This window comes from Lichenibacterium minor (assembly GCF_004137685.1).
Lineage (GTDB): Bacteria > Pseudomonadota > Alphaproteobacteria > Rhizobiales > Beijerinckiaceae > Lichenihabitans > Lichenihabitans minor.
In genome coordinates this window covers 110,537-166,562 of sequence record NZ_QYBB01000005.1, presented here as the reverse complement: position 1 = coordinate 166,562, position 56,026 = coordinate 110,537, and the positions used below count along the sequence as shown (strand labels likewise).

At 72.0% G+C, this 56,026-nt stretch carries 52 protein-coding genes and 1 pseudogene (2 of these 53 cut by a window edge); 36 read left to right on the top strand and 17 right to left on the bottom strand.

Features of this window, described 5'->3' with window-relative positions; genetic code table 11:
* From D3273_RS07050 to D3273_RS07035, 4 genes are all read left to right on the top strand, one after another.
* Positions 1-228 carry the end of a branched-chain amino acid ABC transporter permease gene (locus tag D3273_RS07050; protein WP_129224895.1) on the top strand. 660 nt of this gene lie to the left of the window's left edge, so only the last 228 of its 888 coding nucleotides appear in the window; the start codon falls outside the window, past its left edge; it ends in the stop codon at positions 226-228.
* Between the two features lie 2 nt (positions 229-230).
* Complete coding sequence (locus D3273_RS07045; protein WP_428977761.1) at positions 231-1,217, top strand: branched-chain amino acid ABC transporter permease; 987 nt, start codon at positions 231-233, stop codon at positions 1,215-1,217.
* Between the two features lie 54 nt (positions 1,218-1,271).
* The gene (locus D3273_RS07040; RefSeq protein WP_129224891.1) at positions 1,272-1,757 is read left to right on the top strand and encodes a CCDC90 family protein; all 486 of its coding nucleotides are present in this window, start codon (positions 1,272-1,274) and stop codon (positions 1,755-1,757) included.
* Positions 1,758-1,971: 214 nt separating this feature from the next.
* On the top strand, positions 1,972-2,739 hold the full coding sequence (locus D3273_RS07035) for a hypothetical protein (protein WP_129224889.1): 768 nt from the start codon (positions 1,972-1,974) through the stop codon (positions 2,737-2,739).
* A 594-nt stretch (positions 2,740-3,333) separates the two neighbouring features.
* On the opposite strand, the gene D3273_RS07030 is transcribed toward D3273_RS07035, so the two are convergent.
* Positions 3,334-4,107 (bottom strand): hypothetical protein, encoded by a 774-nt coding sequence (locus D3273_RS07030; RefSeq protein WP_129224887.1) that lies wholly within the window; start codon positions 4,105-4,107, stop codon positions 3,334-3,336.
* Entirely contained in the window at positions 4,092-5,117 is a 1,026-nt protein-coding gene (locus D3273_RS07025; RefSeq protein ID WP_165359407.1) for an MBL fold metallo-hydrolase, read from the bottom strand. Before D3273_RS07025 ends, D3273_RS07030 begins: the two co-directional genes overlap by 16 nt.
* A gap of 236 nt (positions 5,118-5,353) precedes the next feature.
* On the opposite strand from D3273_RS07025, the gene ilvA reads away from it, so the two are divergent.
* A complete protein-coding gene (gene ilvA, locus D3273_RS07020) occupies positions 5,354-6,931 on the top strand; it encodes a threonine ammonia-lyase, biosynthetic (protein ID WP_129224883.1) in 1,578 nt (525 codons plus the stop codon).
* 58 nt (positions 6,932-6,989) lie between these two features.
* On the opposite strand, the gene D3273_RS07015 is transcribed toward ilvA, so the two are convergent.
* Both D3273_RS07015 and D3273_RS07010 read right to left on the bottom strand, forming a co-directional pair.
* The gene (locus D3273_RS07015) at positions 6,990-7,319 is read right to left on the bottom strand and encodes a hypothetical protein (RefSeq protein ID WP_129224881.1); all 330 of its coding nucleotides are present in this window, start codon (positions 7,317-7,319) and stop codon (positions 6,990-6,992) included.
* Positions 7,320-7,438: 119 nt separating this feature from the next.
* Positions 7,439-8,455 carry an MBL fold metallo-hydrolase gene (locus tag D3273_RS07010; protein ID WP_129224879.1) on the bottom strand — a complete coding sequence of 339 codons (1,017 nt, stop codon included), beginning with the start codon at positions 8,453-8,455 and terminating at the stop codon, positions 7,439-7,441.
* A gap of 91 nt (positions 8,456-8,546) precedes the next feature.
* On the opposite strand from D3273_RS07010, the gene D3273_RS07005 reads away from it, so the two are divergent.
* Positions 8,547-8,960 carry a DUF4174 domain-containing protein gene (locus tag D3273_RS07005; RefSeq protein WP_129224877.1) on the top strand — a complete coding sequence of 138 codons (414 nt, stop codon included), beginning with the start codon at positions 8,547-8,549 and terminating at the stop codon, positions 8,958-8,960.
* Between the two features lie 10 nt (positions 8,961-8,970).
* On the opposite strand, the gene D3273_RS07000 is transcribed toward D3273_RS07005, so the two are convergent.
* Complete coding sequence (locus D3273_RS07000) at positions 8,971-11,394, bottom strand: putative bifunctional diguanylate cyclase/phosphodiesterase (protein ID WP_129224875.1); 2,424 nt, start codon at positions 11,392-11,394, stop codon at positions 8,971-8,973.
* Between the two features lie 355 nt (positions 11,395-11,749).
* Between D3273_RS07000 and D3273_RS06995 the strand changes: the two genes are divergently transcribed.
* The 3 genes from D3273_RS06995 (at position 11,750) to D3273_RS06985 (ending at position 13,885) form a co-directional block, all read left to right on the top strand.
* Positions 11,750-12,241, top strand: a complete 492-nt coding sequence (locus D3273_RS06995) for a DUF983 domain-containing protein (RefSeq protein ID WP_129224873.1) — start codon at positions 11,750-11,752, stop codon at positions 12,239-12,241.
* 150 nt (positions 12,242-12,391) lie between these two features.
* Complete coding sequence (locus D3273_RS06990; protein WP_129224978.1) at positions 12,392-12,799, top strand: DUF6481 family protein; 408 nt, start codon at positions 12,392-12,394, stop codon at positions 12,797-12,799.
* A gap of 69 nt (positions 12,800-12,868) precedes the next feature.
* Positions 12,869-13,885, top strand: a complete 1,017-nt coding sequence (locus D3273_RS06985; protein ID WP_129224871.1) for a hypothetical protein — start codon at positions 12,869-12,871, stop codon at positions 13,883-13,885.
* Between the two features lie 22 nt (positions 13,886-13,907).
* Here the strand turns inward: D3273_RS06985 and D3273_RS06980 are convergent, their stop codons facing one another.
* Complete coding sequence (locus D3273_RS06980; RefSeq protein WP_165359406.1) at positions 13,908-14,288, bottom strand: DUF3303 domain-containing protein; 381 nt, start codon at positions 14,286-14,288, stop codon at positions 13,908-13,910.
* 198 nt (positions 14,289-14,486) lie between these two features.
* Between D3273_RS06980 and D3273_RS29795 the strand changes: the two genes are divergently transcribed.
* The 6 genes from D3273_RS29795 (at position 14,487) to D3273_RS06950 (ending at position 21,291) form a co-directional block, all read left to right on the top strand.
* The gene (locus D3273_RS29795; protein ID WP_129224867.1) at positions 14,487-17,546 is read left to right on the top strand and encodes a GAF domain-containing protein; all 3,060 of its coding nucleotides are present in this window, start codon (positions 14,487-14,489) and stop codon (positions 17,544-17,546) included.
* A gap of 80 nt (positions 17,547-17,626) precedes the next feature.
* Positions 17,627-18,202 (top strand): cysteine hydrolase family protein, encoded by a 576-nt coding sequence (locus D3273_RS06970; protein WP_129224866.1) that lies wholly within the window; start codon positions 17,627-17,629, stop codon positions 18,200-18,202.
* 66 nt (positions 18,203-18,268) lie between these two features.
* Positions 18,269-19,033 (top strand): meso-2,3-butanediol dehydrogenase, encoded by a 765-nt coding sequence (gene budC / locus D3273_RS06965; RefSeq protein WP_129224864.1) that lies wholly within the window; start codon positions 18,269-18,271, stop codon positions 19,031-19,033.
* A 32-nt stretch (positions 19,034-19,065) separates the two neighbouring features.
* A complete protein-coding gene (locus D3273_RS06960; protein WP_129224862.1) occupies positions 19,066-19,596 on the top strand; it encodes a GNAT family N-acetyltransferase in 531 nt (176 codons plus the stop codon).
* A gap of 151 nt (positions 19,597-19,747) precedes the next feature.
* A complete protein-coding gene (locus D3273_RS06955) occupies positions 19,748-20,095 on the top strand; it encodes a hypothetical protein (protein WP_129224860.1) in 348 nt (115 codons plus the stop codon).
* Positions 20,096-20,214: 119 nt separating this feature from the next.
* The gene (locus D3273_RS06950) at positions 20,215-21,291 is read left to right on the top strand and encodes an acyltransferase family protein (protein WP_165359405.1); all 1,077 of its coding nucleotides are present in this window, start codon (positions 20,215-20,217) and stop codon (positions 21,289-21,291) included.
* Here the strand turns inward: D3273_RS06950 and panC are convergent, their stop codons facing one another.
* Both panC and panB read right to left on the bottom strand, forming a co-directional pair.
* Positions 21,292-22,122 (bottom strand): pantoate--beta-alanine ligase, encoded by an 831-nt coding sequence (gene panC, locus D3273_RS06945; RefSeq protein ID WP_129224976.1) that lies wholly within the window; start codon positions 22,120-22,122, stop codon positions 21,292-21,294. It abuts the gene before it with no gap.
* 2 nt (positions 22,123-22,124) lie between these two features.
* A complete protein-coding gene (gene panB / locus D3273_RS06940; protein ID WP_129224856.1) occupies positions 22,125-22,976 on the bottom strand; it encodes a 3-methyl-2-oxobutanoate hydroxymethyltransferase in 852 nt (283 codons plus the stop codon).
* Between the two features lie 159 nt (positions 22,977-23,135).
* Here panB and gap point away from each other — a divergent pair, with 159 nt between their 5' ends.
* Positions 23,136-24,143, top strand: coding sequence for a type I glyceraldehyde-3-phosphate dehydrogenase (gap, locus tag D3273_RS06935; RefSeq protein WP_129224854.1), 1,008 nt, complete (start codon positions 23,136-23,138; stop codon positions 24,141-24,143).
* A 158-nt stretch (positions 24,144-24,301) separates the two neighbouring features.
* On the opposite strand, the gene D3273_RS28735 is transcribed toward gap, so the two are convergent.
* Positions 24,302-24,775, bottom strand: a complete 474-nt coding sequence (locus D3273_RS28735) for a response regulator (RefSeq protein ID WP_207210721.1) — start codon at positions 24,773-24,775, stop codon at positions 24,302-24,304.
* A 21-nt stretch (positions 24,776-24,796) separates the two neighbouring features.
* Complete coding sequence (locus tag D3273_RS06930; RefSeq protein ID WP_207210720.1) at positions 24,797-26,836, bottom strand: hybrid sensor histidine kinase/response regulator; 2,040 nt, start codon at positions 26,834-26,836, stop codon at positions 24,797-24,799.
* 157 nt (positions 26,837-26,993) lie between these two features.
* On the opposite strand from D3273_RS06930, the gene D3273_RS06925 reads away from it, so the two are divergent.
* Entirely contained in the window at positions 26,994-28,181 is a 1,188-nt protein-coding gene (locus D3273_RS06925) for a phosphoglycerate kinase (RefSeq protein WP_129224852.1), read from the top strand.
* 57 nt (positions 28,182-28,238) lie between these two features.
* Here D3273_RS06925 and D3273_RS06920 read toward each other — a convergent pair whose 3' ends face one another.
* The gene (locus tag D3273_RS06920; RefSeq protein WP_245501044.1) at positions 28,239-29,582 is read right to left on the bottom strand and encodes a sugar porter family MFS transporter; all 1,344 of its coding nucleotides are present in this window, start codon (positions 29,580-29,582) and stop codon (positions 28,239-28,241) included.
* 153 nt (positions 29,583-29,735) lie between these two features.
* On the opposite strand from D3273_RS06920, the gene ligA reads away from it, so the two are divergent.
* The 3 genes from ligA to D3273_RS06905 all read left to right on the top strand — a co-directional run bounded on the left by ligA (position 29,736) and on the right by D3273_RS06905 (position 34,511).
* Positions 29,736-31,904: an NAD-dependent DNA ligase LigA gene (gene ligA, locus D3273_RS06915; protein WP_129224848.1), complete on the top strand. Its 2,169-nt coding sequence runs from the start codon at positions 29,736-29,738 to the stop codon at positions 31,902-31,904.
* Between the two features lie 177 nt (positions 31,905-32,081).
* Positions 32,082-32,822, top strand: coding sequence for a hypothetical protein (locus D3273_RS28730; protein ID WP_207210718.1), 741 nt, complete (start codon positions 32,082-32,084; stop codon positions 32,820-32,822).
* 210 nt (positions 32,823-33,032) lie between these two features.
* Positions 33,033-34,511 carry a carbohydrate porin gene (locus tag D3273_RS06905; RefSeq protein ID WP_129224846.1) on the top strand — a complete coding sequence of 493 codons (1,479 nt, stop codon included), beginning with the start codon at positions 33,033-33,035 and terminating at the stop codon, positions 34,509-34,511.
* Between the two features lie 62 nt (positions 34,512-34,573).
* Here D3273_RS06905 and D3273_RS06900 read toward each other — a convergent pair whose 3' ends face one another.
* On the bottom strand, positions 34,574-35,497 hold the full coding sequence (locus tag D3273_RS06900; protein ID WP_129224844.1) for a manganese catalase family protein: 924 nt from the start codon (positions 35,495-35,497) through the stop codon (positions 34,574-34,576).
* Between the two features lie 262 nt (positions 35,498-35,759).
* On the opposite strand from D3273_RS06900, the gene D3273_RS28125 reads away from it, so the two are divergent.
* From D3273_RS28125 to D3273_RS06875, 5 genes are all read left to right on the top strand, one after another.
* The gene (locus D3273_RS28125; RefSeq protein WP_165359404.1) at positions 35,760-36,257 is read left to right on the top strand and encodes a DUF892 family protein; all 498 of its coding nucleotides are present in this window, start codon (positions 35,760-35,762) and stop codon (positions 36,255-36,257) included.
* Positions 36,258-36,399: 142 nt separating this feature from the next.
* Entirely contained in the window at positions 36,400-36,780 is a 381-nt protein-coding gene (locus tag D3273_RS06890; RefSeq protein WP_129224840.1) for a hypothetical protein, read from the top strand.
* 47 nt (positions 36,781-36,827) lie between these two features.
* Complete coding sequence (locus tag D3273_RS06885) at positions 36,828-37,610, top strand: hypothetical protein (RefSeq protein WP_245501043.1); 783 nt, start codon at positions 36,828-36,830, stop codon at positions 37,608-37,610.
* Positions 37,611-38,209: 599 nt separating this feature from the next.
* Positions 38,210-38,578, top strand: a complete 369-nt coding sequence (locus tag D3273_RS06880; RefSeq protein WP_428977759.1) for a septal ring lytic transglycosylase RlpA family protein — start codon at positions 38,210-38,212, stop codon at positions 38,576-38,578.
* Between the two features lie 354 nt (positions 38,579-38,932).
* Positions 38,933-39,136 carry a hypothetical protein gene (locus D3273_RS06875; RefSeq protein WP_129224836.1) on the top strand — a complete coding sequence of 68 codons (204 nt, stop codon included), beginning with the start codon at positions 38,933-38,935 and terminating at the stop codon, positions 39,134-39,136.
* Between the two features lie 18 nt (positions 39,137-39,154).
* On the opposite strand, the gene D3273_RS06870 is transcribed toward D3273_RS06875, so the two are convergent.
* From D3273_RS06870 to D3273_RS06860, 3 genes are all read right to left on the bottom strand, one after another.
* A complete protein-coding gene (locus tag D3273_RS06870) occupies positions 39,155-40,075 on the bottom strand; it encodes a 50S ribosomal protein L11 methyltransferase (protein WP_129224974.1) in 921 nt (306 codons plus the stop codon).
* Between the two features lie 138 nt (positions 40,076-40,213).
* The gene (locus D3273_RS06865; RefSeq protein ID WP_129224835.1) at positions 40,214-40,399 is read right to left on the bottom strand and encodes a hypothetical protein; all 186 of its coding nucleotides are present in this window, start codon (positions 40,397-40,399) and stop codon (positions 40,214-40,216) included.
* 98 nt (positions 40,400-40,497) lie between these two features.
* Positions 40,498-40,827, bottom strand: a complete 330-nt coding sequence (locus D3273_RS06860) for a four-helix bundle copper-binding protein (protein WP_129224834.1) — start codon at positions 40,825-40,827, stop codon at positions 40,498-40,500.
* A gap of 207 nt (positions 40,828-41,034) precedes the next feature.
* Between D3273_RS06860 and D3273_RS06855 the strand changes: the two genes are divergently transcribed.
* The 7 genes and pseudogenes from D3273_RS06855 to D3273_RS06825 all read left to right on the top strand — a co-directional run bounded on the left by D3273_RS06855 (position 41,035) and on the right by D3273_RS06825 (position 49,511).
* Complete coding sequence (locus tag D3273_RS06855) at positions 41,035-42,396, top strand: M16 family metallopeptidase (protein ID WP_129224833.1); 1,362 nt, start codon at positions 41,035-41,037, stop codon at positions 42,394-42,396.
* A gap of 77 nt (positions 42,397-42,473) precedes the next feature.
* Positions 42,474-43,754 (top strand): M16 family metallopeptidase, encoded by a 1,281-nt coding sequence (locus D3273_RS06850; RefSeq protein WP_129224832.1) that lies wholly within the window; start codon positions 42,474-42,476, stop codon positions 43,752-43,754.
* Positions 43,755-43,793: 39 nt separating this feature from the next.
* Positions 43,794-44,219: a GFA family protein gene (locus tag D3273_RS06845; RefSeq protein WP_129224831.1), complete on the top strand. Its 426-nt coding sequence runs from the start codon at positions 43,794-43,796 to the stop codon at positions 44,217-44,219.
* 79 nt (positions 44,220-44,298) lie between these two features.
* Positions 44,299-44,715 (top strand): annotated as a pseudogene (locus D3273_RS06840) (cell wall hydrolase); the annotation flags it as partial.
* Between the two features lie 203 nt (positions 44,716-44,918).
* Positions 44,919-46,886: a DNA primase gene (dnaG, locus tag D3273_RS06835; protein WP_129224829.1), complete on the top strand. Its 1,968-nt coding sequence runs from the start codon at positions 44,919-44,921 to the stop codon at positions 46,884-46,886.
* A 154-nt stretch (positions 46,887-47,040) separates the two neighbouring features.
* A complete protein-coding gene (gene rpoD, locus D3273_RS06830; protein WP_129224827.1) occupies positions 47,041-49,095 on the top strand; it encodes an RNA polymerase sigma factor RpoD in 2,055 nt (684 codons plus the stop codon).
* 158 nt (positions 49,096-49,253) lie between these two features.
* Positions 49,254-49,511, top strand: a complete 258-nt coding sequence (locus tag D3273_RS06825; protein ID WP_129224825.1) for a hypothetical protein — start codon at positions 49,254-49,256, stop codon at positions 49,509-49,511.
* A 46-nt stretch (positions 49,512-49,557) separates the two neighbouring features.
* Here the strand turns inward: D3273_RS06825 and D3273_RS06820 are convergent, their stop codons facing one another.
* Together D3273_RS06820 and D3273_RS06815 are read right to left on the bottom strand one after the other, a co-directional pair.
* Positions 49,558-50,265, bottom strand: coding sequence for a hypothetical protein (locus tag D3273_RS06820; protein ID WP_129224823.1), 708 nt, complete (start codon positions 50,263-50,265; stop codon positions 49,558-49,560).
* 76 nt (positions 50,266-50,341) lie between these two features.
* Positions 50,342-50,863, bottom strand: a complete 522-nt coding sequence (locus tag D3273_RS06815) for a gamma-glutamylcyclotransferase (protein ID WP_129224821.1) — start codon at positions 50,861-50,863, stop codon at positions 50,342-50,344.
* 62 nt (positions 50,864-50,925) lie between these two features.
* Here D3273_RS06815 and D3273_RS06810 point away from each other — a divergent pair, with 62 nt between their 5' ends.
* The 4 genes from D3273_RS06810 to D3273_RS06795 form a co-directional block, all read left to right on the top strand.
* Positions 50,926-51,972, top strand: a complete 1,047-nt coding sequence (locus tag D3273_RS06810) for a DUF2125 domain-containing protein (RefSeq protein WP_129224819.1) — start codon at positions 50,926-50,928, stop codon at positions 51,970-51,972.
* Positions 51,973-52,016: 44 nt separating this feature from the next.
* Positions 52,017-54,416, top strand: coding sequence for a DUF3772 domain-containing protein (locus tag D3273_RS06805; protein ID WP_129224817.1), 2,400 nt, complete (start codon positions 52,017-52,019; stop codon positions 54,414-54,416).
* Positions 54,417-54,574: 158 nt separating this feature from the next.
* Positions 54,575-55,510: a hypothetical protein gene (locus D3273_RS06800; RefSeq protein ID WP_129224815.1), complete on the top strand. Its 936-nt coding sequence runs from the start codon at positions 54,575-54,577 to the stop codon at positions 55,508-55,510.
* 364 nt (positions 55,511-55,874) lie between these two features.
* On the top strand, positions 55,875-56,026 hold the 5' portion of the coding sequence (locus tag D3273_RS06795; protein ID WP_129224813.1) for a FecR domain-containing protein. Its footprint extends 2,494 nt past the window's final position; 152 of the gene's 2,646 nt are visible here — the first part of the coding sequence; the start codon lies at positions 55,875-55,877; its stop codon lies beyond the right edge, outside the window.

Below are 56,026 nucleotides of genomic sequence, written 5' to 3'. Positions count from 1 at the left end.
TCGGTGAACCCCAACATGGGGGCCGACATCATCATCGTGGTCTTCGCCGTGGTGGTGATCGGCGGCATGGGGTCGATCCTCGGCTCGGTGATCACCGGCTTCGCGCTGGGGCTGTGCGAAGGGCTCACCAAGGTGGTCTACCCCCAGGCATCCTCCACCGTGATCTTCGTCATCATGATCGCGGTCCTGATGGTGAAACCCAACGGCCTGTTCGGGAGGGCAGCATGAGCGTGGCCGATCCGGTCGCCCCGGCCCAGGTCGCCGCGCCCGGCGCGGCGGACCCGCGGCGCCACGACGGCGCCGTCCACGCGGCGATCTTCGCCGGGCTGGTGGTGGTGCTGGCGGCCGCGCCCTTCCTGGCCTACCCGGTCTTCGTGATGCGGGTGATGTGCTTCGCGCTCTTCGCCTCCGCCTTCAACCTTCTGCTCGGCTACGGCGGGCTGCTGTCCTTCGGCCACGCCGCCTATTTCGGCCTCGCCTCCTACGTCTGCGCCCATGCGGCGCGAAGCTGGGGCGTCGACCCGGCGCTGGCGATCCTGCTCGGCACGCTGGCGTCGGGCGCCCTCGGCGCCGTGTTCGGCGCGGTGGCGATCCGCCGCCAGGGCATCTACTTCTCGATGATCACCCTGGCCCTGGCGCAGATCGTGTATTTCGCGTCCCTGCAGGCCCCCTTCACGGGCGGCGAGGACGGCATCCAGGGCGTGCCGCGCGGAAAGCTGTTCGGAGCGATCGACCTCGCCTCGGACGCGACGCTCTACGTCGTGGCGGCGGCGATCTTCGTCGCGGGGCTGCTGGTCATCTACCGCATCGTCCATTCGCCCTTCGGCCAGGTGCTGCGCGCCATCCGCGAGAACGAGAACCGCGCCCTGTCGCTGGGCTACCGGGTCGACCGCTACCGCCTCGCGGTCTTCGTGATGTCGGCGGCGCTGGCCGGGCTCGCGGGCTCAACTAAGGCGATCGTGTTCCAGCTCGCCTCCCTCACGGACGTGCATTGGACCATGTCGGGCGAAGTGGTGCTGATGACGCTGATCGGCGGCATGGGCACCATGTTCGGCCCCACGGTGGGGGCGCTCGTGTTCACGGCGCTGGAATTCTACCTGTCCTCCATCGGCTCGTGGGTGACGGTGGTCGAGGGCGGGGTCTTCGTGGTCTGCGTGCTGGCCTTCCGCGAGGGCATCGTCGGCGTGCTGGCCCGTCGGCTGCGCCGGCCGTTGTGACCTCTCGACGGCTCTTCCGCGGCGCGTTAGGCTTCCGAGGGAAAGGGAGCGGCCGTGACCGTCATGTTCGACACGCTGAAGTTCGCCCGCGCCCTGCGCGACGGCGGCCAGTTCACGACCGAACAATCGGAGCGCCTGTCGGACGCCCTGTCGGACGCGATCTCGGGCGAGGTGGTGTCGCGAGCCGACCTTCAAGCCACCGAGGCCAAACTCGGGCGCAAGATCGACGACCTCGACGCCAAGATCGACGATCTGGAAGGGAAGCTCAACCGCAGGATCGACGACCTCGAAGCCAAGCTCGACCGCAGGATCGACGACCTCGAAGCCAAGCTCGACCGCAGGATCGACGACCTCGAAGGCAAGCTCGACCACGGCCTCAAGGACGTGCGGACGGAACTCAAGGCCGAGATCAGGGGCGTCGAAGCCAGGATCGAGGCCGCCAAGGCCGACACGATCAAGTGGATCGTCGGCATCGTCGGCTTCCAGAGCGTCGCCATCATCGGGGCCGCCATCGTGCTGGCCCGCATCCTCGCCCGCTGAGCGGCCTCACGCCCGCCGCCGGCGCGCCGAAGACCGAGACTTCGGAGTCGCGGCTCGAAGCACGGACCGGTCGCTCGACGCCGCGATGGCGTTCAGCCGGCCTTAAACTCCCGGTGGCAGAGTGGTGTCCGGGGCGATCCGCCGTCGCTGGGAGGCGTTGAGGCGTGGCTCGGAGCCGATGCCCCGCCGGGTGTCCAGCACGGAGACGACGAGGATGGAGTCGATCGGCATCGCGGGGTCGCCCAGGATGGAGACCTGGATTGTCGACCTGTTGTTCGGCCAGCCGGGGCAGGCCACGACCGACACGGCGGCGACCGCACCCACGGCGCCCCCCGCCGTCTCGGTGGCTTCGGTGGCCAGGAGCGCTGTGGCTGCCGGCACCGGCCATGCGATCTCGGCCCTCCAGGCGGGCGGCACCGGCGCGGCACCGGATACGGGAACGACGGATCCGAAGTATATGACCGTCGCCCAAGCCAACGCCCTGGTGACGTCGAACAACGCGATGACGTCAGAACAGATCAGCAAAGCATTCTACAGCGGCAAAGGTCTTCAAGATCCAGGGCTTGGGGTGACAGAAACGTTCTCCACTATAGTTCAGATGGAAAGGGACGCCGCTCAGACTTATCTGAACTGGGCGAACGACCCGGCCTCGGCTCCTCCGGTGCGCCCAGACCCGGATTCTTTGAGGGCGATGGCCGCCCAAACCAACGCCTACGCCGATTCTATGCAGAAGGCGTTCGACAATCACACCCTCGTCATACAGAAGATGTCGGATATTCAAAGCCTGAACTATACAGAGAGAGAGGTATTTGGCGGCCCAGGTCCAGACTCGCAGCCGGAGTCCGGCACTTGGTCCGGCGGCTATGATAAGGAGGCGATGAACCAGTTCATATCACAATTCAAGGATGGCAAGCACTTGGGCGGTCCGTTCATAGGTGGCGTACAGTTGCTGATGACATGGACGGATGATAGTCTGACATAGTCGATATGAAACTGAGATTGCGGATAGTGCGTCGAGTCCAGGTGAGAGCGACCGCTGCCGCCCCGTAACGATGCGGACGATGAAGGAAGATCCGCAGGTCGCCACAGGCGATCTGTCATTCACAAACTCATCGGTCGTCATCCTTTTGGAGATACCCGTCCACGAGCGTTCCAGGATTTCTAATCTCAGCATCGCTGTTTTCCCGCCCTACGTCGAGCATCGGACGGGGAAAGTATAACGGAAATCAAATCCATAGTGCGTGTGGATTTCAACAATCCACACGCACTCAGATTATTTTCTTATATCCAATTATATGGTTTCCGCGAAATTGGTTCGGTCGCACCCGATCCGCCTCCTCCACCATCAACATACTTCGTATGAGGGTACCATCCCGGCTCGCCGGGATGGGTGCCCGTTCCTCTCCTCCGCTTCGCAGAGGAGGACAAGCGCACGACGGCGGCCGCTCTGATCCTTCTCCGCAGGCGGAGGAGGGGGACCGCGCGCGGCGCGGTGGAGGAGGCGGACCAGAGACGACCGCGCAGCACTGTTCCGAACCACTCACCCGGAAGCGGTATTACCTAATCGTCGTTTTTCCTAATTGTTGTATGTTTCGATGCTGAAGTTCGCCGTATAAGTGCATGTTCCATTAAGTGTAGAACATCCAGGGGTCGCGGTTAATCCATTATATTTACATCCCGGCTGGAGTCGGCTTCCCGCGAAGGTGTATTTATTGATGAACGCATAAGCAGTCGGCCTCGCCGAGCTTCCATCCGCGTTGACCGTTCCCCCCGAGATGGTGAAGCCGCATTCGTTGCGGTTCCCGTTCGGCGAAGCGAAGCCGACGTAATACGTGCCGCTCGGGCTTGATCCGTTCGTCGGCGGAACGCTCGCCGAGGCCGTCGCGCTGCTGCCCTGGTAGAAGGTCGTCGGCGTCATGGGCCCGCAGCTCATGCCCGTGCAGGTCGACGGATCGAGCTGGGTGACCGGGTTCCCGCTGAGGGCGAAATTGTCGGTGATGACCCACTGGTAGGTCACGCTGCCAGCTCGGGCCGGTACGGCCACCAGGGAGGCGGCGAGCGCCAAGGGCAGAGCCGATCGCAGAAGTGAAAGCATGAGGACCTCCGAACGTCGGACCGAAGATTCGGTTGCATCCGACACGGGAAGACAACCCGAGATCGGATGGATCGACGAGGAGGTTTCGACCGACGGCCGCATTTGCGCGATGAGCTGTGCCGTTTCCGCAACTCTTGATGTCGACCTCCTTGAAACGAGGAACCGCAACCCTCGTGCGCCGCCGATGAGAAGCGTCGCCGGTGATGGGGAGGGGAGACGGCCCGGCGGATGGACGGGCTTCAGCTCGACCGCCACCGCCGCAGGCTCCCGTCCCGCACCTCCGTCAGGTCCCCCCGCCGCGCCATCAGGTTGACGTGGGCCAGCGTTTCGCTGAAGGCGAACCAGAACTGGTGGGCGTCGAGCTCCATGGTGAACAGCAGCGGCACGATCTCGGCCGCGGTCGGCGGCGCGTCGGGATCGCAGAACCGCGCGAGGTCGGCGCAGCGTGCCGCGTGGTGCGCGGCGAGGTCGGCACAGCGGCGGTGTAGCCCGAAGAAGGGCAGCCGATGCCCCGGCAGCACCAGCGTGCGGTCCGGCACGCGCGCCGGCAGGTCCGCCAGCGACGCCACGTAGCGGCCGAGCGGGTCGTCCTCGGGCTTCTCCTCCGCCACCGACACGTTGGGCGAGATCTGCGGCAGCACGTGGTCGGCGGCGAACAGCAGGTCGTGGGCGGGCACGTGCAACAGCACCTGCGCGGGCGAATGGCCGGCATAGGTCATCGCTTCGGCCTCGAAACGCCCGATCCGGACGATGTCGCCCGCCCGCAACGGGGCATAGCGCCGTGGCAGGTCGGGCACCACCGCGCGGTAGCGGTCGAGGCGCTGCCCCATGCGGTCGAGCTGCTCGGGCGTCAGCCCGTGGCCGAGGTAGAAGCCGCGCTCGGCGCCGAGGTCGTCGGGCGTCGCGAGCCGGTGCACCCGCGCCGTCAGGTATTCGGTTTCGCCCATCGCCAGTTCGGCGCCCGTGCGCCCGCAGAGCCACGCGGCGGCACCGACGTGGTCGGGATGGTAGTGGGTGACGACCAGGCGCTCGACGGGCTTCCCCGCCAGCAGGCCGCCGAGCACGCCCTCCCACAGCGCCCGCGCTTCGGGGGTGTCGACCCCCGCGTCGACGACCGTCCAGCCGCGCTCTCCCTCGGCGAGGTACACGTTGACGTGGTCGAGGCGGAACGGCAGCGGCAGGCGCAGCCAGTGCAGGCCGGGGGCGACCTCCAGCGTCGCCCCGTTCGCGGGAGGGAGCGGGAACGGGTAGTCGAGCGCGATCACGGCGTGTCCTCGGCGGGTCGTCGCACCTGAATGGCGCCGGTCCCGGGGCGGCGTCAAGGCGGCGGCGAGGCCGCTCGGCAGGCCTTCGTGGGGCGGCCCACGACCGTCCGGGGCGCGGCAGGGACGACGGGCAGCCTGGGGCGGGCGGGCCCGCGTCGTGCTTCCCGAGGGTTGCGCGGTCGGCGTTTCGAGCGCACCACCACGCTGCACCTCCGCCCGAGCCCTCCCGTCCGCCCATGAACCTGCACCTGCCCTGGTCGAAGGCCACGCCCGACCCCGTCGACCTCAACGACTACGCCCGCCGCATCCTCACCTCGCGGGTCTACGACGTCGCGATCCAGACGCCGCTCGACCCGCTGCCGGCGTTGTCGGGGCGGCTCGGCAACCGCGTGCTGTTGAAGCGCGAGGACCTGCAGCCGGTCTTCTCCTTCAAGATCCGCGGCGCCTACAACAAGATGGCGGGGCTGTCGCGCGAGGTGCTGGAGCGCGGCGTCATCACGGCCTCGGCGGGCAACCACGCGCAGGGCGTGGCCTTCGCGGGCCAGCGGCTCGGCGTCGTCCCCACCATCGTGATGCCGCGCACCACGCCCGGCATCAAGGTGGCGGGCGTGCGGGCCCGCGGCGGCGACGCCGTGATCCACGGCGACAACTTCGACGAGGCGTCCCAATACGCCCAGAAGCTCTGCGCCGAGCGCGGCCTCACCTACGTGCCGCCCTACGACGACCCGGACGTCATCGCCGGCCAGGGCACGGTGGGGATGGAGATCCTGCAGCAGCACCCCGAGCCGATCGAGGCCATCTTCGTCCCCGTAGGCGGCGGCGGCCTCGCGGCCGGCATCGCCGCCTACGTCAAGTTCCTGCGGCCCGACGTGAAGGTGATCGGCGTCGAGCCCGACGACGCCGCCTCCATGAAAGCCGCCATCGCAACCGGCGAGCGCGTGGTGCTCGACCGCGTGGGCCTGTTCGCCGACGGCGTCGCGGTGCGTCAGGCCGGGCAGGAGAACTTCCGCATCTGCCGCCAGTGCCTCGACGAGGTCATCACCGTCACGACGGACGAGATCTGCGCCGCCGTGAAGGACATCTTCGACGGCACCCGCGCGGTGTCGGAGCCCGCCGGCGGCGTGTCGCTCGCGGGCCTGAAGCGCTACGCCGCCCTGCACGGCCTCGAAGGCCGGACGCTGGTGGCGATCAACTCCGGCGCCAACCTCAACTTCGACCGCCTTCGCCACATCGCCGAGCGGGCGGAGATCGGCGAAGGCCGCGAAGCGCTGCTCGCCGTGACGATCCCCGAGGAGGCCGGCTCCTACCGGCGCTTCATGCAGGTGCTGGGGCCGCGCTCCATCACGGAATTCAACTATCGCCAGACGGGCCCCGGCATCCCGGCCCACATCTTCGTCGGCGTCGAGCTGCGCGGCGGCCAGGCGGAGAAGCGCGACATCGTGGCGGCCCTGGGCCAGGCCGGCTATCCCGTCGTCGACCTCAGCGACGACGAGATCGCCAAGGTCCACGTCCGCCACATGGTGGGCGGGCGCGTGGCCGGGCTGGCACACGAGCGGGTCATGCGCTTCCAGTTCCCGGAATACCCGGGGGCGCTCCTGAACTTCCTCAACGGCCTCGGCCAGTTCTGGAACATCACCTTGTTCCATTACCGGAACCACGGTGCCGACTACGGCCGGGTGCTGGCGGGCTTCGACGTGCCCGTGACCGAGCGCGGACGCTTCGCCGAAGCCATCGAGGCGCTGGGCTATCCGTCCTGGGACGAGAGCGACAACCCGGCGATCCGCCTGTTCCTGGACGCCAACGCGGCCGGTTGAGCCGCGCCGCGTTCACGCCGCCGTCGGCGTCGGGCCACGGCCGGGGGCCGTTCGCCCTTCAGCAGGCGCCGGTGCTGGACGCCTTCGGCGGGGCGGCGATCGGGTCGAGGCCCTTGGCGGTCGCCGGCTGAACCGAGGGCGAGCCCGCGACCGGGCCGTTGCTGGTGGTCCCCACGTAGGACCCGCCCAGGCCCGCGCCCGTGAACCCGTTGTTGCCGGTGTTGCCGGGCGCGGTACCGCCGGCGGAATCCTGCTCCTTCGGCGTCGTCGGCGCGTTCACCACGCCGGCGTTGCAGCCCGCCTTCGACGGCTCGGTCGACTGCGTCTGCGCCCCGGCCCAGGCCGTCGCACCCAGAAGCGCCGCGGCGGCGATTGTCAGCACACGCATGGTCCGATCCTCCCGGCGACGCGGCCGTGCGCCCGTCGCGTGCCGCGGTTGTTCCCCCGACGCCCCGGCCCGTCAAGGGCACGGCCCGTCGGGGGCGCGGCGCGACGGGCCACGGCCCGTCAGGGGTCGGCGGGCGCGGCGGCCTCGGCGGGCAGCGGCCGGCGCCGCCACACCAGCGTGGTGCCGAAGTCCGGCGTCCTGAACGCGGCCTCGTCGAGCCCCGCCTCGGCCCGCGCCCTGGCGAGCGCGACGAGCGGCGCGTCGATCGCCTCGTCGGTGAGCTGGAACGTCCCCCAATGGAGGCCGAGGCTCATCGCCGCGCCGAGGTCGCGATGCGCCAGCACGGCGTCGGCCGGGTCCATGTGCTGGGCCGCCATGAACCAGCGCGGCTCGTAGGCGCCGATCGGCAGCAGCGCCACGTCGGGCTTGAGCGCGCGCCCGATGGCGGCGAAATGCGGGCCGTAGCCGGAATCGCCCGCGAAGCAGATGCAGGCGCCCCCCGCCTGCAGGGCATGGCCGCCCCACAGCGCCCGGCGCCGGTCCCACGGGCTGCGGCTCGACCAGTGCTGCGCCGGCAGGTAGGTGACGTCGACGCCCCGCGCCGGGGTGCAGCACTGCCACCAGTCGAGTTCGACCACGCCGCCGATGCCGTGCCGGGCGAGCACGCGCCCGTTGCCCAGGCCCGTGACGATCCGCGGCGCCGACCGCGCCTGCAGCCGTTTCAGCGTCGGCACGTCCATGTGGTCGTAATGGTTGTGGCTGAGCAACACGAGGTCGATGCGGGGGAGGTCGTCGAAGGCGATGCCCGGCGCCCGCACGCGCTTCGGCCCCGCGAAGCCGAGCGGGCTGGCGCGCTCGGACCACACCGGATCGGTGAGGACGTTGCAGCCCTCGACCTGCACCAGCACCGTGCTCTGCCCGACGAGCGTCAGCAGGACCTCGCCGGGGCCGGCCCCGGCCGGGGGCGGCGGGGCCGGGACGTTGGGCACCGAGGCCGGCCAGGGCACGCGCACGCCGTCGCGCCGCCAGCGCCACAGGTCGGCTAGGCTCCGGTCGGTGTCGACGCCGGGGTTGAAGAACGTCCGCCCGTCGCAATGGTCGGACACGGGAAAGGGCGGCGCGCTGGGCTGGCTCATCGCGGGGACCTGACCCGGGCTTTGCGGCGAAACCGGGGACCCGGAAGGGCGGCCCGGGCGTTGAAGGGCCGTCTCGACAGGGAGGGACGACATGGCGGGCCTCGTCCACCTTCTGTCCTGCGCCGCGCTGGCGGTCGCCGCGGCGGCGCCTGCGCACGCCGCCGAGGATCCGATCGGCCGCCTGCGCTGGCGGAGCCGCGTCGTGGTGGCGCTCGCGCCGACGCGCGACGACCCGGCCCTGGCGCGGCAGCGACGGCTGTTCGCGGCGCTCGGCCCCGAGGGCGGCGAGCGCGACCTCGTCCTCGTCGAAGCGCCGGAGGACACGCCCGACGGGGCCGCGCTGCATCGGCGGTTCGGCGCCGGCGGGGGCTTCACGGCGATCCTGGTGGGCAAGGACGGGGGCGAGAAGCTGCGCTCGGCGGCGCCGCTCGGCCGCGAAACGCTGTTCCCCGTCATCGACGCCATGCCGATGCGTCGCCGGGAAGTCACGCCCCTTCGGCGCTGATGCCGGCGGATCAGGCCGCCGCGGCCGGCCGCAGGTCCGGCCCGAGGTCGAAGACGAGCTCGGCGCCAGGCCGCGGCCGCCCGAAATGGTACCCCTGCACCTGGTCGCAGCCGGCCGCCTGCAGCTGGGCGAATTGTTCGGCGGTTTCCACGCCCTCGGCCGTCGTGGTCATGCCGAGGCTGGCGCCGAGCGCCGTGATGGACCGGACGATCTTGATGCAGTCGGGCCGGCTCGCGAGTTCGCGCACGAAGGACTGGTCGATCTTGATCTTGTCGAAGGGGAAGCGCCGCAGGTAGCTCAGCGACGAGTAGCCGGTGCCGAAATCGTCCATGGCGATGCGGATGCCGCGCTCCTTCAGGGCGTGCAGAGCGGCCAGGCTGTCGTCCCCCAGCGGCACGCTTTCCGTGATCTCCAGCTCCAGCCTGTGCGGGTGGAGGCCGGAAGCCGCCAGCGCCGCGTCCACGGCGGCGGCGAGGTCGGTCACCCCGAACTGGGCCGGCGACAGGTTCACCGCCACGGTCTGCTCACCGGGCCAGCCCGCCGCCCGGCGGCAGGCCTCGGCCAGCACCCAGGCGCCGATCTCGCCGATGAGGCCGATCTCCTCGGCGACCGGGATGAACTCGGCCGGCGACACCAGCCCCCGCGCCGGGTGGCGCCAGCGCAGCAACGCTTCGAACCCCGTGATGGCGAGCCGCCGCACGTCCACCAGCGGCTGGAAGAAGACGTCGAACTGCCCTGCCCCCAGCGCCTGGCGCAGGTCGGCTTCCAGCGCGCGCCGCGCGCGCCTCGCGGCGTCCATGTCGGGCACGAAGGCCCGCACCGCGCCGGGCCCCGCGAGCTTGGCCGCCGCGAGGGCGAGAAGGGCGTTCTTGAGCAGGCCGTCGGCCCCGTCCGCGCCGGACGGCGCCACGGCGTGGCCGGCGCAGGCAGTGGTGCGGCGGTCGACGCCCGCGATGCCGGAAGGCTCGCCCAGCGCCGCCTTCAGCCGAAGCGCGAGCGCTTCCGCGGCGGCCGGGTCGGCGCCGGCCTGCACCACGGCGAACTCGTCCCCGCCGAGCCGCGCCACCGCGCCGGAACCCGCCTGGGCGACGAGGCGCCGCCCGACCTCGCGCAGCAGTTCGTCGCCCGTGCCGTGACCGAAGCCGTCGTTGACCTCCTTGAACCCGTCGAGGTCGATGCAATGGACCGCGACGCCCGAACCGCGGCGCTCCGCGTCGGCCATGGCGGCATCGAGGTATTCGACGAGGGCCGTGCGGTTGAGGAGGCCCGTCAGCGGGTCGTGCCGCGCCAGGAAAGCGATGCGCGCTTCGGCCTGCCGGCGCTGCGTGATGTCGTCGTAGGTGGCGACCCAGCCCCCGTCCCGCATGGGGCGGTGCAGCACCGACAGGGTCCGGCGCGCGTCCGGGGCCGCGCCGGGGCCGGGCGGCAGGTCCTGGACGAAGGACTCCACCGCGTCGCCCTCTGTCGACAGGGTGCGCTGGCGGGCATGGACCTGCGCCAGCCACGGCCCCGCCGCCATCGCCACGAGGTCGGCGAAGGACAGGCCGGGGATGGGCGCGAAGTCGAGCCCGAACAGGTCCGCGAAACGCTGGTTGTAGACGACGAGGCGGTCGTCGGCGTCCACCATGCACAGCGCCATCGACATGTTGTTCAGCGCGGCGTCGAACCGCTTGTTCTGCAGCCCCAGTTCGCGGTCCCGCCGGTCCAGCACGGCGTTGCGGGCCTGCAGCTCGACCGCGGCGGCCGTGGTTTCGGCGTTGGCGGACGCGAGGGTGAGCGACGCCGCTTCGAGGCCGGCCGTCGAGGCGGCGAGCCTGTCCCGCACCTCGCCGAGCTTGCGGTTGTGCCAGAACAGCAGCGCCGACAGCGCCGCCCCGAAGGCGAAGAGCGACGACAGGACCGCGGTGAACACCGTGTACAGCCGGGCGAGCTCCGCCTGGCCCGCCGCCGCGCGGGCTTCGCCCAGGCGGTCCGCCGTGGCCGACAGGCGCGACAGCTCGAAATCGAGCGGCGCCATGAGTTGGAGCGCCGCGGCGCCGACCTCCGGCCGGCCGATGCGGTCCAGCATCGGCGCGAGCCGATCCATCAGCGCGGCGAGGCGGTCGGCCGTGGCGGCGGCTTCGGGCGCGCGGTCGAGCAGGGCCCGCACGTCCGGCGCGTCGAGGGCCATGACCCGCTCGCCCAGCCGGTCGAAGCGCAATCGCACGTCTTCCACGCCGACGGCCGAGGCGGGCGTGAGGGCGGCGGCGATGCGCTGCTCCAGGCGGGCGAATTCGAGCTCGACCCCGCTCGCCGCCGCGCAGGCCGCGCAATGGGACGCGACGCCGAGCTCGCCCTGCCGAGCCGCGATCATCGACGACACGTTCACGGCGGCGGCGAGCAGCCCGCAGGTGGCGCCGAGGAGGATGATCTTGCCAGCCTTGAGCGACAACACGCCTTGCATCCCCGTCGGGCAGCCGAAATGGCGGTCCCGCTCCGCGAGCAGCGCGCCGGGACGGACACACCGGCCGCTCCCGCCCGGCACGCGGCAGCGGCGCTGCTCCATCCTGGGCGACGCGGGTCCCGGTGGACCCGCCCGCGGTCGGCGGGACGCGGAAGGCCGCGCGTGCAGCGCCCCGGCTCGCCCTCACCCCCGCCGGAACCGGCTCTCCTCAGCTTATCCACAGCCCGGTTTACGGCGCGGTTAACGAGCCCTGCCCGGCGCGCGGCGGGGTGCAAACAGGCGGAGCGCGCGCCCATGTAGGGGCATCGGCCGGCGCCGCCGCCGTCCCGCAGCCCAGGACCCCGCCATGGAGACCGCCGCGACCCCCAACGGCCATGGGACGGCCCTCGAGGACGACCGCCGGCGCCTGTGGAGCGCGATGGGGCGCGGCGCCCTGCACCGTTGCCCGGCCTGCGGCAGGGGCGCCCTGTTCCGCGCCTACTTGAAGCCGGCGGAGGCCTGCGCGGCCTGTGGCGAAGCGCTGTTCCACCAGCGCGCCGACGACGCCCCTCCCTACGTGACCATCTTCGTGGTCGGCCACCTGATCGTCGCCGCCGCGGTGGGGGTCGACCTCGCCTACGCGTGGCCGCTGTGGCTGCACGCCGCGGTCTGGGCTCCCCTGACCGTGGCCCTGAGCCTGGGCCTCCTGCCCGTGGCCAAGGGCGCGCTGATCGGCCTGCAATGGGCGTTGCGCATGCATGGTTTCGGCCACGGTCCCGAGGAGGCCGAGGTCCGCCCCGCCGTCGCCCGGGTCGGGGCCGCCGCAGAGGCCCGACCGACCGCGCGACACCCCTTTTAGGCGCAACGCAGCCCTTCGGCGGCCCGGCGGAGCTTTTCAGCGCCCCGTGTCGTGCCTATATCGGTCTTGCGCCCGACGGCCGCGTGGCGCAGCCCGCTCGTTCGATCAGCGGATGATCCGAACCCGGCCGCACTCGAACATGGACGACAAGTGGGTAAGTTCAACAGCGCCAATTTCGCCGATCGCATCAGCTCCACCTCCGCGGCCAAGAAGGCCCTGGTCGAAAAACTGAAGACGAGGCCGGCGGACGACGACCCGGACGTGCTGCGCAAGCAGGCCGAGCGTCAGGCGATCGCCGAGGCTCGCGCCAAGCGCGAGGCCGAGAAGGAGGAGCAGCGTCGGCTGCAGCTCCAAAAGGAGGCCGAGGAGAAGGCCGCCCGCGAAGCCGCCGAGGCCGCCGCCGAGCTGGAGCGTTTGGCCCAGATCGAGCTCGACAAGCAGGCCGCCGAAGCGGCGCGCCTGGAGCGGGCCGCCCGCATCCTCGCCGACGAAGCCGCTCGGAAGTCGGCGCGCGACGCGCGCTACGCGGCCCGCAAGGCCCGCGTGAAGGGCGGCTGACCCGCCCTCGTCGCAGAAACGTTAAGGTTGAGACCCTAGCGTCGCCTCGTCCATCGTCGAGGTCAGCGCGTGTCCCATCCCCTCCTGTCGGCGCCCGCGCCGCGCCGCGCCGGCGCGGTTCCGAGCCGAATCGTCCGCCCCGCCGCCTGGACCTCTCGGCCCGAGGCGGCGGTCGCGGAGGTCGCCGTGCTCCTCACCGGCCGCGGCGACGTGGCCGCGATGGTGCGCGGATACCGGACCGTGCTGCCGCGCGCCCAGGTCTGGTTCTACGGCTTCGACCTGTCGGCCGAGGAGCGGGCTTCGGCCGAAGCGGCGGGTGTCGCCGTGCGCTCCGTGCCGCGCTGCGGCCGCGACGCCCTCGTCCGGCGCATGTTCGCCGAGGTCGACGCCGACATCTACATCCTGGCCCCCGCTTGGGGCGCCCACGACGCCTGCCTGGCGCCGCTGATCGTGGCCGAGGTCGAGGCGGGTCGAGACCTGGTCGACGTCCGCGCCGTATCGAGCGGCTCCGCCCCGAGCATCGGCGACAGGCTCCTCGTCCGCGCCGTGGACTTCGCCTTCGGGGGATGGGGCGACACGGTCCACTCGGACTTCAAGGCCTGCTCGCGGCGGTTCGCGATGTCGTATCACCGGACCGCGCCGCGCGGTGGCCAGTCGGCCCGCGACCTCGCCCTGCATGCTCTGCGCCTGCGCCTGCCGGTCGGGCGGGTGACGGCGCTGGAAGCGGAGCGCCCCGACGTCGTTTCCGTCCCGCCGCCGGGCGTCGCCGGCTGGGCCGCGCTCCTCGGCACGATCGTCCGCCTGCTCGTGGAAGAGCGCCCGCGGCGCATCCTGGGGCTCGCCGGCCTCGGCCTGATGGCGCTCGGCATCGCGTCGGCGGCGCCGGGCCTGGAGATCCGCCATTGGCGGGGCACCCTGCTCCCCGGACCGCGGACGCTCGCCGCCGCCGCATCGCTGGCGGCGGGGTTCGCCGTGGCGGCGGCGGGCGTCCTGCTCGACACGCTGGCCGCGGCCCGCCAGGAGGTCGGGCGCCTCGGCGCGGCCGCCATCCCGCGCCGGGCCGAGCGGGGCACCCCGGCGGCGTGACGGCCCGGCCGGGTTCCGCCCGTCAGTCTTCGGTGTCGTAGACGTCGTCGTCGGAGAAGGCGCCCTCGTGCGGCTCGGACGGCGGCATCTCGGGGAGGGTTTCGCGGCGGGCCGGCGGCGGCGCGGCCGGCTCCGCCGGGGCCGCCCCGTTGAACGACAGGTCGAGCACCGGCTCGATGCGGCACTCGTAGGCGGAGAAGAGGCCCGCGAGATGCTGCAGGTCCTCGGCTTCCGCGGTTTCCACGACGGCGTAGCCCCCGCCCCCGCCGATGCGCGACAGGAGTTCGTGGACCTTGAGCCCGGGCGGCATGGCGCGCTCCGTCAGCAGCCGCGCCGCGCGTCGCTGGGCCGCCGCGGGGTCGAAGTCCGCGCGCCGCTCGCGATAGGTCACCAAAAACTTCATCTGCGCATCCCCGTCCGCACCGCCGGCCCCCATAGGGCACGATCGGGCGACCGCGGCAACGTGGCGCCGGACGCCCGCGAGGCCGCGGCGGCGGCGCGCGACACCGCGTCCCGTCCCGGCGAAGGCGGAGTTGCGGCCCGGCCCGTGAAACACCATAGATTGCCGCGCCCGAGATCACGGCGAAAGGTGCGAGTTCCCATGACCACGCCGCGCGACAGCGGATCGACCGCGGGCGTCGGCGAACGGCTCGCGGCGCTCGACGCCTATGCGATCCTCGACACGCCCGCCGAAACCGGCTTCGACGACATCGTGACGCTGGCGGCGGACATCTGCGACACCCCGACGGCACTGGTCAGCCTGATCGACCGCGACCGGCAATGGTTCAAGGCCCGGACCGGGTTCGCGCCGTGCGAGACCGGATTGTCGCAATCCGTCTGCGCGCATGCGCTGGCCCAGGACGACGTGCTGGTCATCACCGACCTCGCCGTGCACCCGCTGACGCGCGAGAACACCTTGGTGACCGGCGAACACCACCTCCGGTTCTACGCCGGCGCGGTGTTGAAGACGCCGGGCGGCGTCGCCTTCGGGTCCCTCTGCGTCATCGACACGGTCCCGCGCCCCGGCGGCCTCACGGAGCGGCAGCGGGACGCGCTGCGCGCCCTCGCCCGCCAGGTGGTGGCGCTGCTGGAGCTGCGCCGCGCCATCGCGGACCGCGACGCGGCGCTGGCCACCCGCGCCACCGCCGAAGCCGTGCTGCAGCGCGACGCCGACCGCCACGCCGGCCTCCTGGCCCTGCAGGGCGCCATCGGGGCGGCGAGCGGGAACCTCGACGCCATCCTGGACGCAGCCGTGACGGCGGCGCTCCGCGTGATCCCGGCGACCGAGGGCGCGGTGATCGAGATGCGGGACGGCGCCGAGCTCGTGTATGCCGCGACGGCCGGCCAGCTCGGGCCCTTCCTCGGCTTCCGCGTGCCCATCTCCGGCAGCCTGTCGGGGCGGAGCCTGACCGAAGGTCGCAGCCTGACCACGGGCGACGCCGAAGCCGATGCCCGCGTGGACGCCGCCACGGCGCGCAGGCTCGGCATCCGGTCCATGGTGGTGGCGCCCATCGCGCGGCTCGGCGAGTTCTTCGCCGTGCTCAAGGTGCAGTCGGGCCAGAAGGACGCCTTCGCGGCCCACGACCTGCGCTCGGCGGAGCTCCTCGCCGCCGCGGTGGCGGCGGGTTTCGGCGACGCCGCCGAGACGCGCTCGCTGCGCGAGCTCAGGGCCAGCGAGGCCATGCTCCGCCGCGCCGGCGAGGCGGCCGCCATCGGCACGTTCTCGACCGACATCGCCCGCCGCGCCACGGTGGCGTCGGACGGGTTCTTCCGCCTGTTCGGCCTGGAGCCGATGCCGGAACTGCCCACCGCGCTGTGGGAAACGCTGCTCGTCGACGAGGACCGCGCCGACACGGCCGGCCACCTGCACGGCGCGCCGAAGAACGACGCGTCCTACACGGAATACCGCATCCGCCGGGCCGACACGGGCGAGATGCGCTGGATCGCCCGCAGCGGCGACTACGTGCGCGACGCGGACGGCGGCATCGTGGGCCTGATCGGCATCGCCCAGGACGTGTCCGAACGGCGCTGGGACGAGACGCGCCGCACGCTGCTGCTCGACCTCGACGACCGGTTCAAGGGCCTCGACGAGCCGGAAGCCGTGATGGGCTTGGCCGTCGAAGCGCTGGCGGCCCAGCTCGATGTCGCGCGCGTCGGCTATGCCGAGACCGACGCTTCCGGCACCCGTTCGACCCTGACCCGGCTGTGGAGCCGGAACACGGAACCCGAGGGGGTCTTCGCCCCCACGCGGCTCGACGACTTCGGGCCCCGGCTGATCGCCGAGCTGCGGGACGGCCGCGCCGTGATGTCCGGCGACCTGCGCGACGACCCCCGCGCCGATGCGGTCGCGGTGGCGACCCACGCGGCGCTCGGCGTCGTGGCCACGCTGGCGGTGCCGGTGACGGAGAACGGGCGGATGCTCGCCATCATGTTCGCCCACCACGACGCGCCGCGCCGCTGGGGCGCCCACGAGGTGCGGCTGATGACGGAGGTCGCCACCCGCACGCGGGAGGCCGTGGAGCGGACCCGCGCCGAAGTGGCGCTGAAGCGGAGCGAGGCCCGGCTGCTGCTGGCCCAGGAGGTGGGGGGGATCGGCACCTTCGAGGTGCCGTTCGACCGCGACGAGCTCGAAGCCTCGACGCAGATGTTCCGCCTCTACGGCCTGCCGGAGCGGCAACGCTGTTCGACGCGCTATTTCACCGACCTCGTGGTCGAGGAGGACCGCGCGCTCGTCTTCACGCCCGAGCGCCGGCGCGACCCCACCACGCCGCGAGTCGCCGAATACCGCATCCGCCGCGCCGACGACGGCGCCCTGCGCTGGATGCGCCGGGTGTCGCGCGCCGTCGAAAGCCGCGGGCTGGCGACGCGGCTCGTCGGCGTCGTGCAGGACGTGACGGACCGCAAGCTCGCCGAGATGGCACTGTCCGCCGCGCGGGACGCCGCCGAGAGCGCCAACCGCGCCAAGTCCAACTTCCTCGCCAACATGAGCCACGAGCTGCGCACGCCGCTGTCGGCCGTGATCGGCTACAGCGAGATGATCGAGGAGGAGCTGGCGGACCTGGGCCACCGCGAGGTCCTCGCCGACGTCGGCAAGGTGAAGTCCAACGCCCGCCACCTGCTCGGCCTCATCAACGACGTGCTCGACCTCAGCAAGGTCGAGGCCGGCCGCATGGACGTGACCGCCGAAGCGGTGGACGTGGCGGCGCTGGCGGCCGAGGTGGCGTCGACGGTCGAGACCCTGGTGCGGCGCAGGGGCAACCGGCTCGTGCTCGACGTCGCCGCCGATGCCGGCGCGATGCGGACCGACGGCGTCAAGGTCAGGCAATGCCTGCTGAACCTCCTGTCCAACGCGTCGAAGTTCACGGAAGGCGGCGAGGTCCGGCTCGGCGTGTCGCGCCGCGGCGCCGCGCTGGAATTCCGGGTGTCCGACACCGGCATCGGCATGACGGAAGACCAGGTCGGCCGGCTGTTCCAGCGCTTCACCCAGGCCGACGAGACCACCACGCGCAGGTTCGGCGGGACGGGGCTGGGCCTCGCGCTGACGCGCGCCTTCGCCGACCTGCTCGGCGGCACCGTGACGGTGGACAGCGCCTTCGGGGCGGGGACCACCTTCACCCTGACCCTGCCGCAGACCCTGCCGCCCCGCCCGGCGGCGCATTGACCGCGCGCCCGGACCTTGCGGACGGGACCGGGCCGGATATCCTGCCCGCCCAGCCCCCGACCTCGTCGCCCCGGGTCGCCATGCCTTTCGCCCTCGTCCGGTCCCGCACGGCGCTCGTCGTGGTCGATGCCCAGCGCGGCATGGCCGAGCGGGAAGCCGCGGGCGAACGCCGCAACCAGCCCGGCGCCGAAGGGCGGATCGCCCGCCTCCTCGGCGCCTTCCGGGCGGCGGGCGCCGCGGTGATCCACGTCCGCCACGACAGCGTCGAGCCGGGATCGCGCCTGCGCGTCGGGCTCAGCGGCCACGCCCCGCTGGCCGAGGCGCGCGAATCCGCGGGCGAGCCGGTGCTGCACAAGAGCGCCAACTCCGCCTTCATCGGCACGGACCTCGAAGCCCGGCTGCGCGGGGCCGGTCTGACGACCCTCGCGATCTGCGGCGCCATCACCAACCATTGCGTCGAGACCACCGCCCGCATGGCGGGCAACCTCGGCTTCGACACGCTGCTGGTGCGCGACGCCTGCTGGACCTTCGATCGCACGGGACCCGACGGCGACCACCACGCCGCCGAGGACATCCACGCCATGACGCTGGCGAACCTGCACGGCGAGTTCGCCCGCATCGTGCGCGCCGACGAGGTCGTGGCGGCGCTCGGCTGAGGGAACGGCCGCGCCCGGTCGCGGCTTTCCCCGCCGGGCGCCGCGACGCGCCGAAGGGGATCCGACATGCCACGCTTCACCGACAAGACCGTCATCGTCACCGGGGCCGGCTCGGGCATCGGCGCCGCCACCGCGGTCCGCTTCGCCGAGGAGGGCGCCCGGGTCGTGCTGGTCGGCCGCACCCGCGGCAAGCTCGACCGCGTGGCTTCGGGCCTCGATGGCGAGCGGACGCTCGTCCACGAGGCCGACGTCAGCGACCTCGGCGCCGTGGAAGCCCTGGTGGCCGCCGCGGTGGCGCGGTTCGGCGGGCTCGACGTGCTGGTCAACAACGCCGGCGTGGCGGCGCTCGGCGGCCTGCTCGACGCGCCGCTCGACGGCTACCGGAACACCATGGCGATCAACGTCGACGGCGTGCTCTACGGTTGCCGCGCCGCCATGCCCCACCTGCTGAAGAGCGGCGGCTCCATCGTCAACGTGTCGTCGGTGTCCGGGCTCGGCGGGGATTGGGGTTTCTCGTTCTACAACGCGTCGAAGGGCGCCGTGTCGAACCTCACCCGCGCGCTGGCGCTGGAGTTCGGCGGCCGCGGCGTGCGGGTCAACGCCGTGGCGCCGAGCCTCACGCTGTCCGACCTCACGGAGGGCATGATGGGCGACGAGGCCGTGATGGCGAAGTTCAGGGACCGCATCCCGCTCGGCCGCGCCGCCAAGGGCGAGGAGGTGGCCGCCGTCATTGCCTTCCTGGCGAGCCCGGACGCCAGCTTCGTCAACGGCGTGGTGCTGCCGGTGGACGGCGGCGTGACGGCGTCGAATGGCCAGCCGAACTTTTCCTGACCGCTCGGCGCCGCGCAGCATCGGGGAGCCCCATGTCCGACATCACCGCCCCGGCGGCGAGGCGTCCCGACGGCGTCGCCGTGCGCGCGGCGCGCGTTTCCGATTTCGAGGGTGTCGCGGCGATCAGCGCCATGCCGGGCTTCCGGCACGGCACGCTGCGCCTGCCGTTCCGCAGCCCGGACGAGACGCGCCGCTTCCTCGAAGGGATCGGGTCCGACGACCTCCTGCTCGTGGCCGAACGCGACGGGGCCGTCCTCGGCACCGCGGGATGGCGCCGGGCCGGCGGGCGGCGCGCCCACGTCGCCGAAATCGGCATGGGCGTCCACGACGGCCACGCGGGGCGCGGCATCGGTTCCGCGCTGCTGGCGGCGCTCGTCGACGCGGCCGACCGCTGGTACGGGGTGCGCCGCCTCGCCCTCGGGGTCTACACCGACAATGCCCGCGCCATCGCGCTCTACCGGCGCTTCGGCTTCGCGGAGGAAGGGATCGCCCGCGGCGACGCGTTCCGCGACGGGCGCTACGTCGACGTGCTCCACATGGCGCGGATCGGGCCGGTGGGGTGAGACCGGGACGCGTCGAGGCCGGGACGCGCCGCGGACGACGCGCCGACCGCTCCCCCTTCATGGCGCGTTCACGTTTTCGTTTCGGCACCGTCGTCCCCGTTGCAGGAAGCGTCGCGCCGAGCCTAGTCTGCGGCTCCCGAGGGAGGACCCCATGACCAACGCAGTCTGGAAGATCCGCGTCGACACGGCCCTGACGCGCCTGCAGCGGGATCGGTGGACCGCCCCGGCCGTCCGCTACATGGAGATCATCGACGAGGTGGCGGCCGGCCGCGGCTCGGCGGCCGACATCGCCCGCCGCGCCGGCTCGCCCGACCTGGTGGCGCAGGCGCTCGGCCGCGTCACCCAGGCGCTGCTCGGCGACGAGGCGGCCCCGCGCCTGGACCAGGGCGGCTGGTACGAGAGCGACGGCGAGCGCTACCGCGTGGCCCCCGACTTCGCGGCCGAATGGCTCGCCGCGCGCGACGCGCAGCGCCGCATGCAGGCGCGCCAGTCGGTCTGACCCGGGACGGGATCCCCACGGTTCGACCCGAGCGATCGCGCTTCGCTTTTCGTCCGAAGTCCGCGATGGTGCTCGGGCTTGCCCACGCGACCTCGCCTGGCGGGGCGCTGGATCGGCCGATGCGGAAACTGTCCAACATCCAGGTACTGCGCGGCTTGGCGGCGCTGGCCGTGGTGACGTTCCACGCCCGCGGCGAAGTCGACGGCGTGGGCATGCCCACGCGGCTCCCGTCCTTCCTGGCCGGAGCCTTCGGGGTCGACGTGTTCTTCGTCGTGTCCGGGTTGGTGATGGTCTACGCTTCGGCGCCGCTGTTCGGCGCCGCGCGGGCCGTCCTGCCCTTCATCGGCAAGCGCATCGCCCGCGTGGTGCCGCTCTACTGGGCCGTGACGGCGCTGTTCGTGCTGCTCGCGCCCGCGGCGGCCCGCGGCGGCCTCGGCCACGGGGCCTTCAACCGCTACCTCGCCCTGTCGCTGGCCTTCGTGCCCTACGCGGGCCCGGTCAACGACGACGCAACGCCGGTCTATTCGACCGGCTGGACGCTCAGCTACGAGATGGCGTTCTACGCCTGCTTCGCCGCCACCCTGGCCTTGCCGCGCCGGGCCGCCGTCGCGGTCCTGGTCTGCGGCTTCGCCGCGCTGGTGGCGTCCGCCAAGGCGGTGGCGCTCCCCGGTTGGCTGGCCTACCTCGGCGCCAGCAACGTGCTGGAGTTCGCGGCGGGCCTCCTCATCGCCGAGCTGGCCCTGTCGGGCCTGCGCCTGCCGCGGCCCGCCGCGCTCGCCCTCGCCGCCGCGGGTTGCGCCGCCGCCCTGGCGGCCGCCCCCGTGTCCGATGCGTGGTGGGGCGAATGGCGGGGCGTCGTCTGGGGGCTGCCCGCCGCCGCCATCGTGGCGGCGGCGGCCCTGTGCCCCGCGGCCGAGGGGGGCGGCCCCGTCCGGCGATGGCTGGAGCGGCTCGGCGACGCGTCCTACGCGCTGTACCTCGTCCACGAGGGACTCAACGTCGCCGCCGCGGCGGCGGTCGGGCGCTGGGGCGGCCCGTCGCGCGTGCCGGCCGGCGCCTACCTGCTCGGGCTCGTGGGGCTCGCCCTCGCGGTGGGGTTCACCGTGCACCGCCGGTTCGAAGTGCCGGTGACCCGCTGGCTGCAGCGGCGGATCGCGCCGCACCGGCCGCCGTCCCTCGCCGTCTCCGGGCCGTGATCAGCCGAGCACGACGTTGTCGATGAGCCGGGTGCGGCCGAGCCGCGCCGCCAGCGACAGCAGGCAGCCCGGACCGGCGCGCCCGACCTCCTCCAGGGTTTCGCCGTCCGCCACGCTGACGTAGTCGAGCGCGATCCCCGGCTCGGAGGCGATCGTCCCCGCCATGGCACGCCGCAGCGTTTCGGCGTCGCGCTCGCCGCCGTCGAACGAGCGGCGCGCCGCATCGAGCGCCCGGTAAAGGACGGGCGCGGCCGCGCGCTCCGCGGGCGACAGGTACACATTGCGCGACGACATCGCGAGGCCGTCGGGCTCCCGCACCGTGTCGCCCACGACGACGTCGAGCGGCATGTCGAGATCGCGCGCCATGCGGCGGATCACGGCGACCTGCTGGGCGTCCTTCTGGCCGAAATAGGCCCGCGTCGGCTGCACGATGTTGAACAGCTTGGCCACCACGGTGGCGACCCCCGCGAAGTGCCCGGGCCGCCGCGCGCCTTCCAGGGGGGACGCCACGGGCCCGACCTCGATGCGGCTGGCATGGCCGGGCGGATAGATTTCGGCGGGCTCCGGCGTGAACACGAGGTCGACGCCGGCGGCGTCCAGCATGGCGAGGTCGCGCGGCATGTCGCGCGGGTAGCGGGACAGGTCCTCGCCGGCGGCGAACTGGGTCGGGTTGACGAAGATCGACACCGCGGACGCGCCGCATTCGGCCCGCGCCCGCGCCACCAGGCTCATGTGGCCGGCGTGGAGGAAGCCCATGGTGGGCACGAGCCCGAGCCCGGGAAGGCCGGCCCGGGCGGCCCGGACCTCGGCGATCGTGCGCAGGACGCGCATCGTCACGCCGCGCCGTCGCGCGGCCCGGCCGGGCTCAGGGCCTGGGCCAGGGCGGCCTCGTCCATGCCCGCGCTCTGCGCCGCCGTCGGGAAGGCGCCGGACGCGACGTCGGCGACGTAGCTCTTCAGTGCGGCCTCGATCGCGGGGCCGATGGCGGCGTAGGGCTTGGCGTGGCGGGGGACGCGGCCGGTGCCGACGCCCAGGATGTCGTGCCACACCTGGACCTGGCCCGAGCAGCCCGCGCCGGCGCCGATCCCGATGGTGGGGATCCGGAGCCGCGCCGTGATGGCGGCGGCGAGGGGCGCGGGCACCAGTTCCAGCACGATCGCGAAGGCGCCGGCGTCTTCCAGCGCCAGGGCGTCGGCGAGGAGCTGCCGGGCGGCGGCGGCATCCTTGCCCTGAACGCGCAGCCCGATCTGGTGCTGCGCCTGCGGGGTGAAGCCGAGGTGGCCCATGACGGGCACGCCCAGCGCCGTCAGCCGCGCCACGACGGCTGTCACCGCGGCGCCGCCTTCGAGCTTCACCGCACCGGCCCCGGCCTCGCCCATCAGGCGGCGGGCGCCCGCGACGGCGTCGGCCTCGGTGGCGTAGGTGAGGAAGGGGAGGTCGGCCACCACCAGCGCGCGCTCGGTGCCGCGCACCACCGCGGCGGCGTGGCGCGCCATGTCGTCGAGCGTGACGGGCAGCGTGGATTCGCGGCCCTGCACCACCATGCCGAGCGAATCCCCGACCAGCAGCATCGGCACGCCCGCGCGCTCGGCCAGCACCGCGGACGGGTGGTCGTAGGCCGTCACCATGGCGATGCGCTCGCCGCCGTCCCTCATGCGCTGGATGTCGCGCAGGGTGATGCGCATGGTGGTCCTCCGCGATCCCGCGCCCCCGCGCGGTGGACGGTCCTTTACGGGCTCGGCGCGTGCGGGGAAAGCCTCGCCGGGGCGTCGGCCGCGTCTCGCCTTTCGCAACGCGGCACGTTACCGTCGGCACCGGAACATCCACACGGGGAGATCGCCGCCATGGCCGTGAAGGTCGCCATCAACGGGTTCGGACGCATCGGACGCAACGTGCTGCGCGCCATCATCGAGTCGGGCCGCGACGACATCGAGGTGGTGTCGATCAACGACCTCGGCCCGGTGGAAACCAACGCCCACCTGCTGCGCTTCGACAGCGTGCACGGCCGCTTCCCGCATCCGGTGAAGGTCGAGGGCGACACGATCGACGTCGGCCGCGGCCCCATCAGGGTCACCGCCATCAAGGATCCGTCGCAGCTGCCCCACGGCGAGCTCGGCGTCGACATCGCCATGGAATGCACCGGCATCTTCACCAGCAAGGAGAAGGCCGCGCTGCACCTCAAGGCCGGCGCCAAGCGCGTCCTGGTTTCGGCCCCGTCGGACGGCGCGGACCTCACGGTGGTCTACGGCGTCAACCACGACAAGCTCACGGGCGAGCACCTCGTCGTGTCGAACGGCTCCTGCACGACGAACTGCCTCGCCCCGGTGGCCAAGGTGCTCAACGACACGATCGGCATCCAGCACGGCTTCATGACGACGATCCACTCCTACACGGGCGACCAGCCGACGCTCGACACGATGCACAAGGACCTGTACCGGGCCCGCGCCGCCGCCCTGTCCTCTATCCCGACCTCGACGGGCGCCGCCAAGGCGATCGGCCTCGTGCTCCCGGAGCTGAAGGGCAAGCTCGACGGCTCGGCGATCCGCGTGCCGACCCCCAACGTGTCGCTGGTCGACCTCAAGGTGAAGACCAAGCGGGCCACCACGGTGGACGAGATCAACGACGCGATCCGCCGCGCCGCGTCGCAGGAGCTGAAGGGCGTGCTGGGCTTCACCGACCTGCCCAACGTGTCGTCCGACTTCAACCACGACCCGCATTCGTCGATCTTCCATACCGACCAGACCAAGGTCATCGACGGCGACTTCGTGCGCGTGATGAGCTGGTACGACAACGAGTGGGGCTTCTCGAACCGCATGGCCGACACGGCCGTGGCGATGGCGAAGCTCATCTGACACCGGCGGTCGGACGTGCGGGCCGGCGCGAGCGAGCGCCGCCGGCCGTGCGGCGCAACGCGACGGAGGTGCGGCGTCCCGTCCGTCGCCCGCCATGACCGGCCGATCCGCTTCCCGTCGGATCGGAACGGGAACCGGGTCGAGGACCGCCGCGGGTCTCAGTTCGCTTCGGGGCCGTCCGACGCCCCGCGCTCTTCCGCGCCCACGAGGTTCTGAAGGCGGTCCATCAGCGCCTGCGGGCTCAATTCGCCCTTGTTGAGGATCTGATTGGCGCCGGCGAGGCGCCGCCGGTCCTCGCGGGACAGGTCGAGCGCGGTCAGCACCACGACGGGCACCTCGGCACCGTCGGGCCGGGCGCGCAGCGCTGCCAGGAAGTCGAACCCGTCCATCACCGGCATGGTGAGGTCGAGCAGGACGACAGAGGGTCTGATCAGGGCGTAGCGGTCGAGCGCGTCCCGGCCGTTCTCGGCCTCGGCCACGGCCCAGCCGTCGCGCTCCAGCATGGCGCGGACGCGGGCGCGGGTGTCCGCGTCGTCGTCGACCACCAGCGCGCCCCCGGGCGTGCAGGCGCCCCGGCCGCGGAAGCGGTCCATCACGGCCTTGAACCGCTCCCAACGCACCGGCTTCAGCACGTAGTCGGCAGCACCGAGCGCCTAGGCCAACCCGCGCTGGTCGACGAAGGTCACCATCACGACGGGGATGTCGGCGAGGTCCGGGTCGGCCTTCAACGCCGACAGCACGGACCAGCCGTCGAGGCCGGGCATCATCACGTCGAGGAGGATGGCGCGAGGGCGCAGGCCCCGGGCCAGCGCCAGGCCCGTCTCGCCGTCGGCGGCCATCCGGGATCGGAACCCTTCGCGGTCGAGGAAGCGGGCCATCAGCGCACGCTGGTCGTCGTCGTCGTCGATCACCAGCACGAGGTCGCGGTCGTCCCCGCCGACGGCGACGGGTTCGGGCGCCGCTTCCACGGCGGGCGCCGCGTAGGTGGCCGGGAGGGCGAGCGTGAAGGTCGTGCCGCGGCCGGGCTCGCTCGCCACCGTCACGACCCCGCCCAGCATGTCGGCGAAGGCCTTGGTGAGCGACAGGCCGAGCCCCGTGCCGCCGAAGCGCCGCGTCGTCGACGAATCCGCCTGAGTGAAGCGCTGGAACAGCTTGGCGAGCTGTTCCGCACTCATCCCCATGCCGGTGTCCGCCACGGCGAAGACCAGGCGCGCTTCCGGGCCCGGCCCGCCCTGCCGGGCAGCCGACAGCGTGATGGCGCCGCCTTCCGTGAACTTCGCGGCGTTGGACAGGAGGTTCAGCAGCATCTGCCGCAGCTTGGTGAGGTCTGTTTCCACCGTGCCGAGGTCGGGGGCGAGGCGAAGCTCCAGCCGGTTGCGCTTCTTGCCGACCAGGCTCTGCACCGCCGAGCCCACCTCCTCCATCATGGGAGCCACGTCGAACAGCTCGGCGTAGACATCCATCTTGCCGCTCTCGACCTTGCTGAGGTCGAGCACGTCGTTGATGAGGCCGAGGAGATGGCGGGCGTTCGCCTCGATCTTGCGCATGTCGGCGGCGAGTTCGGCGGCCTGCGCGCCGTCCTCGACCTCCTCCAGCATCATCTCCGCGTAGCCGATGATGGCCGACAGCGGCGTTCTGAGTTCGTGGCTCATGTTGGCGATGAAGGTGGATTTGGCGAGGTTGGCTTCCTCGGCGGCGATCTTGGCGTCGGCCAGCGCCCGCTCGGCCAGCGCCCGCTCGACGGCATCCCACACCCGAGCCGCCACGAGTTCGACCAGCGCCCGCTCCTCGGCGGTCCAGCGCCGCGGCTCGGCCTGGTTGACGTAGAGGATGGCCCGCAGGCGCCCGGCGCGCACCAGCGGCACGGACACGAAGGCGCGCGTCCCCACGGCGTCCCAGGCCTCGACGTCGTAGAGCCGCTCCTGCGACACGTCGGGGCTCGCCATCGTGGTGCCCGCGCGCTGCCGCGCGATCGCGGCGGGGCCGAAGGTTTCGAGGTCGAAGGCGCCCACGAGGGGCGGCAGGCCGGTGGCATGGTCGGTGGCGAACAGCACGGTCCTGTCGTCGGCCTGCATTTCCCCGAAGCCGACGCGGTCGGCGCCGAGATGCCGGCCGAGCGCGCGCGTCGCCTCGGCCACGATGGCGCCGGGATCGGCGACGCCGCGCAGGGCGTCCTCGAGGTCGAGGCGGAACTGCTGGCGGCGGTCGCCGAGCACCTGGGCGGTGCGTTCGCGCCCCTGGTTCAGCACGCCGCGCACGCGCCCCTCGCCGTCCACCAGCGGCGTGAAGCTGTAGTCCCAGTAGGTTTCGCCCACCACGCCCCCGCGCACCATCGGGAGGAGCTGGTCGAAGGCCGAGAAGCCGTCGCCGGTCTCCATCACGGCGGCGAACTGGGGGGCGATGATGTCCCAGATGTCGGACCACACGTCGCGTCCGGGCCGGCCCAGGCAGGCCGGATGGCGCTCGGCCGGGATCTCCGACCAGCTGTCGTTGTACAGCAGAACGAGGTCCGGCCCCCAGTAGATGGCGGTCGGGAAAGCCGAGCTCAGGCAGATGCGCAGGGCCGAGCGCAGCACGGCCGGCCAGGTTTCGGGGGCACCGAGCGAGGTCGCCGCCCAGTCGCGGGCGCGGATCATCTCGCCCATGGCGCCGCCCCCCGACATGAAGGGCCGCGCTCCGCTCGCTCCGGACATGGTTCCGCTCCAAGGGGACCGAGCCGACTCGGCATCCCCGCCCGACCTATCGCCCCGGGCGCGCCGGCACAACTCGGGCGATGGCCGCCCCTTGAGGGCGCGGGCGATCGCGTGCGATGGAGGGGACGACGAGAGATTCGCGTCGGAGATGCCGCCCATGAGCCAGTTCCGCACCCTCGACGACGCCGACCTGCGCGGCAAGCGCGTCCTCGTCCGCGTCGACCTCAACGTGCCGGCCGAGAACGGCCGCGTCACCGACCGCACGCGCATCGCCCGCATCCTCCCGACCATCCGGGAGATCGCCGACAAGGGCGGCCGCGCCGTGCTCCTGGCCCATTTCGGGCGGCCGAAGGGCGGGCCGGACGAGAAGAACTCGCTGAAGCCGGTCGCGCTGGCCCTGGCCGAGGAGCTCGGCCGCCCGGTCGCCTTCGTGCCCGCGACGGTGGGCGACATCGCCCACTCGGCGATCGGGTCGATGAAGGACGGCGACGTGGTGCTGCTGGAGAACACGCGGTTCCATGCCGGCGAGGAGGCCAACGAGGCGGGCTTCGTCGATCAGCTGGCGGCGCTCGGCGACATCTTCGTCAACGACGCCTTCTCGGCCGCCCATCGCGCCCACGCGTCGACCGAGGGCCTGGCGCGCCGGCTGCCGTCGCACGCCGGCCGCACCATGCAGGCCGAGCTGGCGGCGCTGGCCCGCGCCCTGGAGCGGCCCGAGCGCCCCGTCGTGGCCGTCGTGGGCGGCGCCAAGGTGTCGACCAAGCTGGAGCTGCTCGGCAATCTCGTGACGCGCGTCGACGTGCTGGTGATCGGCGGCGGCATGGCCAACACGTTCCTGGCCGCGCAGGGCAAGGCGGTGGGCCGGTCGCTCTGCGAGCACGACCTGCTCGACACCGCGCGCGACATCCTGGCCAAGGCCGGGAAGTGCCGCATCGTGCTGCCGGTGGACGCCGTGGTGGCCTCCGAGTTCAAGGCCCACGCGCCGTCGAAGACGGTGTCGGTCGACGCCGTGGGCCCCGACGACATGATCCTCGACATCGGCCCGCAGTCGGTCGCGGCCGTGAAGGCCGTGCTGGAAGCCGCCAGGACGCTGGTGTGGAACGGACCCTTCGGCGCCTTCGAGCTCCAGCCGTTCGACGCCGGCACGGTCGCGGTGGCGCAGGAAGCCGCGGCCCTGACGCTGAGCGGCGCGCTCGTCAGCGTGGCGGGCGGCGGCGACACGGTGGCGGCGCTGAACGCCGCGGGCGCGGCGGACGGCTTCACCTACGTGTCGACGGCGGGCGGCGCCTTCCTGGAATGGATGGAGGGCAAGGTGCTGCCGGGGGTCGAAGCGCTGCGGCTCTGAAATCCCCTGCCCGGCGCGGGCGGCGCGGGACGATGGTGACCGGCGCCCGCCCCGGGATCAGCGCCGCCGCTCCGCCCAGGCCGCCTCCATGTCTTCCAGCCCCCGCCCCTTGGTTTCGGGCACGAGCCGCAGGGTGAAGACGAAGCCCAGCACGGTCAGGGCGGCGTAGAGGAAGAAGGTGGCGGGGCGGCCGATGCCGTCGACGAGGTCGAGGAAGGTCAGCGCCACGACGAGGTTGAAGCCCCAGTTGGCCACGGTGGCGACGCCCATGCAGCGCCCGCGCGCCGCGGTGGGGAAGATTTCCGAGATCAGCAGCCAGAACACCGGCCCGAGGCCGATCGCGAAGAAGCCCACATAGGCGGTGAGGCTCGCGGCCGTGACCCAGCCGAGCGCCCCGCCGGCGCCGAGCAGGAAGGCGCCGCCCAGGACGACGAGGCTGGCCGCCATGCCGGCGAGCCCGACGAGCAGCAGGACGCGCCGCCCGACACGGTCGATCAGCCGGATCGCCACCAGCGTCATCGCCACGTTGACGGCGCCGACACCGGCGGTGGCCAGGATCGACGCGGACGCCGACGACAGGCCCGCGGCCTGGAAGATCGTCGGCGCGAAGTAGATCACGGTGTTGATGCCCGTCACCTGCTGGAACACCGCGAGGCCGACGCCGACGACCAGCGGCATGCGCAGGGCGGGGTCGGACAGGGACGTGCGGCCCCGTCCCTTCGCTTCGCGGGCGATGTCGGCCTCGATGCCGTCGAGCTCGGCTTCGATCGCCCGCGCCGTCTCGCCCGTCCCCCGCAGGGCCTGCAGGGCCCGGCGCGCGTCGGCGAGGTGGCCGTGGCCGGCGAGCCAGCGGGGCGATTCGGGCAGCGCCAGCATGCCGCCCGCCAGCACCAGGCCCGGCAGGGCGCCGAGCCCCAGCATCCAGCGCCAGTCGCCGCCGGCCGCGAAGCCGTAGCCGATGAGGTAGGACACCAAGATGCCGGTGGTGATCATGAGCTGGTTCAACGACACCATGGCGCCGCGGCTCTCGGCCGGCGCGGTTTCGGCGAGGTAGAGCGGCGCCAGCATGGAAGAAACGCCGATGCCGAGCCCCACCAGCAGGCGGCCGGCGAGCAGCACCCACAGCGCCGTGGCGACGGCGGACACCAGCGATCCCACGACGAAGATCAGCGCCGTCACCAGGATCAGCGGGCGACGCCCGTAGCGGTCCGACAGGCTGCCCGCGAAGCCGGCCCCGACGGCGGCGCCGAGCAGCGCGATCGAGGTCACGACGCCCTGCATCAGCGGCGACAGGTGGAAGGCGTCGCGCAGGAACAGCAGGGCGCCCGAGATCACGCCCGTGTCGTAGCCGAACAGCAACCCTCCGAGAGCGGCGGTGGCGGCGATCAATGCGGCGTGCATGGCGGTCCCTTCCCGGCTGCGGGGCGAACGAACGGGCGGCCGAAAAGCTCCGTCCGGCGGCGGGGTGGCCCGACGCAGCGCCACATTAACCCCACCCTGGCACCCGATGCCGCAACCTCGTCCGAACCTCCCCTTCGCGCGTTGCCGACTGCCATGACCGACCCATTGCCCGACCTCCCCGCGACCCTGCGCCAGGCGCGCCCCGAACATGCCCGGATCGCCGCCGAGGTGGCGGTGCACGACCTGGCCTACCACCGGGACGACGCCCCCACGGTGTCGGACGCCGATTACGACGCGTTGAAGCGCCGCCTCCTCGCGCTCGAGGCCGCGTTCCCGAAGCTGGCCGCGCCGGCCGGCCCGGGGTCGCAGGTCGGCGCCAAGCCGTCGGAGAAGTTCGGGTCGATCCGCCACGCCGTGCCGATGCTGTCGCTCGGCAACGTGTTCGCCGACGAGGACGTGGCGGAGTTCGACGCGCGCGTGCGGCGCTTCCTCGGCCTCGGGCCCGAAGCCCCGCTGGCGATCACGGCCGAACCCAAGATCGACGGGCTGTCCTGCTCGCTGCGCTACGAGGGCGGCCGGCTCGTGCAGGCCGCCACCCGCGGCGACGGCTTCGAGGGCGAGGACGTCACCGCCAACGTCCGCACCGTGGGCGCCATCCCGGACGCGCTCGCCGGCGGCGACGTGCCGGCGGTGCTGGAGGTGCGCGGCGAGGTGTTCATGGAGAAGCCCGATTTCGCCGCGCTGAACGCCCGCGTCGTCGCGGCGGGGCGCGCGCCCTTCGCCAACCCGCGCAACGCCGCGGCGGGCTCGCTGCGCCAGCTCGACCCCGCCGTCACGGCGCAGCGGCCGCTGAAGTTCTTCGCCTATGCCTGGGGCGAGCATTCGGCGCTGCCGGCCGCCACCCAGTCCGGCATGATCGCGGCGTTCCGCCGCTTCGGGCTGCCCACCAACCCGCTCACGCACCTGTGCCTTTCGGCCGAGGAGCTGCTGGCACGGTACCGCGCCATCGAGGCGCGACGCGCGGCGCTGCCCTACGACATCGACGGCGTGGTCTACAAGGTCGACGACCTCCGCTACCAGGAGCGGCTCGGCTTCGTGTCCCGCGCGCCGCGCTGGGCGGTGGCGCACAAGTTCCCGGCGGAGCGGGCCACCACCACCCTGCTCGCCATCGACATCCAGGTCGGGCGCACCGGCGCCCTCACCCCGGTGGCCAAGCTCGCCCCCGTGACGGTGGGCGGCGTCGTCGTGGAGAACGCGACGCTCCACAATGAGGACGAGATCGCCCGCAAGGACGTGCGGGTCGGCGACACCGTGCGGGTGCAGCGCGCCGGCGATGTGATCCCGCAGATCGTCGAAGTGGTGCTGGAGAAGCGGCCCGCCGATGCCGCGCCCTTCCGCTTCCCCGACGCCTGCCCGGCCTGCGGCTCGGCCGCCGTGCGGGGCGTCGACGAGAAGACCGGCGAAGCCGACGTGGTGCGCCGCTGCACCGGCGGCATCCACTGCCCGGCCCAGGCGGTGGAGCGGCTGCGCCACTTCGTGTCGCGCAACGCCTTCGACATCGAGGGCCTGGGCGAGAAGCAGATCGCGCTGTTCCACGCCGAGGGCATGATCCGCACCCCGTCCGACATCTTCACGCTGCAGGATCGCGACGCCGCCGGGCTGACGCGGCTCGCCAACCGCGACGGGTTCGGCGACGTGTCGGTGCGCAACCTGTTCGGCGCCATCGCGGCGCGGCGCAGGGTGCCGCTCAACCGGTTCCTGTTCGCGCTCGGCATCCGGCGCATCGGCGAAACCAACTCGAAGCGCCTCGCCCGGCACTTCGGCACGCCCGAAGCGGTCGCGGCGGCCGGCACGGCCGCCGCCGACGCAGCGTCGGACGCCTGGGCGGAGTTGCGGGCCATCGACGGCTTCGGCGACGCCGCGGCGGAAACGCTCGCGGAATTCTTCGCCGACGCGGACAACCGTGCCGAATGGGACCGCCTCCTCGCCCAGGTGGCGGTGGAGCCGATGGCGGCGGCCGCGGCGGCGAGCGCCATCACGGGCAAGGTCATCGTCTTCACGGGCTCGCTGGAGCGCATGACCCGCGACGAGGCGAAGGCGCGCGCCGAAGCGCTCGGCGCCAAGGTGTCGGGCTCCGTGTCGAAGAAGACCGACATCGTCGTGGTCGGCCCCGGCGCCGGCTCCAAGGAAAAGAAGGCGCGCGAACTCGGGCTCCACGTCGTCACGGAGGACGAGTGGCTGGCGCTGGCCGACGGCACGCCGCCGCAGTCCAGCGGCGACACAACGGAAGAGCAGGACGCCACCTTGGCGGCGGTCGACTGAGGAGCGAGCCGCAGATACTTGCATCGTACATCTCACCTGGGCCGCGGCGGCAGGTTGAATTACGATGAACGGCAGATGAACGCATTAACGTTGAACATGTCGCAGGGCTGTTCTGTGGAACAAAGCCGTTCGAGCGGGCATTCCTTTCCCGAAGACGATGTATCAGGACGGGACACCATGTTCTCAGTATCATTCGGTTCCTACGGTGGGACGATCAAGAAGGCGGCCACGGCCGGCCTCGCGGCGCTGTCGCTCGGCGCCATGGTGATGGCGACGACCGACACCGCGGAAGCCCGCGGCGGCTTCGGCGGCGGTCGCGGCTTCGGCGGTGGCGGCGTGTTCCGCCACGGCGGCTTCGGCGGCGGCTTCGGCCGCGGGGGATTCGGCGGGTTCCGCGGCGGGTTCGGCCGCGGCGGGTTCGGCGGGTTCCGCGGCGGCTATGGCCGTTTCGCCGGCTTCCGCGGCGGCTACGGCGGGTTCGGCCGCGGACGCTTCGGATATCGCCGGTTCGGGTACGGCTTCCCGCTCGCGGTCGGGCTGGGCCTCGGTTACGGGCTGGGCTACGGCTACGGTGGTTACGGCGGCTACGGTGGTTACGGGTACGGCGACGGCGGCTATGGGGACGCCGGCTACGAGGGCTACGGCGCCGGCCAGGGTTACGGCTATGGCGGTCAGGGCTACGGCGGCCAGGGCTACGGTGGCCAGGGCTACGGCGGAGAAGGCTACGCCGGCGGCTATGGGGCGGGCCAGGGCTATGGCGCTGGCGAAACCTACGGGCGGGGCTACGGCACCGGATACCGCACGGCGGGCTACGCGCCGGGCTACGGCTACGAGTATGCGGGGCGTCGCCGCGGCGTCTACAGCTGCCGCCCCTACCGGGAAGCCCACACGCGCCTCGAGCGCAAATATTGCCGCTGACATCGCACCGCGGACCGAATGGATGAGAAAGGCGGCCTCGCGGCCGCCTTTCCTGTTTTCCCTGCCGGGATCGCCCGCCCCGCGTGCCTCCGACGATGTCGGGTCGCGCGAGGGCGCGGCGACCCGTGCCTCCTTCCCGCCGTCGCTCAGCCCGGCTAAAGGTCGGCCCGACCCGTGCCAGCCGCAGCACGCCACCCGGGAAGCGAACACATGCGGCGCCGGCGCCCTTCCACGCTGAAGTTCGTCCTCGCCCTGGCCGGCGCGACTGCGGCGATCGCCCTTCCCGCGGGAGCGCAATCCACCCTGCCGGCGCCGGCCGTCCCGACCGGGTCGGGCAACCTGCCCGACCTCGGCGGCACGCCGCAGACCTCGGACCAGACCGCCGCGCAGGGGACGCCGGACCAGGGCAACACGTCGATCCAGTCGTCGCTGGGCCCCTACGGCGATCCCGGAGGCTTGCGCGCCTCGCTGGCGCAGCGGGGCGTCACCTACAGCCTCGTCTTCATCGGGGAAACGCTGGGCAACCCGTCCGGCGGAGCCCGGCAGGGCATCATCGGCGAGGGACGGCTCGACCTGCAGGTCAACGTGGACCTGGCCAAGGCCATCGCGCTCGACGGGGCGACCCTGCACGCCAACGGCTACAAGATCTTCGGCGACGGCCTCAGCCGCAACGACCTCCTGAACCTGTCCTTCGCCAGCGGCATCGAGGGTCTGCCCTCGACGCGGCTCTACGAGGTTTGGTTCGAACAGGTCGCGATGGGAGGCAAGGTGGCCCTGAAGCTCGGCCAGATCGGCGCCGACACCGAGTTCCTGGCGAGCCAATACGCGGCCCTGTTCGTCAATTCGACGTTCGGCTGGCCCAACATCACGGGCTACGACCTGCCGAGCGGCGGCCCGGCCTATCCGGTGGCCACGCCCGGCATCCGCCTGAAACTGGCCCCGAACGACCGGCTCACGGTGCTGGCCGGCGTCTTCGACGGCGACCCAGCGGGCGCGGCGAAGGTCGGCGCCACGGCCGAGCCCGGCAAGCTCGATCGCTACGGCACGAACTTCCGGGTGACCGACCCACCCTTCGTCATAGCGGAAGCCGCCTACACCTACGGCGGCAGGGACGGGACGCTCCTGCCCGGCATCGCCAAGCTGGGCGGTTGGGAGAACTTCGGCAGCTTCGCCGCCACCATCCCGACGGGCGCGGGGCTGTCGCTCGGATCCGGAACGGGTCGGCTGCGCGGCAACGACGGCCTCTACGGCTTGGTGGACCAGATGGTGTATCGCGTGCCGGGCGTGGACGACGGCGCCGTCGGGGTCTTCGCGCGGCTGTCGGGCTCCCCGGGCGACCGCAACCTGATCTCCTTCTATGCCGATGCCGGCATCACGGGGAAAGGGTTGGTGCCGGGACGCGCTGACGACACCGCGGGCGTGTCCTTCGCGGCGTCGCGCATCTCCTCCGCGGCACGGCGGACGGACCGGCTGGAGCGGGCCTCGCTCGGCGTGCCCTACCCGATCCGCTCGAACGAGCTGCTGTTCGAAGCCTCGTATCAGGCGCAGGTCGTGCCGGGCTTCACGTTGCAGCCCGACATCCAGTACGTGGTGCGCCCCGGGGGCGGCATCCCGAACCCCGACGGGACCGATTTCCGCCGGATCCGCAACGCGGCCGTCGTCGGCGTGAGGGCGACCGTTCAATATTGAGGGCCGCAGCCGCCGAGGGGGTCGGGCGACCCCCTCGGCGGTTCACCCTGGCCTGCCGTCCGTCAGCGGGACGCCTTGTACAGCCGGGTGGCGATCTCGAACATCTCTTCCGGCGCGTAATCGGGCGTGAAGGCCGATGCGACGCCGGCGAGGTCGTGGATCTTGCCGCCCTCCGGCACGCCGTCGACGATCTCCAGGTCGCCCTTGGGGTCGCCCGGCAGGGCGGTCTCGCCGTTGCCCCAGATGCCGGCCATGTTCTTGTAGTCGTTGGGGCTCCAGGTGTAGAGGCGGCGGTGGGACCCCTCGTCCAGGTACTTCTGGCATTCCGGGATGCGGCTGAGGTCGATGTTGGGGGTCGGCAGCATCTTCTCGATGGCGACGCCCGTCACCTGCTTGATCGCCAGCGCATAGGCATGGGCGTGGACCGAGCCGCGCACGAGCAGGTAGGCGCAGACCTCGCGTCCGGTCGCCTCCTTCATGGTCTCGTAGACGCGGAGCTTGTGGAGGCGCGCGCCGCATTCGAGGTGGAAGTTGTGGAGCAGGTCGACCACCACGTTGCCGGTGGTGGTGACGAAATCCATGTTCCAGGACGCCCCGTTGGCGTTCATCGGCATGGAGCCCCCGCCGTTCGACAGGAACGAGCTCGCCGAGCGGATGTCCTGCATGTCGGCCCAGGGTGCGCCCGAGATGTCGGCGCCGCCCGCTTCGCTGCCCTTCTTGTCGGGCCCGTTGTTCAGCATCGCCACGCCGTTGGACACGAGCTCGAGGTGGCCCAGTTCTTCGGCGGTGATGGACGCGACCAGCTGATAGAAAGGCTGAAGCTTCGACTTGGAGCGGAAGTTGAAGCTTTGGAACATGTAGTTGCCGAGGGTCGACATCTCGCCGTACTTGCCGCCGAGCAGCTCCTGCAGGGCCGCCGCGGCGTTGGGGTCGGCCCTCTTCGGCGCGGGCAGTTCGGCCTGCAGCTTGTCGATGCGCATGAACATGGTTTCGTCTCCTGTTTCACCGTGCCAACACGCCCGCCCGGAGATGGGTCCCAAAATGACGTGCATGCGGAAAAGTCGAAGTGCCGCGGACAACGGTCGACCAACCGCCTCTTCTTTTGGCAGAACAGCATCGAAGGCCGCCGTTTCCACCCGGCTCGGGTCGGCCGTGCGCCGGAAGGACGCAGGCCGAACCAACGGCGGTGGGATCGGCTTCCGCTTCCGACCCGGGCGGCCGACGCCCGGACCGGACGACGGATGCACCATGAGCGACACCAACACGGCCAAGGACAGCTATCTCACGGGGCTGCGCAACCAGCACGCCGTGGAAACTCAGGCCATCGGGACGATCCAGAACGAGCTTCCCCGCATGAAGCCCTACCCCGAGCTTTACGCGCGGATGCAGCAGGACCACGAGCGCTCGACCCAGCAGGCGGCCCGGCTCGACGACCTCCTCGCTAAGCACGGATCGAGCAAGTCGCTCGCCAAGGAGGCCGTGACGGGCGCAGTCGCCACCCTGGCGGGCTTCGCCCACGTGACCGCGGGCGACGAGGTGCTGAAGAACGTCCTCGCCGCCATCGGCTACAAGGCCTACGAGATCGCCTCCTACAAGGTGCTCCTCACCCTGGCCGAAGCGTCCGGCGCGTCCGAGGACAAGGCGGTCCTGGAAACCTCCATGAAGGAGGAGCAGGAGATGGGCGACTGGCTCGGCGAGCACATCCCCTCCTTCGTGCACGCCTACCTCGGGCAGAAGGACGCCTGACCGGCCGGGGCCGCCGACGCGTCGGACGGGGACCGCGCGGTCCCGTCCGAGCGCCGGCACCGAGCGCTCGTTCCCGGGGCCTTTCGGGGAACCCGGGGCCGCCCCGTCCATTGTCCGGCGGAACCGTACCGGAGGAAACGACGTGCGCACCCTACCCTTCCTCGCCGCCCTGGCCTTCCTGACGGCGGGCGCCGCCCAGGCCCAGACCACCGCGACCCCGCCCAACAACGCCGCGCCCCCGCGGGGCACGGGCCAGGACAACGATGCCGTGAACCCGATGGGCAACGTGTCGTCCAGCGTCAACGCGTCCGGCACCGTGCGGATGGTGTCCATGGCCGACCTCGCCAAAGGCGCCAACAGCTTCACGGAGGGACAGGCCCGCGCGCGGATCGCCGGGGCCGGTTTCAAGGACGTGACGCCGCTGACCAAGGACGAGAACGGCATCTGGCGCGGCCACGGGGGCCGCGAAGGCCGGACCGTCGACGTCGGCTTCGACTACAAGGGCCAGGTCGCCTTCCAGTGATCGCCGCCGGCGATCCCCATCACCAGCCTCTCGAGGAGCGAACCGACATGGCGACCCAGACCCTGACGGCCCTGTTCGACCGCTACGAGGACGCCGCCGACACGGTGCGGCGCCTCGAAGCCGCCGGCGTGCCGCACGACGACATCAGCCTCGTCTCGAACGACGCATCGCACAGCCAATATTACGGCGCCGTCCCGGGCGACGCCGAGCCGATGTCGGACGCGCATCATCCCGGCACCAACGCCGGTGCCTCGCTCGGCACGCTTCTCGGCGGCGGCGCGGGCCTGCTCGCGGGCCTGGGCATGCTGGCGATCCCGGGCCTCGGCCCCGTGGTGGCGGTGGGCTGGCTGGCCTCCACCCTGCTCGGCGCCGGCGTCGGCGCGGCCGCGGGCGGCATCGTCGGCTCGCTGACCGACATCGGCGTGAGCGAGACGGACGCCCATGCCTATGCCGAGGGCGTTCACCGCGGTGGCACGCTGCTCACCGTCAAGGCCGACAGCGGCGCGGTGGACCGGCTGAGCGACATCCTCGACCACGACACCGCCGTGCACATGCCGGAGCGCGAAGGCTCGTGGCGCGGCGAAGGCTGGGACGGACAGTACGTCGGCCGCGGCGTCGTCACGGGCACCCCCGTCTTCACCGACCCGTCCATGCTGGCCCCCGCGCCCGGCACGACGTCGTCGCCCGCTCCGGACCTCGACGTCCCGGCCGGCGGCGTCGCCGGCGTGCCCAGCATCGGGGCCACCAGCCCGACCGCCGGTGCCCTGCCCCCGGACAGGCTCGGGACGGGCGACCGGCGCGGCCGCGTCCGCATCTACGACGGACGCTGATCGTCCCGGTCCGAGGGCCGAACGCGAAGGGCGGCGCTCCGGCGCCGCCCTTTTTCATGCGCCGAGGCCCCCATCCACGCCGCCGCGACGCCCGTGTCGCCGGCATCCGCACGGCGAATCAGCCCCCGGGTTCCGGTTTTCACCGCGTGAAAGCGGGCCCGTGTGCGACAGAATGTCTCGAAAATTCTGCGGAACTGGCGGTTACGGCGGTCGGATTCCGGATTCTGAACGGGCGTTCATGGGACCGTTCGGGGCGACAGGCGATGCGTCAGCGCCGTTTTCGGCGGCGATGCCCGGCTCGCGGAGGGCGGCGCTCGTTTCTTGGGCGATGCCTGGGCCCACCTTGGGTCACGGTGTCCTATATGTGTGACACCTTATGCCCCCAAGGTCTCCCAAGTATATATCGGTCTCGCCATGTATAACGTTTCGTTAACGCTTTCACCCGCAGAAGACCCGCCTGCAACAGACCATATCGACAGATCAACCCCGGCAGCACGGTTGTAGAGCCCCGCTCATTCGGGCCGTTTCGCCTCCCACATTCTCGCCCCAAACCAACCTATGTTGCCGGACCGTTCGAAACGGTCAGGGAACGATCGATAGTGAAGTTCAAGGTCCTCGCAGTATCCGCCCTCGTCTTGTCGGGCTCGTTCGTCGCTTCGGCGGCCGAAGCCCACACCCATCGCTCCGCACGGGGTGGTGGTCTCGCATCCTGGTACGGCCCCGGCTTCGGCGGTCACCGGACGGCGAGCGGGGAGCGCTTCAACGCCGGGGCCTTCACGGCCGCGCACCGCTTCCTGCCCTTCGGCTCCCAGGTCCGCGTCACCAGCCGGCGGACCGGCCGGTCCATCGTGGTCCGGATCAACGACCGCGGGCCCTTCGCGGCCGGCCGCATCATCGACCTGACCCCCGCCGCCTCGCGGGCACTGGGCATGCAGGGCACCGAGCCGGTGACGCTGGCGCGGCTCTGAAGGCAGCGGTCGGCCCGTCCGCCGTCCGTCGACGGCCGGCCGGCGCCGTCGCCCGCGCGGTGTGCCTCATACGCACTGCGGCGCGGTCCGCGTCGGCTGGCCTGACGGGACCGGCAGGACAGTGTCGCCAAACCGTCACGAAGCGTTGCCGGACGCGAATGCCTGCCCTGCTGCGATGCAGAAACGGGCGTTTGTGCGATGCAATATGAGGCGGACGGCTTATCTCGAGGTCACACCAACCCGATGGGTTTCGTGGGTGGCCTCGACCTTCATCGGTGGGCGGGGTCACCCGGATTTGCGGGTGGGAGCCGGCGCCATGGGCGCGGGCGCCCGCCCACCGACAAGAAGAAGACCATGCGCACCATCGCCAAACTCGCCCATCTGGGCACCAACGGCGGGCGATCCCCGCTGTCCGACATGTTCGAGCACGTCCGCCGCGCGCTGACCGCCGCGGCACCCGACCGTCGCCCGTCCCGCCCGCTGCAGGACATCGACGGCTGGTCCGACCAGGCCGAGGTCGCCTACTACGAGGGTTGTCGCGCCAGCCGCTGCCTGTGAGCAGCGGCGCCTCCGGGCTCAGGCCGCGAGGCGTTTCCGGAGCGTCAGCGTGGCCCAGCCCTCGAGTTCGCCGCGGCGCACCAGCGCGAAGCCCTGCATGCCGTAGCTCGACAGGATGCCGCGCACGTCGCGCGGCAGCAGGCCCGACAGGATCAGATCCGCGCCCGGCGCCGCGTGAGCGGAGATGGCCGGCGCCAGCATGCGCAGGGGCCGGGCCAGGATGTTGGCCAGGATGAGGTCGTAGGGCGCGTTCCGCTTCAGCTTGAGGTGCTGCAGGCCTGCCGCCACCACGGGCCGGATGTGGGGCGCCACCCCGTTCAGAACGGCATTGTTGCGCGCCGCCCCGACCGCGACGGCGTCGAGGTCGCCGCAGTAGATTTCCGTCTTCAGGGCCAGCGCGGCCGCCATGGCGAGCACGCCCGTCCCGGTCCCGAGGTCGACGACCCGGCGGGGCCGGCGGCGCTTCAGCACGGCATCAAGCGCGAGCAGGCAGCCCCGCGTCGTGCCGTGGTGGCCGGTGCCGAAGGCCAGCGCGGCCTCGATCTCCAGCGCCAGGTCGTTCGACCGCACGACGTCCCGGTCGTGCCGCCCATGGACGAGGAAGCGGCCGGCCCGCACCGGCGCCAAGCCGGTCAGCGAGCGCTGCACCCAGTCCTGCTGGGCGATCTCCTCCGTGACCACGGTCGCGGCGAGCTCGTCGCCCATGGTGTCGGCGATCAGCGCCCGGATCCGCGCCTCGTCGACGCCTCGTCCGAAGTAGATCTCGACGATCCAGGGCCTGGGGTCGAGGACGCTGGCCTCGTCCTCGAAGGAGGCGGCGGCCGTTTCGGCGGGGTCGAAGACCTCCATCACGAAATCGGCGGCGGCGCGGGCGCGCGCCTCGTCGCAGGTGAACCGCAGCAGTTGCGCCGCGTCGTTGGGGGGCAGGCCTTCGAGCATGACCGCGGCTAGCACGGCGGCCCGCGCCTGTCATCGGCGGGGAGCCGGGCCGAAGGACCCCGAACGACGAAAGCCGCCCCGCGGGTCGCGCGGGACGGCTTCCGGTCGATCGGATCGGGCCTCAGCGGCCCGACGGGATCACTTCTTCTTCTTGGCCATGTGGTGGCCGACCGCGCAGCCGGCGGCGGCGCCGAGCAGGCCGTGGTGGCCGGCCACGTGGCCGGCGACGCCGCCCGCCGCGGCGCCCGCCAGGCAACCCGCCGACGCGGTGCCGACGGAGCCGAGCAGGGCCAGGGCGGCGACGGAAAGGATGATGCTGCGCATGACGGGGCTCCCTGATGTCTTCTGCCTGGACAACGCGACGGACGCGGAAGCGTTCACGCCCGGATGCGAAAAAATGAGCAGGGGCTCAGCCCGGACCCTCAGCCCATCGCCGCGCAGGAGGCCGCGCAGGCCCGGCAAGCCTTCACGCAATCGTCCATGTCGCCGACCGCTTCGCAGCTGTCCGCGCATTTGGTGGCGATCTCGGCGCATTCCGGGGCCAAGTGCTTCGCGTGCGGCGACCCCAGGAGCATCAGGTGGGCGTGGGTGCGGCACACTTCCGCGCAGGCCAACATCAGGCGGAAGTGGTTTTGCTCGACGTGCGGGCCGCCGACCTTCAGGCAGTGGTTCGACGCCATGGCGAGGCAGGTCGCGTAGCAGGTCAGGCAGGTTTCGACGCAGCTCCGGGCTGCGGGGGAAAGCATGTCCATGGCGGTCCTCGTGGAGTGCCGGGGTCGGGCCTGGGAAACGTCCCCGCCCCGCCGAAGGTCCGGGGCGCTCCCGCCGCGGGCCTGGACATTCTGACAAGAGTTGTCACATTGGACGCGAGAACCCGTGTCGAACGCGGGCCTCGGGTCCGCGGGGGAGAATGGCTCGGCGGGTCCCAGCCTCCTCCTCCAGCGCGCAGACCCCGGCCCATGTCTCCTGTCGCTCCGCTTTCCTCCGCCTCGGGTCACCAGACTTCGGGTCTCACCGGCGCGCCCGCCGACGGCACGGCCTCGACCGGCCCGAACATCACCACCGGCCGCCTCGACAACGGCCTCGAACTCGTGGTCATCCCCGACCACCGCGCCCCCGTGGTCACCCACATGGTTTGGTACCGCAACGGTTCGGCCGACGACCCGGTGGGCAAGTCGGGCATCGCGCATTTCCTGGAACACCTGATGTTCAAGGGCACGGCGACGCATCCTCAGGGCAAGTTCTCGGAAACCGTGGCGGAGCTCGGCGGGCAGGAGAACGCCTTCACGTCCAACGACTACACGGCCTATTTCCAGCGCATCGCCAAGGAGCACCTCGGCACGCTGATGGGCTACGAGGCCGACCGCATGACCGGGCTCGTCCTGTCGGACGAGGTGGTGGATCCCGAGCGGGACGTGGTGCTCGAGGAGCGCCGCATGCGGACCGACACCGACCCGTCCCAGCAGCTGTCCGAAGCCGTGCAGGCGTCGCTGTTCCCGAGCCATCCCTACGGCAAGCCGATCATCGGCTGGAAGCACGAGATCGAGACGCTCGATCGCCGCGACGCCTTCAACTACTACAACCGCTTCTATACGCCCGAGAACGCGATCCTCATCGTCGCCGGGGACGTCGATTTCGACGAGGTGAAGCGCTTGGCCGAGGACACCTACGGCAAGATCCCGGCGCGGGGCGAAGCCCCGGTGCGGGTGCGCCCGCAGGAGCCGCCGCCGCACGCGCACCGGCTCGTGACGCTGGCCGACCCCAAGGTCGAGCAGCCGAGCGCGCAGCGCATCTACCTCGTGCCGTCGTACCGCACCGGCGGGAAGGACGCGATGGCGCTCGAAGTCATGGCCCACCACCTCGGCGGCGGCCAAACCTCGACGCTCTACAAGGCGCTCGTGCTGGACGAGAAGATCGCCGTCGCGGCCGGAGCCTACTACATGGGCACGTCGCTCGACGACACGCGGTTCTACGTTTGGGCCATGCCCAACGAGGGCGTGTCGCTGGAAAAGCTCGACGCGGGGATCGACGCCGTGGTCCGGGCGGTGTCGACCACCCTGGCCGACGCCGCCGACCTCGCCCGCGCCAAGACGCGGCTCGTGGCCGATGCCGTCTACGCGCAGGACAACCAGGCCACGCTGGCGCGCTGGTACGGCGCGGCCCTGACGACGGGCCTGACCGCCGAGGACGTCGCGCGCTGGCCCGACGGCATCGACGCCGTGACGGCCGAGGACGTCCGCGACGTCGCCGCCGCCTGGCTCGACAAGAAGCGCGCCGTGACGGGCTTCCTGGTGCCGGCGCCCGAGGCCGCCGCCGCCTGACCCGACACTCGCGCCTGCCGGCGGGCACGGGTCATCCCGTGCCCGCTCCCGTTTCCGACGCCCCGCCCGGACCTCCCATGACCGCCATCACCGCCATCAAGCCCGTGTCCCGCGCCGCCACCGTGCAGAAGGTGCGCTCGCCGGGGGGCATCGAAGCCTGGCTGGTCGAGGACTATGCGGTGCCGCTCGTCGCCATCGACTTCTCCTTCAAGGGCGGCGCCGCCCAGGACCCCCAGGGCAAGGCCGGCACGTCCGCCATGATGGCGAGCCTTCTCGACGAGGGCGCGGGCGACCTCGATTCCGAGGGCTTCCACCGCGCGCTCGACGACCGCGCCATCGAGATCTCCTTCGGCGCCGACCGCGACGCCGTGTCGGGCCGCCTGAAGACGCTGAGCCGCTCCGTCGAGGAAGCGGTCGACCTGCTGCGCCTCGCCGTCAACGCGCCGCGCTTCGACGCCGACGCGGTGGACCGCGTGCGGGCCCAGATCACCGCGAGCTTCCGCCGCGAAGCCAAGGACCCCGACTCGCTGGCCGGCCGCGGCTGGCGTGAATCGGCCTTCCCGGGCCACCCCTACGGGCAAGCGGTGCGGGGCACGGCGGAGTCGCTCGCCGGCGTGTCGCGCACCGACCTCGTGGACATGTACGGCCGCACGCTGTCGCGGCGCGACCTCAAGATCGCGGCCGTGGGCGCCATCGATGCCGCCAAGCTCGGCCAGATGCTCGACCGCGCCTTCGGCGACCTCGCTTTCGGCGGGGCGCTCGCGGCGGTCGCCCCGGTCGAGGTGGCGGCCGGGGGCGCCCCGCAGATCATCGACCTCGACATCCCGCAATCGACGATCCGCTTCGGCCTGCCAGGCATCCCGCGGCGCGACCCGGACCACATGGCGGCCGTGGTGGTGAACCACATCCTCGGCGGCGGCGTGTTCTCGGCCCGGCTGTTCCGCGAAGTGCGCGAGAAGCGCGGCCTCGCCTATTCGGTCTATTCGCACCTGTCGACCTTCGACCGCACGTCGATCTTCGGCGGCGGCACCTCGACCAAGAACGAGCGCGCGAAGGAGTCGCTCGACGTCATCGCCGAGCAGATCCACGACCTCGCCACCGACGGCCCCACGGCCGACGAGCTCGACAAGGCCAAGAAGTTCCTCACCGGCTCCTATGCGCTGCGCTTCGACACGTCGCTGAAGATCGCGAGCCAGCTCGTGAACCTGCAGACGGAAGGCTTCGACGTGTCGTACCTCGACGAGCGCAACGGCATGATCGAGGCCGTGACGCTGGACGACGCCAAGCGCGTCGGCGCCCGCATGCTGGGCTCGGGGCCTCTGCTGACGACGATCGTGGGGCGGCCCGAGGGGTTCTGAACGGGGACGGGCGTTCCGGCCCCGCGGCGGGAGGTCGGCATGGACGCGTTCACTGGCGGATGCCTGTGCGGCGACCTCCGGTTCCGAACCTCGGGCCAGCCCCTCCGTGTCGGTCTCTGCCACTGCATCGACTGCCGCAAGCATCACGGGGCGCTGTTCTACGCGGCCGCCATCTTTCCCGAGGGCAGCGTCGAGATCGAGGGCGAGCACCGCGACTTCAGGGGACGGCACTTCTGCCCGACCTGCGGCTCGTCCGTCTTCGCGCGGGTTCCGGGCGAGATCGAGGTGCACCTCGGTTCGTTCGATGAACCCGACCGCTTCACGCCGTCCTACGAGAATTGGACCGCGCGCCGTGAAGCCTGGCTGCCGCCGTTCCCGCTCGTGACGAGCCACGAGCGCGACCGGGACGGACCCGACCGCGGCTGCGGAGAAACCCCGGCTCCGCGATCCAGTCCGAACTGTTAAGCTTCCTGTGGACTCCTCGTGCGGTCGCCCGCCGCCCGAGGTCCGTCCCATGCCGTCCATCCCGTCGCTCAGGCCGGCCCTGGTCCTCGCGGCGGCGCTCCCCCTGCTGGCGGGCTGCGCGGGCTCGCAGCTCACCGACCACGATTGCATGGCGCGCGTGATGTATTTCGAGTCGAACCGCTCCAGCCCCGACGGCATGCTGGCCGTGGGCACGACGGTGATGAACCGGCTCGACAACCCCAAATATCCGAAAAGCGTCTGCGAGGTGGTGGGGCAGCGCAACCAGTTCGCGCCCGGCGTGCTCGACCGGCCGGTGAACCCGCGCGAAGCGGCGCTGTCGTCGCGCATGGCCGACAAGGTGCTGTCCGGCGAGCGCCACCCGCAGCTGCCGCCCAACGCCATGTTCTTCCACACGGCGGGGCTGACCTTCCCCTACACCAACATGCATTACCTGCTGGTGGCGGGCGGCAACGCCTTCTACGAGAAGCTCGGCCGCGCCGAGATGGCCGCCCTCGCCCGCGCGACGCCCCGCCCGACCGAAGCCGCGAGCCCGCGCCAGGACGCGGCGGAAGCGGGGCAGAGCTACGCGTCCACCTTCGACCCCGCGGCCGCGGACGCCGCATCGGGCGACGGCGAGGCGGCACCCGAATAGGGCGGCGGCCGGTTTCCCCACCTCCCACGCGGCCCTATATCGACTCCATGCGCTTCACCCCGGAATTCCTCGACGAGATCAAGAACCGGGTGAACGTGTCCGACGTCGTCGGGCGGCGGGTGCGGCTGAAGAAGCAGGGGCGCGAGTGGCGCGGCCTGTCGCCCTTCAACGCCGAGAAGACGCCGTCCTTCTACGTCAACGACGCCAAGATGGCGTGGTTCGACTTCTCCTCCGGGCGCAACGGCAACATCTTCGATTTCGTCATGGCGACGGACGGCCTGTCCTTCCCCGAGGCCGTCGAAGCGTTGGCGGGCGAGGCCGGGCTCGACCTGCCGAAGGCCACAGCCGAATCCGTCGAGCGAGACAAGAAGCGCACCGGGCTCGTCGAGGTGATGGAGCTGGCCGCCCAGTTCTTCGAAGCGGTGCTCAAGGGCTCGCACGGCGGGCGCGGCCGCGACTACGTGGCGTCCCGCGCCATCGCGCCCGCCGTCCAGGCCGAGTTCCGGCTCGGCTACGCGCCGGGGGAGCGCTACGCGCTGCGCGACCACCTGGCCGGCAAGGGCGCCTCCGTCGAGGTGATGTGCGAGGCGGGGCTGCTGAACCACGGCGAGGGCATCGCGGTGCCCTACGACAAGTTCCGCGACCGAGTGATCTTCCCCATCCAGGATCGCTCCGGCCGGGTCATCGCCTTCGGCGGCCGGGCGCTGGAGAAGGACGTGCCGGCGAAATACCTGAACTCGCCCGAAACGCCGCTCTTCCACAAGGGCCACCTGCTCTACAACCACCACCGCGCCCGCAAGGCCGCGCAGGACCGCGGCGCGGTGGTCTCCGTGGAAGGCTACATCGACGTCATCGCCATGCATGCCGCGGGCTTCCCCAACGTGGTGGCGGGGCTCGGCACGGCGCTGACCATCGAGCAATGCGAGCTGCTGTGGCGCATGAGCCCGGAGCCGATCCTGTGCTTCGACGGCGATGGCGCCGGGCGCCGGGCGGCCGCGAAAGCGCTCGACACGGCGCTGCCGGCCATCACGCCCGAGAAGACGCTGCGCTTCGCCTTCCTGCCGGACGGCCAGGACCCCGACGACCTCGCCAAGAGCGGCGGCGGCGGCGCCATCGGGGCCGTGCTGGCGGGCGCGAAGCCGCTGGTCGAGGTGCTTTGGAGCCGCGAAACCGAGGCGACCACGCTCGACACGCCGGAACGGCGGGCCGGGCTGAAGCATCGGCTCGGCGAACTCGCCAAGCAGATCGGCGACGAAACGCTGCGGCGCTACTACCAGCAGGAGCTTTACGGCCGGCTCGACGCGCTGACGGGCGGACCGCGCCGCGGCGGCAACCCGGGCGGCGGCCCGGGCGGCGGGCGTGCGCCTCAGGCGGGCGGCGGGCGGCCCACCTCGCCCTTCGCGCCCCCGGGCCGCCCACGCTTCGGCAGCCCGCCTCCCCTGCGCGGCTACCGCGGCTCCGCGCCGGCGCAGCTCAGCGCCGGCCTGGCGCGCGGGCCCGAGGCGGCGGGCCCCGGCTTCAAGCGGCGCGAGCTCGAGATCCTCACCATCGTGATGAACCATCCCGCGCTGCTCGACCACCACGCCGAGGGCTTGAGCGAGCTCGCCTTCGAAGCGCCGGAGTTGGGGGCGTTGAGGGACCGCATGGTGGAACTCCTGTCCGAGCACGTGCTCGACCACGAGACCTTCAAGGCCGCCCTCGACCTCCGCGGTTCGGGCGACCTCCGGCGCCGCGTGCAGGCCCTGGCGGAGCGCGCGCCGCTGTGGTCGACGGGGCCGGCCGCCGCCCCGGAGGACGCCGAGCTGAGCTTGCTCCAGGCCATGGCCTTGCACCGCAAGGCCCGGGACCTACATAGAGACTTGCAGGACGCACGCGACGCGCTCGCCCGTGAGCCTTCGGAAGGGCGATGGGCGGAACTCCAGGCCATTCAGGCTCACTTGGCCACCTTGGAGGGGACGGAAGCGATGGTCGAGGGCTATGGAACCCTTTCCGGCCACAGGGCTTCGGGGGATTGAGGTTTCTGGCGCTTTTCCTGCATCATGGTTAAATCGTAATTTACTGCCTTGGCGGATGGTCCTCGGCGACACGTGATCGAGGCCGGGGTCGGGCATGAGCACAGGGTTTCAGGCGAGCACGCCCAGCGGGGCGCGTGGCCGGTCGGAGCGGACGATGGCGAAAAAGGACAACGAAAAGGTCGAGGGCGAGGGCGCCGTGGCCGAGCCGGTCGCCGACAGCCCCCTGCTCGATCTGTCCGACGCCGCCGTCAAACGCATGATCAAGGCCGCCAAGCGCCGCGGCTTCGTGACCCACGACGAGCTGAACGCCGTGCTGCCCTCCGAGGAGGTCACCTCCGACCAGATCGAGGACATCTACGCCATGCTGTCCGAGATGGGCATCTCGGTCGTCGAAAGCGAGGAAGCCGAGGAAGGCGCCGAGAAGGCGGAAGCCAAGGAGGAGGAAGAGGAGGACGCCCCCGAGGGCGGCGACCTCGTCGAGGCGCCGCGCGCCACCGCGGTGGCGACCCGCACCTCCGAGCCGGCCGACCGCACCGACGACCCCGTGCGTATGTACCTGCGCGAGATGGGTTCGGTGGAGCTGCTGTCGCGCGAAGGCGAGATCGCCATCGCCAAGCGCATCGAGGCGGGCCGCGAAGCCATGATCGCGGGGCTCTGCGAGTCCCCCCTCACCTTCCAGGCCATCATCATCTGGCGGGACGAGCTCAACGACACCAAGGTGCTGTTGCGCGAGATCATCGACCTCGAGGCCACCTACGCGGGCCCCGACGGCAAGAACACGCCCAAGATCGACATGACGGCACCGGGCGCCCAGGAGGCCCTGGCGGCCCGCACCGCCGCGGCGGCCGCGCCCGCCACGGCGCCGCGCAACCCGCCTCCGGGCCTCGGCGACATGCCGATCCCCGACGATGCCTTCGAGGAGGAGGACGACATGGAGAATTCCGTGTCGCTGTCCGCCATGGAAACGGAGCTGAAGCCGAAGGTTCTCGAAACCTTCGACCGCATCGCCGATGCCTACAAGAAGCTGCGCCGCCTCCAGGACCAGAACGTCGAGAACCGGCTCGGCGGCGAAACGCTGTCGCCCGCGCAGGAGCGCAAGTACAAGGACCTCAAGAAGGCCGTCGTGGCCGACGTGAAATCCCTGTCGCTGAACCAGAACCGCATCGACGCCCTCGTCGAGCAGCTTTACGACATCAACAAGAAGCTGATCGGCACCGAGCTCAAGCTGCTGCGGCTGGCCGAAAGCTGCGGCGTGAGCCGCGAGGACTTCCTGCGCAACTATCAGAACTCCGAGCTCGACCCGAAATGGGTACTGCGGGTGTCGAAGCTCGGCAGCCGTGGCTGGAAGGAATTCGTCGCCCGCGAGAAGGACGGCATCCACGCCCTGCGGGGCGACATCCACGTCCTGTCCACCGAGACGGGGCTGGAGATCGTCGAATTCCGCAAGATCGTCCACATCGTCCAGAAGGGCGAGCGGGAAGCCCGCCAGGCCAAGAAGGAGATGGTGGAAGCCAACCTCCGCCTCGTCATCTCCATCGCCAAGAAATACACCAACCGCGGGCTGCAGTTTCTGGACCTCATCCAGGAGGGCAACATCGGCCTGATGAAGGCGGTCGACAAGTTCGAGTACCGCCGCGGCTACAAGTTTTCGACCTACGCGACCTGGTGGATCCGACAGGCCATCACGCGCTCGATCGCCGACCAGGCCCGCACCATCCGCATCCCGGTCCACATGATCGAGACGATCAACAAGATCGTGCGCACGTCGCGGCAGATGCTGCACGAGATCGGCCGCGAGCCGACCCCGGAGGAGCTGGCCGAGAAGCTGGCCATGCCGCTGGAAAAGGTGCGCAAGGTCCTGAAGATCGCCAAGGAGCCGATCTCGCTCGAAACCCCCGTGGGCGACGAGGAGGACACGCATCTCGGCGACTTCATCGAGGACAAGAACGCGATCCTGCCGATCGACGCCGCGATCCAGAGCAACCTGCGGGAAACCACGACGCGCGTCCTCGCGTCGCTGACCCCGCGTGAGGAACGCGTGCTGCGCATGCGCTTCGGCATCGGCATGAACACCGACCACACGCTGGAAGAGGTCGGCCAGCAGTTCTCGGTGACGCGCGAGCGCATCCGGCAGATCGAGGCCAAGGCGCTTCGCAAGCTGAAGCACCCGTCGCGGTCGCGGAAGCTCCGGAGCTTCCTCGACAACTGACCGCGGGGCCCGGAGCGATCCGGGCCTTTTCCGTGCAGGGAGCAACGCGGCGTTCAGCACGTCGCGCGATGGGGCGTCCTTCGGCGGAGCCCGTTAACGGCGCATCGGCCAGGGTCGGCACGCGCCGGCCGTCGGCGCCCCATCCGCCGGGATTTCCCATGCAGCGCGCCGACGATCCGCCGGTCAACGCCCCCGACGCCGCGTCGCCTCGCCCGTCGAACAACCCGATCAGCGCGGCCCTCCTGGCCGGCCTCGCCTGCATGCCGCTGGTGATCGCGACGGGGTTCCTGGTGGACCGGACGTCCGACCGCGCGACGGCGGCGGTCCCGGTCGACATCTCCGTGCTGGCGCTGCGCGGGCAGTTCGACGCCGCCCCCGACAGGAGGCCGAGCCTGCCGGCGCGCGCAGGCTACTGAGCGACGAGGCCGCCCCCTCGCGACACCCGTTCGCCGGTCTCGCGGTTCAAGGCGCGACGGACCTTCGCGCAGGGACGCGCGGCGCGGTTTCGGCGCGCCGCACCGCCGCCACGGCGGATTTCAGCGACCCCACGGCATCCGTGGCGGCCACGGCGGGCGACGGGGCCGCAGCCGTCCTGAGGCTGGCGATGTCCTCCTGCACCACTTCGAAGGGGATGCCGTAGCGGCTCCCGTCCCGGGGCGTGATCCATGCCATGCCGCCCGGCCCCGCCGCGGTGGCGAACATGACGGCGTCGGTGCCGAGGTCGAGCCGCGCCATGTAGGAGCCGATCAGCGCGTTGCTGAGCCCGTTCTCGCGGTCGATGCCCTGCCCGTCGGGAACATAGGCGGCGTGGAAGCCCACCGCCGCCGTGGCCTGCATCACCCGGGGCTTGCCCGCGAGCCAGATCAGCCCGCAGGCCGAGGAGCAGACGGCATGGGGCGCGACGTAGGTCGAGAATCCCTTGCGGGCGAGGGTGTCGCCGATCGTCAGCGCCGGAGCCAGGCGCCCCCCTGTGCTGTCGAGCTCGACGACCGCGCTGGCGAGCACGGCGGCGAAGCGCGTGAACTTCAGCTCGTCGCCGGCCGCGATCTCGCCGCGGATGGTGATCACGGGCGTCGGCCCCGAGAAGGCCGCGACGGCGATGTCGGCGGAGCGTGCCGGGCCGGCGCCCAGCAGGGCAGCCGCGACGGCGAGGAGGGCGGGGGCGCGCATGGGCGGTTTCCGATCGGCCGCTTCGAGGATAGGCCGCCGCGGCGGCGACCTCAAGGCGCGGGCCGCCCCCTCCCCCTCACCCCAGCCGCTCCACCACGGCGGCCAGCCTGGCATCGCGCACACCCATCTCGGCCAGGTGCGCGTGGGTGTTGCGCACGTAGTCGACGTTGGGCCCGTATTGCCCGTGCCCCTGCGCCACGAGACGCGCCACCTCGGCGGTGTCGAGCGCCCCGGCATATTGGTCGTGGTCGCGCCGGGCCACGTAGGCGAGGGCCGCCAGCCTGCGGCCGTCCGCGAGGCGCACCGGCGCCGCAATCTCCGCATAGACGCCCGAGATCAGCTCGCGGGCCCTGACGGCATCCAGGGTTGCGGCGCGCGCATCGGCCGCGATACGGAAGCACAGGCCGACGCAGGAGCCGCCGCGGTCGAGCCCGAGCACCAGGCCGGGGCGCTCCGTGGTGCCGCGGTGGTGGTGCGAATAGATGCAGAGGGCCCGATGATATCCGTAGAGACGCGCCCCGACCCTCTCCGCATAGGCGAAGTCCGGCCGCCACATCAGCGACCCGTAGGCGAAGATCCACAGGTCCTCGGTGTCCATCGTCGTCCCGTCTCCTCGGCGCCCCCTCCTGTAGGCCGATCGGCGGCCGCCGGGAATGCGCCATGAGCCAGGGGATCGCCCTGCGCCGCCCGCGCCGCCGCCCGCGCGCCACCGTGATGGTGCCGCTGCTGTCGCTCGCCATCCTGGTGCTCGGCTGGTCGGTGTTCTGGGCCGTGGCGCGCGGGCAGGCCGCGGCCGGGCTCGACGGCTTCATCGCGTCGGAAGCCGCGCACGGCCGCCGCTGGTCTTGCCCCGATCGCACGATCGACGGCTACCCGTTCCGCATCGACGTGTCGTGCCGCGGCGTCGGCTTCGACGGTGTCGTCGACGGCTCGCCCGGGCGGGGCCACCTCGCGGGCCTGACGGCGCGGGCTTGGCTCTACGAGCCCAGCGCCGTCTACGTCCTGCTCGACGGCCCCATGACCCTGGCGACGGCCGACCACCACTCGGACTTCACGCTCGGCTGGGCGCGCTTGGGCGCCAAGCTCCGCGGCGTCCTCACGGGGCGGGCCCGGGCCGAGGTCGTCGGCGAAGAGATCGCGCTCGACCGGCCCGGCGGCGGCGGCACGGCCCGGCGGGTGGAACTCCACGCCGGCCCGGCGCTGGCCCCCGCGGCGGCCGACGCGGACAGCGTGGAGATCGCCCTGTCGGCCCTGGCGGTGCCGGGGCTCGACGCCGTGACGGGCGAAGCGGCCCCGCTCGACGGGCTGTTGTCCGGCATCGTCACCCACGCCCTGGGCGACCTGCCGGACCTCGGCCCGGCGACGGTCGAGCGCTGGCGGGTCGCCGGCGGGCGGCTCGACGTGGGCAATATCGCGCTCACCAAGGGGCCGCTGTCGCTCGGCGCCGCCGGGTCGCTCGGGCTCGACGCGTCCCACCGCGTTCAGGGCCGGCTCGACGCGCGCTTCGGCGGCTTCGAGCCGATCCTGAAGCGCTTCGGCATCTCGCTCGGTGCCGTCCAGGTCGGCGGCCTGCTGGCCAACCTGCTCGGCACGAAGCCCGCCCCCGCCCCGGCGCCCGGCACCGTAGCGCTGCCGGTGGCCTTCGCGGACGGGACGGTCTCGGTCGGCCCGTTCAAGACGGGCCTTCGCTTGCCGCCCCTCTATTGAGGCCGGCGGCCCCCTCCATCCTCTACCGAATCCGAGGCCGCTTCTTGCATCGCTTCCCGTCCCTCCTGTCGCTCGCCCTCTGCCTGCTCGTCGCGCCGGCGTTCGCCCAGGCGCCCAACAAGGCCGCGGGCGACATCGACATGGCCAAGCAGACCATCGACGCGGTGGACGGGCGGCTGGCGCGCGGCGACCTCGGCGACGCCGTGCTGCAGCAGCTCCGCGGCCAGGTCGACCCCATCGCGGGTCAGATGAACGCGGTCGCGGCCGACCTCGCGCCCCGCCTCGCGGCCGTGAAGGACCGGCTCGCGCAGCTCGGGCCGAAGCCCGACGACAAGGGCGGTGCCGGCGAAGCGCAGTCGGTCACCGACGAGCGCGCCGCGCAGCAGAAGCTCTTCGACGACCTCGACGCCACACAGAAGCGCGCCAAGGTGCTGGCCGTGCAGGCCGCGCAGGTGAGCGACACGATCGTGGGCCGCCGCCGCGCCCTCTTCGCCCACGACCTCTTCACCCGCTCCTCCAGCCTGCTCAGCCCCGGGCTGTGGCGCGCGGTCGCCGCCGAGGCGCCGGACGACCTCGGCCGCGTCGCCACGCTGGCGAGCAACTGGACCCAGGCCGCCTACGGCGGGCTCCCCCCCGCCCACCGCGCCGCGCTCGGCTTGCTGCTGTTGCTGGTCGCCCTGCTCTACTACCCGGCCTGGCGGATCGCCGTCGGGCTTCGGGGCCGCGACCCCACCGCCAAGCCATCGCGGCTGCTGAAGGCCGTGTGGGCGCTGCGCGTGGCGGCCGCGACCGCGGCCGTGCCGGTCGGCGCCATGCTGGCCGTGGGCGTGCTCGTGTCGCTGTTCGACCTGCCGACGCTGCTGGAATCGCTCGGCACCGCGCTCACCGTCGCGGTCGCGGCCGTGTCGGTCGGGATCGGCCTCGCGCGCGGGCTGTTCGCCCCGAAGAGCCCCAACTGGCGCCTGCCGCCGATCGACGACGCCACCGCCCGCAACCTGTACCACCTCACCATCCAGTCGACCGTCATCGTGGCGTCGGTCCACATGGTCGAGGCGGTGAACGACTTCATCGGCGTCGGCGTGCCGGTCGCCATCGCGACGCGGGGGCTCGGCGCCGCCGCCGTCACGGTGGCGCTGGCCCTGGCGCTGCGCAGGAGCTGGCTTCGCCGCGCCGAAGCGGAACGGCGCGGCGCCGCGGGTCAGCGCTGGGCCACGCTGCTGCGCACCGCGGGCCGCGCGCTCGGCCTCGCCCTGCTGGTGTCCGTGCTGGTCGGCTTCATCGCCTTCGCGGCCTTCCTGATCGAGCAGTTCCTCGCGGTGGCGGGCACTCTGGCGCTGCTTTACGTGCTGGTGAACCTCGCCGAGGAGGGCTTCGGCGCCCTCACCCGGCCGGAAACGCCGGCCGCTCACGGCCTGTCCTCCGCGCTCGGGCTGCCGCAGGGCCGGCTCGACCAGGTGGCGATCCTGTTGTCCGGTTTCGTCAAGGTGACGCTCTACGTCGCGGCGGTGATCCTGGTGCTGGCGCCGTGGCGCATCGAGTCGGGCGACATGGTGGCGACCGTCGAGGCCGCCTTCTTCGGCTTCTCGATCGGCGGCGCCACGATCTCGATCTCGTCGCTGATCGTCGCCGTGCTGCTGTTCACCGTCGCCATGGCGGTCAGGCGCGCCGTCCAACGCTGGTTGGAAACCCAGTACCTCCCCCACACCCGGCTCGACACCGGCCTGCAGAACTCGCTCGTCACCAGCTTCGGCTACATGGGCTTCGTCGTGGCGCTGGGCCTCGCCCTGGCCTACCTCGGCCTGTCGTTCGAGCGGCTGAGCCTCATCGCCGGCGGCCTGTCGGTGGGCATCGGCCTCGGCCTGCAGACCGTCACCAACAACTTCGTGTCCGGGCTGATCCTGCTCTGGGAGCGGGCCGTGCGGGTCGGCGACTGGGTGGAGGTGGGCGCGGAATCGGGCTTCGTGCGCCGCATCAACGTCCGCTCCACCGAGATCGAGACCTTCGACCGCGCGCTCGTCATCATGCCCAACGCGTCGCTGATGTCGGGCGTCGTGAAGAACTGGGTGCGCAACGACCGCGTCGGCCGCATCAAGCTCGGCTTCACGGTGCCGCTGTCCGCCGACCCCGAGGAGGTGCGGGGCGCGCTGATCTCGACCGCCAAGGCGCACGAGCGGGTGCTGACCATCCCGACGCCTTCCGTGCTGTTCACCGCGCTCGGCGAGGCGAACATGAGCTTCGACCTGATCTGCTTCATCGAGGACGTCGAGGGCCGGGGCCGCGTGACGAGCGACCTGCTCTACGACATACACGCCAAGCTGAAGGCCGCCGGCTACGCCAACCCGCCCGCCGCGCCCACCGTGTCGAGCCCCGCGCTCGACAGGCTCGACGCTTGGCTGGACCAGAAGCTCGCCGGCGACCGGGACGGGCGGGCCGCGGCGGAATGACCGTGCCGCGCTTCCCGCCGGGGCAGACGGGGACCCCGCGCCCCGTCCGTGCTAGCGTGCAGGGCCGTGCGGCGAACGGCGGGGCGCGTCCGCGCTCGCCGGCGGACGAAACCGTCGACCGCTGGTATCAGCCCGACCGATCCGGAGGCCCGGCCCGCGTGACCACGAGATCCGCCCTCCGTTCAGCCCTGCTGGCCGCCGTCTGCGCCGGCCTCGCGACTCCGGCGCTGGCCGACGACGTTCCAGGCTGGCTCGCCCCCCACGTCGGCCTGGGCGACGGACAGATCGCCGCGCCGGTGCTGCAGCGCGCGCGATCGCTCTACCTGCGCAAGTCGGCGGAAGGCCGGGTGTCGAACCCCTGCTGGTTCGCCATGGACGCGACCCGGCCCAACGACCCCGACGGCGGCCGGTTCTACGTCGTGTGCGAGGCCGAACAGAGCTTTTCCGCCATCCCCGCCGGCCACGGCTCGGGGCTGGACCTCCCCGGCGCCGCCGATTTCCGCAACGGGCGCCGCTGCGCGAAGAACTTCGGCAACGCCGCGGACTCGAACCTCACCACCGGCGGCAGCTACGTGACGGGCGAAGCGCGCACGACCTTCAAAGGCTTTTTCCGCGACGCCGGCGGGGGCACGTCGCCCTTCCTGCGCACCTTCGTCCCCTTCGAGGGCGAAGGCGAGACCGCCAACGCCCGAAGCCGCGAGATCGGCGGCCACGCGGCCGTGACCATGAAGGGCGTGTGCCTGCGCCGCGACCCGGGCAACCCCTATGCCGACCCACAGGGCTTCGTGCGCTTCGGCCATCTCGTCGATTATGCCGGCGGCCGCTCCAACGGCTGCACGAGCTGGTCCGCGGCGGACGCCGCGAAGATCGGCGCGATGGTCGAGGGCCGGCCGACGACGCTCTACATCTACCCCGAAGCCGCGGACGTGCGCGAAGCGGCGCGGGGAGCCGGCTATTGGGACGCGACGTGCCGGGCCGAGATCGGCGCGCCGAAGTTCTGGCCGCGGGCCGTGCTGGAACCGATCATCGCGCGCTACAAGGCGGCCCATCCGCCGCCGCCGCCGCGACCGACCCCGCTCTGCACGGGGGAGTGAGGAGCCGCTCCGTCGATCGACGCCCGGAGCCCACCGGATGGAGTCTCGCGACGGCATCGCCGGCAGCGCTGGCCAGGGCGGGATCGTTCCCGCCGATCCGGGTCGTCGCGGGAAGAGCGCGACCCGCTCCGCTCGTCCCGCCGGCGGATGCGACCCCCTTCCATCGACCGCGGCCGGTCGGGTCGCGGAATGCCCGGACCCCGCGTCCCCTTTCCGCGACCCGCGCGGGGCGGCGGACTCCAGGACGCACCCGAGCCGAGGCAGGCCCATCCCGTCGACCGACGGGGATATCGAGCGGAGGGGCGACCGGCGGACTTTCCTTGAATGCAAGGCTTCGTGAAGGATTGGCCGGCATATTAACCATATGCGACAGATCCGCTTACGGGCCCTTGCGGCGACGGGCCTCCTCACCGTCCTTTCCAACCTGCCCGTCCCCGCGGGGGCGGCCGTCGAGGGCTGGACTGTGTCCAAGGTTTCGGGACGCGCCTGGACGGGCACGGACGCGGATCGCACCGA

Excerpts from the sequence above, each read along its gene's own strand:
- D3273_RS07035 (WP_129224889.1), top strand. The coding sequence starts at position 1,972 with ATGGAGTCGATCGGCATCGCGGGGTCGCCCAGGATGGAGACCTGGATT.
- ilvA (WP_129224883.1), top strand. The coding sequence starts at position 5,354 with ATGAACCTGCACCTGCCCTGGTCGAAGGCCACGCCCGACCCCGTCGAC.
- D3273_RS07015 (WP_129224881.1), bottom strand. The coding sequence starts at position 7,319 with ATGCGTGTGCTGACAATCGCCGCCGCGGCGCTTCTGGGTGCGACGGCC.
- D3273_RS07010 (WP_129224879.1), bottom strand. The coding sequence starts at position 8,455 with ATGAGCCAGCCCAGCGCGCCGCCCTTTCCCGTGTCCGACCATTGCGAC.
- D3273_RS07005 (WP_129224877.1), top strand. The coding sequence starts at position 8,547 with ATGGCGGGCCTCGTCCACCTTCTGTCCTGCGCCGCGCTGGCGGTCGCC.
- D3273_RS06995 (WP_129224873.1), top strand. The coding sequence starts at position 11,750 with ATGGAGACCGCCGCGACCCCCAACGGCCATGGGACGGCCCTCGAGGAC.
- D3273_RS06980 (WP_165359406.1), bottom strand. The coding sequence starts at position 14,288 with ATGAAGTTTTTGGTGACCTATCGCGAGCGGCGCGCGGACTTCGACCCC.
- D3273_RS29795 (WP_129224867.1), top strand. The coding sequence starts at position 14,487 with ATGACCACGCCGCGCGACAGCGGATCGACCGCGGGCGTCGGCGAACGG.
- D3273_RS06970 (WP_129224866.1), top strand. The coding sequence starts at position 17,627 with ATGCCTTTCGCCCTCGTCCGGTCCCGCACGGCGCTCGTCGTGGTCGAT.
- budC (WP_129224864.1), top strand. The coding sequence starts at position 18,269 with ATGCCACGCTTCACCGACAAGACCGTCATCGTCACCGGGGCCGGCTCG.
- D3273_RS06960 (WP_129224862.1), top strand. The coding sequence starts at position 19,066 with ATGTCCGACATCACCGCCCCGGCGGCGAGGCGTCCCGACGGCGTCGCC.
- D3273_RS06955 (WP_129224860.1), top strand. The coding sequence starts at position 19,748 with ATGACCAACGCAGTCTGGAAGATCCGCGTCGACACGGCCCTGACGCGC.
- D3273_RS06950 (WP_165359405.1), top strand. The coding sequence starts at position 20,215 with ATGCGGAAACTGTCCAACATCCAGGTACTGCGCGGCTTGGCGGCGCTG.
- panC (WP_129224976.1), bottom strand. The coding sequence starts at position 22,122 with ATGCGCGTCCTGCGCACGATCGCCGAGGTCCGGGCCGCCCGGGCCGGC.
- panB (WP_129224856.1), bottom strand. The coding sequence starts at position 22,976 with ATGCGCATCACCCTGCGCGACATCCAGCGCATGAGGGACGGCGGCGAG.
- gap (WP_129224854.1), top strand. The coding sequence starts at position 23,136 with ATGGCCGTGAAGGTCGCCATCAACGGGTTCGGACGCATCGGACGCAAC.
- D3273_RS06930 (WP_207210720.1), bottom strand. The coding sequence starts at position 26,836 with ATGTCCGGAGCGAGCGGAGCGCGGCCCTTCATGTCGGGGGGCGGCGCC.
- D3273_RS06925 (WP_129224852.1), top strand. The coding sequence starts at position 26,994 with ATGAGCCAGTTCCGCACCCTCGACGACGCCGACCTGCGCGGCAAGCGC.
- D3273_RS06920 (WP_245501044.1), bottom strand. The coding sequence starts at position 29,582 with ATGCACGCCGCATTGATCGCCGCCACCGCCGCTCTCGGAGGGTTGCTG.
- ligA (WP_129224848.1), top strand. The coding sequence starts at position 29,736 with ATGACCGACCCATTGCCCGACCTCCCCGCGACCCTGCGCCAGGCGCGC.
- D3273_RS28730 (WP_207210718.1), top strand. The coding sequence starts at position 32,082 with ATGTTCTCAGTATCATTCGGTTCCTACGGTGGGACGATCAAGAAGGCG.
- D3273_RS06905 (WP_129224846.1), top strand. The coding sequence starts at position 33,033 with ATGCGGCGCCGGCGCCCTTCCACGCTGAAGTTCGTCCTCGCCCTGGCC.
- D3273_RS06900 (WP_129224844.1), bottom strand. The coding sequence starts at position 35,497 with ATGTTCATGCGCATCGACAAGCTGCAGGCCGAACTGCCCGCGCCGAAG.
- D3273_RS28125 (WP_165359404.1), top strand. The coding sequence starts at position 35,760 with ATGAGCGACACCAACACGGCCAAGGACAGCTATCTCACGGGGCTGCGC.
- D3273_RS06885 (WP_245501043.1), top strand. The coding sequence starts at position 36,828 with ATGGCGACCCAGACCCTGACGGCCCTGTTCGACCGCTACGAGGACGCC.
- D3273_RS06875 (WP_129224836.1), top strand. The coding sequence starts at position 38,933 with ATGCGCACCATCGCCAAACTCGCCCATCTGGGCACCAACGGCGGGCGA.
- D3273_RS06870 (WP_129224974.1), bottom strand. The coding sequence starts at position 40,075 with ATGCTCGAAGGCCTGCCCCCCAACGACGCGGCGCAACTGCTGCGGTTC.
- D3273_RS06865 (WP_129224835.1), bottom strand. The coding sequence starts at position 40,399 with ATGCGCAGCATCATCCTTTCCGTCGCCGCCCTGGCCCTGCTCGGCTCC.
- D3273_RS06860 (WP_129224834.1), bottom strand. The coding sequence starts at position 40,827 with ATGGACATGCTTTCCCCCGCAGCCCGGAGCTGCGTCGAAACCTGCCTG.
- D3273_RS06855 (WP_129224833.1), top strand. The coding sequence starts at position 41,035 with ATGTCTCCTGTCGCTCCGCTTTCCTCCGCCTCGGGTCACCAGACTTCG.
- D3273_RS06850 (WP_129224832.1), top strand. The coding sequence starts at position 42,474 with ATGACCGCCATCACCGCCATCAAGCCCGTGTCCCGCGCCGCCACCGTG.
- D3273_RS06845 (WP_129224831.1), top strand. The coding sequence starts at position 43,794 with ATGGACGCGTTCACTGGCGGATGCCTGTGCGGCGACCTCCGGTTCCGA.
- dnaG (WP_129224829.1), top strand. The coding sequence starts at position 44,919 with ATGCGCTTCACCCCGGAATTCCTCGACGAGATCAAGAACCGGGTGAAC.
- rpoD (WP_129224827.1), top strand. The coding sequence starts at position 47,041 with ATGGCGAAAAAGGACAACGAAAAGGTCGAGGGCGAGGGCGCCGTGGCC.
- D3273_RS06825 (WP_129224825.1), top strand. The coding sequence starts at position 49,254 with ATGCAGCGCGCCGACGATCCGCCGGTCAACGCCCCCGACGCCGCGTCG.
- D3273_RS06820 (WP_129224823.1), bottom strand. The coding sequence starts at position 50,265 with ATGCGCGCCCCCGCCCTCCTCGCCGTCGCGGCTGCCCTGCTGGGCGCC.
- D3273_RS06815 (WP_129224821.1), bottom strand. The coding sequence starts at position 50,863 with ATGGACACCGAGGACCTGTGGATCTTCGCCTACGGGTCGCTGATGTGG.
- D3273_RS06810 (WP_129224819.1), top strand. The coding sequence starts at position 50,926 with ATGAGCCAGGGGATCGCCCTGCGCCGCCCGCGCCGCCGCCCGCGCGCC.